Annotated in this window: 50 protein-coding genes (2 of these 50 cut by a window edge); 24 read left to right on the top strand and 26 right to left on the bottom strand. The window is 67.0% G+C overall.

What is annotated here, in order from left to right:
* From AC1DN0_RS01445 to AC1DN0_RS01425, 5 genes are all read right to left on the bottom strand, one after another.
* Window positions 1–75, bottom strand: the start of a protein-coding gene (locus AC1DN0_RS01445) for an FMN-dependent NADH-azoreductase (protein WP_441637252.1). It extends 606 nt beyond the left edge of the window; 75 of the gene's 681 nt are visible here — the first part of the coding sequence; its start codon is at window positions 73–75; its stop codon lies off the left edge, out of view.
* A 28-nt stretch (window positions 76–103) separates the two neighbouring features.
* Window positions 104–571: a GNAT family N-acetyltransferase gene (locus AC1DN0_RS01440; protein WP_441637254.1), complete on the bottom strand. Its 468-nt coding sequence runs from the start codon at window positions 569–571 to the stop codon at window positions 104–106.
* Complete coding sequence (locus AC1DN0_RS01435; protein ID WP_441637256.1) at window positions 568–1,047, bottom strand: carboxymuconolactone decarboxylase family protein; 480 nt, start codon at window positions 1,045–1,047, stop codon at window positions 568–570. Before AC1DN0_RS01435 ends, AC1DN0_RS01440 begins: the two co-directional genes overlap by 4 nt.
* A gap of 349 nt (window positions 1,048–1,396) precedes the next feature.
* Window positions 1,397–2,665, bottom strand: coding sequence for a M20/M25/M40 family metallo-hydrolase (locus AC1DN0_RS01430; protein ID WP_441637258.1), 1,269 nt, complete (start codon window positions 2,663–2,665; stop codon window positions 1,397–1,399).
* Window positions 2,666–2,732: 67 nt separating this feature from the next.
* Window positions 2,733–3,998 (bottom strand): allantoate amidohydrolase, encoded by a 1,266-nt coding sequence (locus AC1DN0_RS01425; protein ID WP_441637260.1) that lies wholly within the window; start codon window positions 3,996–3,998, stop codon window positions 2,733–2,735.
* 475 nt (window positions 3,999–4,473) lie between these two features.
* Between AC1DN0_RS01425 and AC1DN0_RS01420 the strand changes: the two genes are divergently transcribed.
* From AC1DN0_RS01420 to AC1DN0_RS01395, 6 genes are all read left to right on the top strand, one after another.
* Window positions 4,474–5,835 carry a C4-dicarboxylate transporter DctA gene (locus AC1DN0_RS01420; protein WP_441637264.1) on the top strand — a complete coding sequence of 454 codons (1,362 nt, stop codon included), beginning with the start codon at window positions 4,474–4,476 and terminating at the stop codon, window positions 5,833–5,835.
* 43 nt (window positions 5,836–5,878) lie between these two features.
* Entirely contained in the window at window positions 5,879–6,568 is a 690-nt protein-coding gene (locus AC1DN0_RS01415; RefSeq protein ID WP_477102469.1) for a GntR family transcriptional regulator, read from the top strand.
* A 528-nt stretch (window positions 6,569–7,096) separates the two neighbouring features.
* Window positions 7,097–7,918, top strand: a complete 822-nt coding sequence (locus AC1DN0_RS01410) for an SDR family oxidoreductase (RefSeq protein WP_477145487.1) — start codon at window positions 7,097–7,099, stop codon at window positions 7,916–7,918.
* A gap of 92 nt (window positions 7,919–8,010) precedes the next feature.
* Window positions 8,011–8,787: an enoyl-CoA hydratase-related protein gene (locus AC1DN0_RS01405; RefSeq protein ID WP_045239312.1), complete on the top strand. Its 777-nt coding sequence runs from the start codon at window positions 8,011–8,013 to the stop codon at window positions 8,785–8,787.
* Between the two features lie 85 nt (window positions 8,788–8,872).
* Window positions 8,873–10,552, top strand: a complete 1,680-nt coding sequence (locus AC1DN0_RS01400; RefSeq protein ID WP_441637282.1) for a long-chain-fatty-acid--CoA ligase — start codon at window positions 8,873–8,875, stop codon at window positions 10,550–10,552.
* A complete protein-coding gene (locus tag AC1DN0_RS01395) occupies window positions 10,549–11,364 on the top strand; it encodes a crotonase/enoyl-CoA hydratase family protein (RefSeq protein WP_441637280.1) in 816 nt (271 codons plus the stop codon). The genes AC1DN0_RS01400 and AC1DN0_RS01395 overlap by 4 nt, the downstream gene beginning before the upstream one ends.
* A 13-nt stretch (window positions 11,365–11,377) precedes the next feature.
* On the opposite strand, the gene AC1DN0_RS01390 is transcribed toward AC1DN0_RS01395, so the two are convergent.
* From AC1DN0_RS01390 to AC1DN0_RS01380, 3 genes are all read right to left on the bottom strand, one after another.
* Window positions 11,378–11,761 (bottom strand): DUF2784 domain-containing protein, encoded by a 384-nt coding sequence (locus AC1DN0_RS01390; RefSeq protein WP_441637278.1) that lies wholly within the window; start codon window positions 11,759–11,761, stop codon window positions 11,378–11,380.
* Window positions 11,758–12,675 (bottom strand): LysR family transcriptional regulator, encoded by a 918-nt coding sequence (locus AC1DN0_RS01385; protein WP_477145486.1) that lies wholly within the window; start codon window positions 12,673–12,675, stop codon window positions 11,758–11,760. Before AC1DN0_RS01385 ends, AC1DN0_RS01390 begins: the two co-directional genes overlap by 4 nt.
* 107 nt (window positions 12,676–12,782) lie before the next feature.
* A complete protein-coding gene (locus tag AC1DN0_RS01380; RefSeq protein ID WP_441637276.1) occupies window positions 12,783–13,721 on the bottom strand; it encodes a LysR family transcriptional regulator in 939 nt (312 codons plus the stop codon).
* Window positions 13,722–14,062: 341 nt separating this feature from the next.
* On the opposite strand from AC1DN0_RS01380, the gene AC1DN0_RS01375 reads away from it, so the two are divergent.
* Window positions 14,063–15,373: an MFS transporter gene (locus AC1DN0_RS01375; protein ID WP_477145485.1), complete on the top strand. Its 1,311-nt coding sequence runs from the start codon at window positions 14,063–14,065 to the stop codon at window positions 15,371–15,373.
* Window positions 15,374–15,414: 41 nt separating this feature from the next.
* Window positions 15,415–16,626, top strand: a complete 1,212-nt coding sequence (locus AC1DN0_RS01370; protein WP_441636840.1) for a M20 aminoacylase family protein — start codon at window positions 15,415–15,417, stop codon at window positions 16,624–16,626.
* On the opposite strand, the gene AC1DN0_RS01365 is transcribed toward AC1DN0_RS01370, so the two are convergent.
* A complete protein-coding gene (locus AC1DN0_RS01365) occupies window positions 16,611–17,561 on the bottom strand; it encodes a hypothetical protein (RefSeq protein ID WP_441636842.1) in 951 nt (316 codons plus the stop codon). The genes AC1DN0_RS01370 and AC1DN0_RS01365 overlap by 16 nt on opposite strands.
* 358 nt (window positions 17,562–17,919) lie before the next feature.
* On the opposite strand from AC1DN0_RS01365, the gene gcl reads away from it, so the two are divergent.
* The 8 genes from gcl to AC1DN0_RS01325 all read left to right on the top strand — a co-directional run bounded on the left by gcl (window position 17,920) and on the right by AC1DN0_RS01325 (window position 29,647).
* Window positions 17,920–19,695 carry a glyoxylate carboligase gene (gcl, locus tag AC1DN0_RS01360; protein ID WP_477111206.1) on the top strand — a complete coding sequence of 592 codons (1,776 nt, stop codon included), beginning with the start codon at window positions 17,920–17,922 and terminating at the stop codon, window positions 19,693–19,695.
* A gap of 130 nt (window positions 19,696–19,825) precedes the next feature.
* Entirely contained in the window at window positions 19,826–20,608 is a 783-nt protein-coding gene (hyi, locus tag AC1DN0_RS01355) for a hydroxypyruvate isomerase (RefSeq protein ID WP_441636846.1), read from the top strand.
* A 52-nt stretch (window positions 20,609–20,660) separates the two neighbouring features.
* Complete coding sequence (gene glxR, locus AC1DN0_RS01350; protein ID WP_441636848.1) at window positions 20,661–21,587, top strand: 2-hydroxy-3-oxopropionate reductase; 927 nt, start codon at window positions 20,661–20,663, stop codon at window positions 21,585–21,587.
* 89 nt (window positions 21,588–21,676) lie between these two features.
* Window positions 21,677–22,990 carry a glycerate kinase type-2 family protein gene (locus tag AC1DN0_RS01345; protein ID WP_441636850.1) on the top strand — a complete coding sequence of 438 codons (1,314 nt, stop codon included), beginning with the start codon at window positions 21,677–21,679 and terminating at the stop codon, window positions 22,988–22,990.
* 62 nt (window positions 22,991–23,052) lie between these two features.
* Window positions 23,053–24,531, top strand: coding sequence for a pyruvate kinase (gene pyk, locus AC1DN0_RS01340; RefSeq protein WP_035873150.1), 1,479 nt, complete (start codon window positions 23,053–23,055; stop codon window positions 24,529–24,531).
* A 101-nt stretch (window positions 24,532–24,632) separates the two neighbouring features.
* The gene (gene ypfJ / locus AC1DN0_RS01335; protein ID WP_441636852.1) at window positions 24,633–25,526 is read left to right on the top strand and encodes a KPN_02809 family neutral zinc metallopeptidase; all 894 of its coding nucleotides are present in this window, start codon (window positions 24,633–24,635) and stop codon (window positions 25,524–25,526) included.
* A gap of 123 nt (window positions 25,527–25,649) precedes the next feature.
* Window positions 25,650–26,405, top strand: a complete 756-nt coding sequence (locus tag AC1DN0_RS01330; protein WP_477102468.1) for a TetR/AcrR family transcriptional regulator — start codon at window positions 25,650–25,652, stop codon at window positions 26,403–26,405.
* Window positions 26,406–26,548: 143 nt separating this feature from the next.
* On the top strand, window positions 26,549–29,647 hold the full coding sequence (locus AC1DN0_RS01325; protein WP_477145484.1) for an efflux RND transporter permease subunit: 3,099 nt from the start codon (window positions 26,549–26,551) through the stop codon (window positions 29,645–29,647).
* 234 nt (window positions 29,648–29,881) lie between these two features.
* On the opposite strand, the gene AC1DN0_RS01320 is transcribed toward AC1DN0_RS01325, so the two are convergent.
* The 8 genes from AC1DN0_RS01320 to AC1DN0_RS01285 form a co-directional block, all read right to left on the bottom strand.
* Window positions 29,882–30,232: a hypothetical protein gene (locus tag AC1DN0_RS01320; RefSeq protein ID WP_441637176.1), complete on the bottom strand. Its 351-nt coding sequence runs from the start codon at window positions 30,230–30,232 to the stop codon at window positions 29,882–29,884.
* A gap of 419 nt (window positions 30,233–30,651) precedes the next feature.
* Entirely contained in the window at window positions 30,652–31,071 is a 420-nt protein-coding gene (gene rnk, locus AC1DN0_RS01315; RefSeq protein WP_441637178.1) for a nucleoside diphosphate kinase regulator, read from the bottom strand.
* 519 nt (window positions 31,072–31,590) lie between these two features.
* Window positions 31,591–32,031, bottom strand: a complete 441-nt coding sequence (locus AC1DN0_RS01310; protein WP_045242294.1) for a Cd(II)/Pb(II)-responsive transcriptional regulator — start codon at window positions 32,029–32,031, stop codon at window positions 31,591–31,593.
* A 117-nt stretch (window positions 32,032–32,148) separates the two neighbouring features.
* Entirely contained in the window at window positions 32,149–32,526 is a 378-nt protein-coding gene (speD, locus tag AC1DN0_RS01305; protein ID WP_441637180.1) for an adenosylmethionine decarboxylase, read from the bottom strand.
* 10 nt (window positions 32,527–32,536) lie between these two features.
* Entirely contained in the window at window positions 32,537–32,707 is a 171-nt protein-coding gene (locus AC1DN0_RS01300; RefSeq protein ID WP_441637182.1) for a hypothetical protein, read from the bottom strand.
* 6 nt (window positions 32,708–32,713) lie between these two features.
* Window positions 32,714–34,225, bottom strand: a complete 1,512-nt coding sequence (locus AC1DN0_RS01295; RefSeq protein ID WP_477102467.1) for a DUF4178 domain-containing protein — start codon at window positions 34,223–34,225, stop codon at window positions 32,714–32,716.
* 13 nt (window positions 34,226–34,238) lie between these two features.
* Window positions 34,239–35,270 carry an SPFH domain-containing protein gene (locus AC1DN0_RS01290; RefSeq protein WP_276290777.1) on the bottom strand — a complete coding sequence of 344 codons (1,032 nt, stop codon included), beginning with the start codon at window positions 35,268–35,270 and terminating at the stop codon, window positions 34,239–34,241.
* 45 nt (window positions 35,271–35,315) lie between these two features.
* Window positions 35,316–35,702, bottom strand: a complete 387-nt coding sequence (locus tag AC1DN0_RS01285) for a DUF350 domain-containing protein (protein ID WP_441634485.1) — start codon at window positions 35,700–35,702, stop codon at window positions 35,316–35,318.
* A gap of 219 nt (window positions 35,703–35,921) precedes the next feature.
* Between AC1DN0_RS01285 and AC1DN0_RS01280 the strand changes: the two genes are divergently transcribed.
* From AC1DN0_RS01280 to htpX, 4 genes are all read left to right on the top strand, one after another.
* Window positions 35,922–37,433 (top strand): polyamine aminopropyltransferase, encoded by a 1,512-nt coding sequence (locus AC1DN0_RS01280; RefSeq protein ID WP_441634487.1) that lies wholly within the window; start codon window positions 35,922–35,924, stop codon window positions 37,431–37,433.
* A gap of 27 nt (window positions 37,434–37,460) precedes the next feature.
* Window positions 37,461–39,185 carry an NAD(P)-binding protein gene (locus AC1DN0_RS01275; protein WP_441634489.1) on the top strand — a complete coding sequence of 575 codons (1,725 nt, stop codon included), beginning with the start codon at window positions 37,461–37,463 and terminating at the stop codon, window positions 39,183–39,185.
* Window positions 39,186–39,298: 113 nt separating this feature from the next.
* Window positions 39,299–39,712, top strand: coding sequence for a hypothetical protein (locus AC1DN0_RS01270; RefSeq protein WP_441634491.1), 414 nt, complete (start codon window positions 39,299–39,301; stop codon window positions 39,710–39,712).
* Between the two features lie 150 nt (window positions 39,713–39,862).
* Window positions 39,863–40,741: a protease HtpX gene (htpX, locus tag AC1DN0_RS01265; RefSeq protein WP_045242287.1), complete on the top strand. Its 879-nt coding sequence runs from the start codon at window positions 39,863–39,865 to the stop codon at window positions 40,739–40,741.
* Window positions 40,742–40,794: 53 nt separating this feature from the next.
* On the opposite strand, the gene AC1DN0_RS01260 is transcribed toward htpX, so the two are convergent.
* The 3 genes from AC1DN0_RS01260 to AC1DN0_RS01250 form a co-directional block, all read right to left on the bottom strand.
* Window positions 40,795–41,829: a GlxA family transcriptional regulator gene (locus AC1DN0_RS01260; RefSeq protein ID WP_441634494.1), complete on the bottom strand. Its 1,035-nt coding sequence runs from the start codon at window positions 41,827–41,829 to the stop codon at window positions 40,795–40,797.
* A 62-nt stretch (window positions 41,830–41,891) separates the two neighbouring features.
* Window positions 41,892–43,109, bottom strand: coding sequence for an MFS transporter (locus AC1DN0_RS01255; RefSeq protein ID WP_441634496.1), 1,218 nt, complete (start codon window positions 43,107–43,109; stop codon window positions 41,892–41,894).
* Window positions 43,110–43,232: 123 nt separating this feature from the next.
* Window positions 43,233–46,514: a bifunctional cytochrome P450/NADPH--P450 reductase gene (locus tag AC1DN0_RS01250; RefSeq protein ID WP_477145483.1), complete on the bottom strand. Its 3,282-nt coding sequence runs from the start codon at window positions 46,512–46,514 to the stop codon at window positions 43,233–43,235.
* 237 nt (window positions 46,515–46,751) lie between these two features.
* Between AC1DN0_RS01250 and AC1DN0_RS01245 the strand changes: the two genes are divergently transcribed.
* Window positions 46,752–47,435, top strand: coding sequence for a TetR family transcriptional regulator (locus tag AC1DN0_RS01245; RefSeq protein WP_441634500.1), 684 nt, complete (start codon window positions 46,752–46,754; stop codon window positions 47,433–47,435).
* A gap of 48 nt (window positions 47,436–47,483) precedes the next feature.
* Entirely contained in the window at window positions 47,484–48,410 is a 927-nt protein-coding gene (locus AC1DN0_RS01240) for an alpha/beta hydrolase fold domain-containing protein (protein WP_441634502.1), read from the top strand.
* Window positions 48,411–48,482: 72 nt separating this feature from the next.
* On the opposite strand, the gene arfB is transcribed toward AC1DN0_RS01240, so the two are convergent.
* From arfB to AC1DN0_RS01215, 5 genes are all read right to left on the bottom strand, one after another.
* Window positions 48,483–48,887, bottom strand: coding sequence for an alternative ribosome rescue aminoacyl-tRNA hydrolase ArfB (arfB, locus tag AC1DN0_RS01235; RefSeq protein WP_441634504.1), 405 nt, complete (start codon window positions 48,885–48,887; stop codon window positions 48,483–48,485).
* Between the two features lie 188 nt (window positions 48,888–49,075).
* Window positions 49,076–50,293, bottom strand: coding sequence for a hypothetical protein (locus AC1DN0_RS01230; RefSeq protein WP_441634506.1), 1,218 nt, complete (start codon window positions 50,291–50,293; stop codon window positions 49,076–49,078).
* 56 nt (window positions 50,294–50,349) lie between these two features.
* Window positions 50,350–51,771, bottom strand: a complete 1,422-nt coding sequence (locus tag AC1DN0_RS01225) for a DUF2252 domain-containing protein (RefSeq protein WP_441634508.1) — start codon at window positions 51,769–51,771, stop codon at window positions 50,350–50,352.
* Window positions 51,772–51,880: 109 nt separating this feature from the next.
* The gene (locus tag AC1DN0_RS01220) at window positions 51,881–52,105 is read right to left on the bottom strand and encodes a hypothetical protein (RefSeq protein ID WP_045242279.1); all 225 of its coding nucleotides are present in this window, start codon (window positions 52,103–52,105) and stop codon (window positions 51,881–51,883) included.
* Window positions 52,106–52,114: 9 nt separating this feature from the next.
* A complete protein-coding gene (locus AC1DN0_RS01215) occupies window positions 52,115–52,504 on the bottom strand; it encodes a hypothetical protein (RefSeq protein WP_441634510.1) in 390 nt (129 codons plus the stop codon).
* Between the two features lie 533 nt (window positions 52,505–53,037).
* Between AC1DN0_RS01215 and AC1DN0_RS01210 the strand changes: the two genes are divergently transcribed.
* Window positions 53,038–54,351 (top strand): dicarboxylate/amino acid:cation symporter, encoded by a 1,314-nt coding sequence (locus AC1DN0_RS01210; RefSeq protein ID WP_441634512.1) that lies wholly within the window; start codon window positions 53,038–53,040, stop codon window positions 54,349–54,351.
* Between the two features lie 92 nt (window positions 54,352–54,443).
* Window positions 54,444–55,316, top strand: a complete 873-nt coding sequence (locus AC1DN0_RS01205; RefSeq protein ID WP_441634526.1) for an amino acid ABC transporter substrate-binding protein — start codon at window positions 54,444–54,446, stop codon at window positions 55,314–55,316.
* Between the two features lie 686 nt (window positions 55,317–56,002).
* Here AC1DN0_RS01205 and aspT read toward each other — a convergent pair.
* Window positions 56,003–57,671 carry the 3' portion of an aspartate-alanine antiporter gene (gene aspT, locus AC1DN0_RS01200; RefSeq protein WP_441634514.1) on the bottom strand. 20 nt of this gene lie beyond the right edge of the window, so 1,669 of the gene's 1,689 nt are visible here — the last part of the coding sequence; the start codon falls outside the window, past its right edge — the gene reads right to left on this strand; its stop codon occupies window positions 56,003–56,005.

The following is a 57,671-nucleotide window of genomic DNA, read 5'->3' as shown; positions in this document are numbered from 1 at the left end:
CACCCGCGAGGCGGCCTGCCGGCTCAGCGAGGACTCGCCGCGTGCGCTGGCGCTGATATGCAGGAGCTTGGTCATGGTTCTCCGGTCACCGGGATTGGCCGTGTCAGGCAAGCGCGATATTGAAGCGCAACGCGGAGGCCAGCAGGCCGTTGCGGTAATAGAAGCGGTGACCGAGCACATTGGTCAGCGGCGTATCCAGCACCAGCTTGGCGCAGCCCAGCGCGCGCGCCTCGTCCTTGAGCCGGTTCATCAGCAGGTGGCCGTACCCGCCGCTGCGCGCGGACTCGTCGGTGACGAGGTCGTCCACGTAGAAATGCACGCCGTGCACGAGGTTGTCCTGCAAGCGGAAGCCGGCCAAGGCCACCGGCCGCCCGCCCTGCCACAGCGCTAGCAGGCGATAGCCTGCCGCCACCTGGCGGCGCCAGCGTGCCACAAATTCTTCGGGCGACGCAAGGTGCGGGCGGAGTTGATGCATCAGCGGGAAACACGCCAGCACCCCGGCTTCATTGTCCACGTAGCGGATCGGCTCGCGATCGCCAGCCTGCGTGGCGTCTTGCGCGGGGGCGTTCATGCGGCGCTCCGGGGCTGCGCCGGTGCCGGCGGCGAGAAGCGCAAGCCCACCGCGATCCGGTTCCAGGCGTTGATGTTGGCGATGGCCGCGCTCAGGTGAGCGAGTTCGCCCGCGGGGAATTGCCCGGCCACCTGGACGTAGACAGCGTCGGAAGCACTTTCCGCGCTCAGCTTCGTCAACGCTTCCGTCCAGGCCAGCGCGGCCTGCTCGCGGGCGCTGAAGATCCCGGCATCGCGCCATGCCGCCACCAGGTCCAGCTTGCGCTGGTCAGCGCCCAGCCCCCGCGCCGCATTGAGGTGGAATTGCACGCAGAACGCACAGCCGTTGATCTGCGAGGCGCGCAGCTTGATGAGTTCGGTCAGGGACTTGTCCAGGCCGGCGTCGTCCACGGCCTTGGACAAGGCGCGCAGGGCGGCGGCTACGGCAGGGGCGGTGTTGGTGAAATCGGTGTACTCCATGCGGGCGTGGGTCGGCATGCGCATCTCTCCTTGGGACGTTGCGAGGATTCAATGTATATCAGAGCACGAACATAATATAAGAGCACTGATATCAAGCGCAAGTGGTCGGCACGGCGGGTGATGCGGAGGTTTTGCTGGGGAATGCGGAGGCGTTACCGGCTCAAGCGGATGGCAGGAGCGGAGGGAGAAGAAAGTCGCGGCCGATCTTCTGAATTAGCAATGCCGCTAATGAATTTAAAATTGATTGTACAGGGCAAAGTTATTCTTCTTGAGAATAATTTGCCTGCAAAGGGTTGCGGGGATGCGGCATGGCAAGCGCCTGCCCGCATCCCCGACCCCTCCCGCGGGCGGGAGGGGAAGCCAGCCATCAGCCAATCAGGTCCGACAGCGCCAGCGCCACCACCTTGGTGGCACGGTTCAGGTCGTTCAGCCGCAGGTTCTCATCCGAGTTGTGGCCRCGCGCTTCCATCAGCGTGCGCGGGCCGGCGCCGTACAGCACGGTGGGGATACCGTACTTGGTGTAGTGGCGCGCATCGGTGTAAAGCGGCACGCCCTGCACCGGGATCTCCACGCCGAACACTTCCTCGGCACGGCCCTTGAGGGCGCCGATCAGTTTCTCCACGCCCGGCAGTTCCGACAGCGGCTCGGCCAGGATGATGCGCTCGACCTTGACCTCGATGCCCGGACGGTCCCTGGCGGCCTTCTCGACCACGGCGCGGAGTTCGCCTTCGGCGTCAAAGCCGATTTCCTCGGGGATCATGCGGCGGTCGACGCGGAAGGTCACCAGGTCGGGCACCACGTTGGTGTTGATGCCGCCCTTGATCAGGCCGACGTTCAGCGTGGCGGTGTCGATACCCAGCGTCTTCGACTTGCGCGTGGCGAGTTCGGCGCGCAGGCCATAGATGGCTTGCAGGATGTGGGTGGCAGCCTCGATGGCGTCCACGCCGGTGTGCGGCATTGCAGCGTGGCCCTGCTTGCCCTTCACCGTGACTTCCACGTGCAGGCAGCCGTTGTGGGCCGAGGTGATGCCGTAGGAGAAGCCCGCCGAGATGGCGTAGTCGGGCTTGCTCAGGCCCTGGTCGAGCAGGAACTTGGGACCGATGTCGCCGCCGGTTTCCTCGTCGTAGGTGAACTGCAGTTCCAGCGTGCCGTTGAGCTTGGCGCCTTGCTTCTCGGCTTCCATCAGCGCCAGCACGGCGTAGGTGTAAGTGGCGAAGTCCGACTTGGACACGGCCACGCCACGGCCGTACATGACCGGGCCGTGCTCGCTGTCGGCGATCTCGCCGCCGTACGGGTCTTTGGTCCAGCCCAGGCCGGGGGGCACCACGTCGCCGTGCGCGTTCATGGCGATGGTGGGACCGCCCTTGCCGAAGGTCTTGCGCACCAGCAGGTTGGTGGCGCTGATCATGCCGGCGGCCTTGACCAGTTCGTCAGGCACCTTGTGCGCTTCCACCTTGAAGCCCAGGCCTTCGAGCAGCACCTTGGCGCGCTTGCCGTGCGCATCGCAGTCGCCCGGCGGGTTGTCGGACGGCACCTTGACCAGTTCGGCCAGGAAGGCTTCCTGCGCGGGGCGCTGGGCGTCGATGAAGTTGGTGAGCGTGGTCTGCAGCGGGTTCACGTTGTCTCGTGCGGTCATGTTTTATCTCTGAATCAAAATCTGAAGGTTTCTCAGGATCGGGGACGCTGGCGCCTGGCCGCGCCGCTTATTGCTGCCGTGCGGAAGACTTGTCGAAATGCTCGACAAAATCGCTGAACACGGCGGCAGCACTGGCGGCGTCTTCAGCAGTCATGATCTCGGTGGGGTGGTGGCTGATGCCGCCGTTGCCGCAGCGCACAAACAGCATCGCCACGTCGGCGATGGCGGCGATGGCCATGGCGTCATGCCCGGCGCCCGAGGGCAGGTGCCGCACCGGCAGTCCCTGGCGGGCAATGGCATCCGCCCATTGCGTCTGCAGCCAGGGCGCGCACGGCACGCTCACGGCTTCATGGGTCTTGCGGACCGTCACACGCACATTGCGGCGGGCGCACACGCGTTCGATCTCCGCCAGCACGTCGTTGACGGCAGCCTGGCGCACGGCGTCTTCGCCGGCGCGGATGTCGATGGAGATCACCGCGCGGCCTGGCACCACATTGGCGGCGCCGTTGGGCACGTTGAACTGGCCGATGGTGCCCACCAGGCCCGGCAGGCCACCGCAGCGGCGCTCGATATACAGGCCGATCTCCGCGCCGGCCATGGCCGCATCGCGGCGCATGTCCATCGGCACGGTGCCGGCGTGGCCGGCCAGCCCTTCGAATTCGACGATGAAACGGGTGGCGCCGGAGATCGCGGTCACCACGCCCAGCGGCAACCCTTCATTAAGCAGTACCGGGCCTTGCTCGATATGGACTTCCACGAAGGCCAGCACCTGCTCGCGCCGATGCGCGGCGGCAGGCAGGCCGGCAGGGTCGAAACCGGCCGCGCGCATCACTTCGCGCATGGTCTTGCCGGAGTCGTCCACATTGTCGAGCACGTTGGTGTCGAAGGTGCCGGCGATGGCGCGGCTGCCCAGCAGCGTGGCCTTGAAGCGCACGCCCTCCTCCTCGGCAAAGCCAACCACTTCGATGGCGAACGGAAAACGCTTGCCCTGGCGGTTCCACTCGGCCACGCAGGCGACCGGCAGGATCACGCCGAGGTTGCCGTCGTAGCGGCCGCCGTCGCGCACGGTGTCGAAGTGCGAACCGGTAAGCAGCGCCGGTGCGCCGGGCGCCGTGCCTTCATAGCGGCCGATCACGTTGCCGGCGGCATCGCGGCGCACCGTCATGCCGGCTTCGCGCATCCACTCGGCCAGCTGCGCGGCGGCGCCGTGGTGGGCCTCGGTGAGATAAGTGCGGGTGAGCATGCCGGGCTGCTCGGTATGGACGGCCAGGGTATCTGCCCAGGCCATGATGCGCGCCGCGGTTTCGGTAGCGGGCGTGAGGGTTGCTGCCATGCGTGTCTCCTGCTGGAAGTGCGCGAATGCGATGGCGCCGGATCATGCAAGCGCCGCGCCAGCGGTGCCTTGGTTGCCGGGCCGGCGTCGCCGGACCGTCCCGGTGCGCCTTGACTCTCGTCCGAGAGCTCTATTCTGTGCGATTCATGGTAGCACAGTGAATTCAAAAATTGCATACAAAAATGATATGCACTATATTGGCTTCCACGTTCCGACAATTCGCTGCGGACAATCCGATCCGGACAGCGAGTTGCGTGGATTCCGCTCCAACAGGAGGGCCAATCCACGAAGCGCCGCAGCCCTCACCCGGCCACGCGCCCGGCACGTCAGACCGGCCGTCCCGCCACGCGGGCAACCGGCAATTCCTGCAGCAATGACAGGACGCGCCAGCCAAAGTCTAGGACGCGTCCGCATGGAGACAACGATGCACCCAGCAGTCCAGCCGCGGTCCGCTTCCGCCCGCCCGCAGTCCGCTATTACCCGTTTCACCCGCTCCCTGTTTGGCCAGGTGCTGATCGCCCTGGTGCTGGGCACTGCACTCGGCCTGTTCTTCCCCGAGTTCGCCGCCAAGCTCAAGCCGCTTGGCGACGCCTTTATCAAGCTGATCAAGATGCTGATCGGGCCAATCGTCTTCTGCGTGGTGGTGGCCGGCATCTGCGGCGCCGGCGAACTGAAGAAGGTGGGCCGGGTCGGCATCAAGGCGGTGCTGTATTTCGAGGTGGTCACCACCATCGCGCTGGCGCTGGGCATCGCGCTGGCTTATATCTTCCATCCCGGCACCGGTATGAACGTGAACCCGGCCTCGCTCGACGCATCGGCGATGTCGGCCTACGTGGACTCCGCCGAAAAGGTCAAGAGCGCCGGCATGGTGGACTTCCTGCTCAAGCTGATTCCGAGCACGGTGATGGGCGCGTTCGCCAGCGGCGACGTGCTGCAGGTGCTGCTGGTGTCGATCCTGTTCGGCTGCGCGCTGTCGCTGGTGGGCGAGCGCGGCCGGCCGCTGGTGTCGATGATCGACACCTTCTCGCACACCTTGTTCAAGATGATGGGCTTCATCATCAAGCTGGCGCCGCTGGGCGTGCTGGGCGCGGTGGCCTTTACCGTGGGCAAGTATGGCATCGGCTCGCTCAAGCAACTCGGCTACCTGGTAGTGGTGTTCTACGGCGCGGTGATGTTGTTCGTGCTGGTGGTGCTGGGCACGGTGATGCGCCTGTGCGGCTTCTCGGTGATCAAGCTGATCCGCTACCTGCGCGCCGAACTGCTGGTGGTGCTGGGCACCGCGTCGTCGGACAGCGTGCTGCCGCAGATCATGAAGAAGCTCGAATTCATGGGCATCAAGAAATCGGTGGTGGGGCTGGTGATCCCCACCGGATACTCCTTTAACCTCGACGCCTTCTCCATCTACCTGACGCTGGCCGCGGTCTTCATCGCCCAGGCCACCAATACGCCGCTGGCGCTGGGCGACCTGCTGGGCATTCTGGCGGTGGCGCTGGTCACGTCCAAGGGCGCGCACGGCATTCCCGGCTCGGCCATCGTGATCCTGGCGGCCACGCTGTCGGCGCACCCGGCGATTCCCGCCATCGGCCTGGTGCTGGTGTTGTCGGTGGACTGGTTCATCGGCATCGCCCGCGCCGTGGGCAACCTGATCGGCAACTGCGTGGCGACCGTGGTGGTAGCCGCCTGGGAGAAGGACATCGACCGGGCTCGCGCCCACGACGTGCTCAACGGCAAGATCGACGCCACCGACCTCGACGCGGGCCTTGCGCCGGCGCCGCACGAAGGCGCCCTGGCCACCCCCGGGGCATCCCCGCTGCCCGGCGCGGCCGCGGGGCGCTAGAATCTCGGCATTCCTCACTGAGACGCAGCGCAAGTGCGCAACCATGCCCGAGCATATCGATCCTGCCATGACCGCCGAAGCGATCGCCGAAGACATTGTCGCGGCCATCGTTTCGCACCGCCTGCCGCCCGGCACCAAGCTGCGCGAGGAGGCCCTGGCGAGCGTCTACCGCGTCAGCCGCACCAAGGTGCGCGCCGCGCTGCTGATGCTGTCCAAGGACAAGCTCATCCAGATCGTGCCGGACAAAGGCGCCTTCGTGGCCAAGCCCAGCGCCGAGGAGGCGCGCGAAGTGTTCGCGGTGCGCCGCATCCTGGAGGCCGCGCTGGCGCGTGAATTCGTGGCGCGCGCCAGCGCGGCCGACTATAAGCGCATCGACCGGCACCTCGCCGCCGAGAAAAAGGCGCTGGGCGGCGTCGATGCCCAGTTGCGCACCCGCCTGCTGAGCGATTTCCACATCATGCTGGCGGAAGTGGTTGGCAATGGCGTACTGACCGGCATGCTGCAGGAACTGTCGATGCGCAGTGCCGTGATCACCATGCTCTACCAGTCCCGCCGCGATGCCGCCTGCTCTTCCGATGAACATCGCGAGTTTATCGAGGCGGCTCGCGCCGGCGACACCGAACGCGCCGTGACGCTGATGGTGGAGCACCTGGGCCACGTCGAGGCAGCACTGCATTTCGACCAGGTGCCGGCCGCCCACGGCAAGGACCTGGTGACGGCGCTGCTGGCCTGAGGCCATCCCGAGGCCATCGTTTGCCGCGCCCGTGGCAAGCGCTTGACCTGGGTCAAGGCGGGCACCGCGCCTTTGCACCATCATGGACCCCGTCATGAAGATGCGGGGGCGCGCTTCATGACATATGGCCCGTCCCTTGCGACGGCAGCCCGCACGCCGGCCTGGGTGCGGGCTTTTTCTTTTGCGCGGCGCTTTTCCGCGCGCCTGCCCGCCTGCCGCCCCCGCCCTGCTCCCACCCACCTTGTTGCGTGCCACGCGCGCCTTCATTGCCACATCCGTACGTGATCGAATCGCGGCATCGGAGTAGGATGTCGGAGGCCCAAGTCAGAGGCCGCTTAAAAGACAGGAAGACAGGAGACAGACATGACCCGTTCCATGCCGCTTTCCGCAGTCCCGGCCCGGCCGCTCCACGCCGCCGGGCGCACTTCGCCCTCGTCCGGCCCGCGCGGCCGCGACTGACCTTCCAGCCCGACTCGCTTGCCGGGCCATCCGCTTTCATCATCCAACCCAACCCAGGGAGGGAAACCCATGTCCAACGCGTTCCGAGACGACGTCCTGGCCGGCAAGGTCGTGTTTATCGCCGGCGCCTCGTCCGGCATCAACCTGGACATCGCCCAGCACTTCGCGAAAGCCGGCGCGCGGCTGGCGCTGGTCAGCCGCGACCCCGAGCGCATCGCGGCGGCGGCGGCCACCATCAACGATGCCGGCGGCAGCGCGCTCGGCATGGCGGCCGATGTGCGCGACTACGCCGCGGTGGAAGCGGCGCTGGCACGCGCGCGCGATGAACTCGGGCCGATCGATATCGTGATTTCGGGCGCGGCCGGCAACTTTGTCGCGCCGGCGCTGGGCATGTCGGCCAACGGCTTCAAGACCGTGGTGGATATCGACCTGATCGGCACCTTCAATGTCTTCCGCGCCTGCTTTGCCTTCCTCAACGCCCCCGGCGCTTCGCTGATCGCCATCACCGCGCCGCAGGCGGTCAACGCCATGATGTTCCAGGCCCATGTGTGCGCCGCCAAGGCCGGCATCAATATGCTGGTGAAATGCCTGGCGATGGAATGGGGCCCGGCGGGCGTGCGCGTCAACGGCATCTCGCCCGGCCCCATCGCCGGGACCGAAGGCATGGCGCGGCTCGCGCCCACGCCGGAGATGGAGGCGCGCTTCAAGGCGCGCCTGGCGCTGCGCGACTACGGCGACAAGAGCGATATCGCCAACACCGCGCTGTTCCTGTCCACCGACAACGCGCGCTATATCACGGGCACCATCGTGGACTGCGACGGCGGCAGCAAGCTGGGCGACGCTTCGGCCGATGCGCTGCAACCGCCCAAGGCGCCCGGCAAGGCTGCCTGAACCCGCGCGCCGGTCCGCAGCGGCACCGGCGCATTAGCGCATTAGCGCATCAAGACACCTGCATCAAGACACATCAATCAAGGAGACAACCAATGACATCGCCCGTGCTCTATCACGCCGCCGAAGGCGTGGCCACCATCACCCTGAACCGCCCCGACGTGCTCAACGCGCTCAATGCGGAGCTGATGGCAGAGCTGCGCGCCGCGGTCGAGCGTGCCGCGCAGGACGAAGCTGTACGCGCGGTCGTGCTCACCGCCAATGGCCGTGGCTTTTGCGCAGGCGCGGATCTCGCCGGGCGCCAGGCCGAACTCAAGGACTCCGGCACGCTGCTGCGCGAGCGCTATCACCCGATCATCCTGGCGCTGCGCAATATGCCCAAGCCTGTCATCACCTCGGTCAACGGCGTGGCGGCCGGCGCCGGCATGAGCCTGGCGCTGGCCGGCGACGTGGTACTGGCCGGCCGCTCCGCGTCGTTCCTGCAGGCGTTCTCGAAGATCGGCCTGGTGCCCGATGCGGGAAGCACCTACTTCCTGCCGCGCTACGCGGGCGAGATGCGCGCGCGCGCGCTGGCCATCCTGGCCGAGAAGATCGACGCCGAGGAAGCCCACCGCATCGGCCTGGTGTGGAAGGTGCATGAAGACGAAGCCCTGCCCGCCGAGACCGCGAAGCTGGCGGCCCACCTCGCGCAGATGCCTACCTTTGCCTATGGCCTGATCAAGGAAGCACTTAACGCCAGCCTGGAGAGCGACCTGCCCACGCAGCTCGAACGCGAAGCCACGATGCAATCGCGCGCGTCGAAGAGCGAGGACTTCAAGGAGGGCGTGGCGGCGTTCCTGGAGAAGCGCAAGCCGGCATTCAAGGGGCGCTGAAACTCTCGCACGCCGGACGGTGATGCCACCGCCGTTATGTTGACTACGCATCGCACCACAATGCCGAAACCAGGAGACGCGCATCATGCTAGGCCTCATGCAAGACCGTCCGTTGCTGATTTCTTCCCTGATCGAGTACGCCGCGCTGTACCACCCGCTGCAGGAGATCGTGTCGCGCACGATCGAGGGCGGCACGGTGCGCACCGACTATGCCGAGGTACACAACCGCGCCAGGCGCATCGCCAGCTCGCTCGCCGGACTCGGCGTCGCACAGGGCGATCGCGTCGGCACGTTGGCGTGGAATACGCACCGTCACCTGGAGCTGTACTTTGGGGTATCCGGCGCGGGCGTGGTGCTGCATACCGTCAACCCGCGCCTGTTCCCCGAGCAGATCGACTACATCATCAACCACGCTGAAGACCGCGTGCTCTTCTTCGATCCGTGCTTCGCGCCGCTGGTGATGCAGCTTGCGCCGCGCCTGACGTCGGTCACGCACTACGTGGCGATGACCGACCGCGCCGGCACCGACGCGCTCGGCCTTGCCGGCAGACTGCCGAGCCTGCTGTGCTATGAAGACCTGATCGACGCCGGCAACGAGAATTACGCATGGCCGCAGTTCGACGAGCGCACCGCGTCGTCCCTTTGCTATACCTCGGGCACCACCGGCAACCCCAAGGGCGTGCTGTATTCGCACCGCTCCACCGTGCTGCACAGCCTCAAGGCCTGTGCTTCCGACACCTTCGGCGTAGGCGTGGACAGCGCCATCCTGCTGGTTGTGCCGCTGTTCCATGCCAACGCCTGGGGCATGCCCTACGCCTGTGCCATGACCGGGGCCAAGATGGTGCTGCCTGCCCAGCATCTGGACGGCGAAAGCGTCTACCGCATGCTGCGCGACGAGCGCGTGACCTTCTCCACCGCGGTGCCCACCGTGTGGCTGATGCTGTTCCAGTATCTCGACGCGCACCCGGAGATCGACCCGCGCTCGCTCGGGCTGAAGCTCGCCGGCGTGGGCGGCTCGGCCGCGCCCGCAGCGATGATCGAGCGCTTCGAGCAGCAGTTCGGCGCGCGCTTCATCCAGGGCTGGGGCATGACGGAAACCAGCCCGATCGGCGTGATCAGCACCCTGCTGCCCAAGCACCGGGAACTCGGCGCGCAGGAGCAGTTGAAGGTCAAGCTCAAGCAGGGCCGCGCGCTGTGGGGCGTGGACCTGCGCATCGAGGACGACCAGGGCAACGCACTGCCGCACGACGGCCACGCTTTCGGCCGGCTGAAGGTGCGCGGGCCGTGGATCGCCTCGGCCTACTTCAAGGCCGAAAATGACGCGCTCGATGCCGATGGCTGGTTCGACACCGGCGACGTTGCCAATATCGATGCCGACGGCTATGTGCAACTGGTGGACCGCGCCAAGGACGTGATCAAGTCCGGCGGCGAATGGATTTCTTCCATCGATCTGGAGAACGCCACCATGGGTCATCCCGCCGTGGCCGAGGCGGCGGTGGTTGGCGTGCCGCATCCCAAGTGGCAGGAGCGGCCGCTGCTGGTGGTGGTGCGCCGCCCCGGCACCGAAGTCAGTGCCGCCGAACTGCTCGATTTCCTCGCCGCCAGGGTAGCGAAGTGGTGGGTGCCCGACGATGTCGCCTTTGTCGATTCCCTGCCCCACACGGCCACCGGCAAGCTGCTCAAGGTGAAGCTGCGGGAGCAATTCAAAGACTATGTCCTGCCCACGGCGCAGGAACCCATTCAAGCAAGGAGTAACGCAACATGAGCACCAGCAGCGAACGCATCATCCTGACCATCGAAGACGGCGTGGCCGAGGTCAGGCTCAACCGCCCCGACAAGATGAACGCGCTCGATCCCGCCATGTTCGACGCGCTGATCGAAACCGGCCAGCGGCTCGCGCGCGAGCCCGGCCTGCGCGCGGTGGTGCTGTCCGGCGAAGGCCGTGCCTTTTGCGCGGGTCTCGATATGCAAAGCATGGCCGGACTGGGTGGCGGCAGCGACGCCGTCGCCGCCGGCCGTCTTGCGGCGCGCACCCATGGCATCTCCAACCGGCCGCAGTTCGCGTGCATGGTGTGGCGCGAATTGCCGGTACCCGTGATTGCCGCGGTCCACGGCGTCGCGTTCGGCGGCGGCCTGCAGGTGGCGCTCGGCGCTGACTTGCGTTACGTCGGCGCGGACACGCGCATGTCGGTGATGGAAATCAAGTGGGGCCTGGTGCCCGACATGGCCGGCATGCTGCTGATGCGCGGACTGGTACGCCCGGACCGCCTGCGCGAACTGATCTATAGCGGACGCATCGTCAACGCAGAAGAAGCCTGCGCGCTGGGCCTTGCCACGGCCGTGGTGGACGATCCGCGCGCGACGGCGCTGGCCACGGCGCGCGACATCGCCAACCGCAGCCCGGACGCGATCCGCGCCGCCAAGCGCCTGATGCAGGTGAGCGAAGACGGCGATGGCGCCGCCATCCTGCTGGCCGAATCGGTGGAACAGGACCGCCTCATCGGCGGCGCCAACCAGCGGGAGGCGGTGAGCGCCAATATGGAGAAGCGGGCGCCGGTGTTCAAGACCGCGCCGTAGTCGCCGCGCGGGCTCACGCGCGAGCGTTGGCGCGCCGGCGCCGCACGCGGCGGTAGAGCGCGAAGTAGACAGCCATGTTCAGCGCAAGCACCAGGGCGCCGAGCACGATCTGGATTTCGCGCGTGAGACCGTCGGGGTAGATCAGTTGCAGAACGTAGTGCTGGATGAAGTCGCCCCCGTAGGCTTGCAGGCCGGCGCGCTGGCGCAGCGCGTTTTCCAGCGGCGTGAGCGGGCAGATCCACCCGCTCCACTCCACCACCACGCCCCATGCCGCCGCCGGCAAGTGCAGCCATGCCAGGCGCGGCCAGCGCAGCACCAGCACGCCGCCCAGCATCGCGAAGACGATAAAGGCAAGGTGCAGCAGGACGACCGCGTCCGCCAGCCACGCCGCCATCATCGCCCCTGCCGCCCCGTCCAGTAGCCCGGCACCGCGAACGCCGCCTTCAGGTGCTCGATAAAGAAACGGATCTTGGCCGGCACCGGACGCTGCTGCGGGTACACCGCAAGGATGTCGTAGTCGGGCAGCGCGTACTCGTCCAACACGGTGATCAGTTCGCCGCTCTCCAGTTGCGAGAGGATTTCCCACGTGGAACGCCAGCCCAGTCCCAGTCCCTCTCCGGTCCAGCGGTGCAGCAGTTCGCCGTCGTTGCAATCGAGGTTCCCGTTCACGCGCACCGTCACGGTCTTGCCGTCCTGCTGGAAATACCAGCCGCGCTGCTGGCCGCCCTGCAGGTTGAACGCCAGGCAGTTGTGCTGGGCCAGGTCGTCCAGCGTCTGCGGCACGCCGTAGCGCGCGAAGTAGGCGGGCGTGCCGCACACCACGCGCTTGTTGGTGGCCAGCTTGATGGCGACGAAATTCGGATCGATGGCGCCGCCGATGCGGATGCCCACGTCGTAACCCTCGCGCACCAGGTCCACCACGCGATCGGTCAGGTTGAAGGAGATGTGCACCTCCGGATTCGCCGCCAGGAACGCCGGCGCGTGCGGCGCCACGTGCTTGCGACCGAACGCCGCCGGGGCCGACACGATCAGGTGCCCGGTTGCCTTGTGCTTGCCTTCCGCGATCAGCATCTCGGCACGGTCGAGATCGGCCAGCGCCTTTTTGCACTGCTCCATGAAGGCCGCGCCCTGCTCCGTCACCACGATGCGCCRCGTCGAGCGGTGCAGCAGCTTCACGCCGATGCGCGCCTCCAGCGCATTGATGCGGCGCCCGATCATCACCGGCGTCACGCCCTGCGTCAGGGCGGCGGCGGCCATGCTGCCGTGCTCGACGACCGCGATAAAGGCTTCGATTTGCTTTAGCTTGTCCATGCTGTGTGTCTCCTGAGCGTCATTGTGGCGCATGGGAGGCCGCCACGCATGCGCGCGGTGCTATGGGCGCAATTCGCCGGGGCGCATGGGACCTGCGGCAACCGCGCTCAGGGGCGCCCGCGCACCGCCGGCCGCCCCCGCGGCATCCCTTGCGCCCGATGCCGTACCTCCTTGCTGAACTCCGCGCACGCATGCGTCATCAGGTCTTCGGACCGGTACACCAGGAACACCCGGAACTCCGGCAGTTCGTCGCTGATCGGCAGGCGCACCAGCGACGCGGGATCCAGCCGCAGCGGCCCGGTGCCGTCGAACACGAAGTCCGACCACATGCTGATCAGGTCGGTGCGCGTGGCGAGTTGCAGGCCGAGCAGGTTGGAAGCGCTCTGCACGATGCGCTTGGGCATGTCCAGCCGATGCAGGCGCATCAGGCTGGCCAGCGGGCTGCCGGGGTCGTCGAGCGGGTCGAGGACGAGCCAGTCGGCGTCGAGCAGCGGCCGCAGCCGGCGTACCCGCCGCAGCGGATGGCCGGCACGCACCGCCAGCGACATGCCGGTGGAGAACAGCGGCTCCCACTGGAAGGCGCCGGTGCCGGGGCCGCTGTTGGTGGAGATCAGGCCAAGGTCGAGCCGGCCTTCGCGCAGGCCTTCGAGGATCTGCTGCGGGCGCAGCTCGAAGCCGCGCAGCGCGACATTGGGAAAGCGTTTGCGGAAGGCGGCCATGGCATCGGGCAGCGGCCCGCTGGAGGCCACGGCGGTCAGGCCGATATTGAGCTGCGCGTCGGCGTGGCCGCGGATCGCTTCGATGTCTTCCAGCGCGTGGCGCAGCTCCTGCTCGACCAGGCTGGCGCGCTTGACCAGCGCCACGCCGTAGGCGGTCAGGCTGACGCCGCGCACGGAACGCGACATCAGCGTGACGCCGAGTTCGCGTTCCAGTTCGGCGATGGCCTTGGACAGCGCCGGCTGCGACACATGCAGGCTGCGCGAGGCTTCGTGGATGCTGCCGTGCTGGGCTACCGCCAGCAGGATGCGCAGTTGCTGCAGCTTCATCTTTCCCTTTCCCTGTTTTCCTGTTTTTTTTCGGTGCCCCGCGCCGGTGCGCCACGCCCCGCGGCCGTGCGCGTGGGGCGCTCCAGGCACGCGCGCGCGTACCCGGCGCTGCGCCGCGATGCCGCGTGGCACAAGGCTTCTCCGTACTTCTACCGATAGCGGCGCAACCCTGGTTATGACGGCGATGCCATTTGGTTATCAGGATGAAAATATATGATTTTTGGCTTGCCGTGTTTGCCTGAATACTTCATCGCCAGGGATTCCACATTCCCTACGCTGGACGCAGGCAACCGCCGGCCTCCACGGCCCGATCCCCCAACCCAGTTCGTGGAGACACCGACATGAACGATGCCACCCTGCCTGGCGCGCCTTCTCTGGCGCCTGCCCAGGCAATATCCGCCAGCCCGGCCCGCCAGAGCCAGTTCCGCCTGATCGCCGCCTGCTCGATCGGCAATGCGCTGGAAATGTACGACTTCACCGTCTACAGCTTCTTCGCCCTGCTGATCGGCAAGCTGTTCTTTCCGTCCGGCAGCGCCTACGGCTCGCTGCTGCTGGCGGTGGCGACGTTCGGCATCGGCTTCGTGATGCGGCCGCTGGGCGGCTTCGTGATCGGCAACTACGCGGACCGCCACGGACGCAAGGCCGCCATGACGCTGACCATCGGCCTGATGGTACTCGGCACGCTGTGCCTTGCCTTCGCCCCGACCTACGCTTTCGCCGGGCTGTTCGGCCCGCTGATGATCGTGGCCGGCCGCCTGCTGCAGGGCTTTTCGCTGGGCGGCGAGATCGGCGCTTCCACCGCCATGCTGATGGAATCCGGCGGCGTCAAGGGCCGCGGCTTTCGCGTCAGCTGGCAACTTGGCAGCCAGGGCATCGCGGCGACGCTGGGCGCGCTCACGGCCGCCATTCTTTATGGCGTGCTGCCGCAGGCGTCGCTGGAGAGCTGGGGCTGGCGCRYGCCCTTCGTGCTGGGCCTGCTGATYGCGCCSGTGGGGCTGTATATCCGYGCKCACCTGGACGAGACGCACACGGCCSAGSCGCACGCSCCAAGCCCGCTCGGCACGCTGTTCCGCGAGCATGGCGGCACCGTGGTCAAGGGCATCCTGACCATCATCGGCGGCACGGTCGCCACCTATCTGGTGGTGTATTTCATGCCCACCTACATGATCCGGGAACTGCATCTGCCGCCGTCGCTGTCGCTGCTCTCGGGCTGCGTGACGGGTGTGGTGTGCCTGGTGATGTCGCTGCTGGCCGGCACCCTGGCCGACCGCCTGCCGCGCCGCAAGCCGCTGGTGCTGGGCTCGATGGTCTTTACGCTGGTGTGCCTCTATCCGGCGTTCTGGCTGATGACCCATTACCCGAGCGTGCCGCTGGTGCTGTCGCTGTCCGCGCTGCTGACCGCCAGCGTCTACCTGGGCTCCACGCCGATGCTGCTGATGATGATGGAACTCCTGCCGGCCAAGGTGCGCGCCAGCGGCCTGTCGGTGATCTATGCGGTGGGCGTGACGGTGTTTGGCGGCTCCTGCCAGTTCATCGTCACCTGGATGCTGGCCAAGACTGGCAACCCGATGGCGCCGGCCTTCTACATGATGGCCTGCGGCGCGGTGACCATCCTCGCGGTGCTGACGATCCGCGAAACCCGAGAAGACTAAAGCCTTTCCTCCCCTGCCGCTTCGTAGCCAAGGAATACAGAATGACCCGCGAACCCACCCTGACTCCCTTCCAGTTGCTGCCGCACCTGCTGCCGCAGATCCAGATCGACGCCGACACCTTTATCGGCATCCGCCGCCAGATCCACGCCCGGCCCGAACTCGGCTTCGAGGTGGGCGCCACCAGCAAGCTCGTTGCCACCTTGCTGGAAAGCTGGGGCTACGAGGTGCATACCGGCATCGGCAAGAGCGGCGTTGTCGGGCAGCTCAAGGTGGGCAACGGCAAGCGCCGCCTGGGCATCCGCGCCGACATGGACGCGCTGCCGATCGTCGAGGCCACGGGCCTGCCTTATGCCAGCAAGAACCAGGGCAAGATGCACGCCTGCGGCCACGACGGCCACACCGCCATCCTGCTGGCCGCCGCCAAGGCGCTGGCCGACAGCCGCGACTTCGATGGCACGCTCAACCTGATCTTCCAGCCCGACGAGGAAAACCTGTGCGGCGCGCGCGCCATGATCGAGGACGGCTTGTTCGAGCGCTTCCCGTGCGATGCGGTCTTCGCCCTGCACAATATGCCCGGCGTGCCGGCCGGCAGCTTCCGGGTGCTGCCGGGCCCGGTGAGCCTGTCGTCCGACGTGGCGGACGTGACCATCAAGGGCGTGGGCGGGCACGGCGCCATGCCCCACCGCGCGCGGGATCCGATCGCCGCGTCGGCGGCCATTGTCACCGCGCTGCAGACCGTGGTGGCGCGCAACGTGGCGCCGGACGATACCGCGGTGCTGTCGGTGGGCTTTATCCGCGGCGGCGCGACCCATAACGTGATTCCGGAATCGGTCACGCTGGGCCTGAACGTGCGCGCCGCGCGCCCGGAAACGCGCGCGCTGGTGGAGCAGCGCATCCGCGAGATCGTCAGCCTCACCGCGCAGGCGCATGGCGTGGAAGCGCTCATCGACTACCGCCAGCTGACGCCGCCGATGGTCAACACGGAGAGCGAAACCAAGCTGGCGCAGCAGGTTTGCAGCGACCTTGTCGGCGCCGACAAGGTCGTGACGCAAGCGCCCAAGGGCCTGAATGGCAGCGAGGACTTCGCGTGGATGCTGAACGAGGTGCCGGGCTGCTACCTGATCCTCGGCAACGGCGAAGGCGAGTTCGGCGGTTGCATGGTGCATAACCCCGGCTACGACTTCAACGACCAGGTGCTGCCGCTGGGCGCGGCCTGCTGGGTCCGCCTGGCGCAGACTTACCTGACCGCGTGAGATAGCGTGGGCGGACCCGCTGCTGCGCTGTCCGCCTCCGCCTCCACCGCCTCCACCGCCTCGATCGCCTCCCGCTGTTCCGCGGACGAAGCCGAGCCTGGATCCCCTGGTGTCCACGCGTCGCGGACCTCCGGTGGAACAGGCGCCGGCGACGGTACCGCGGGGGCTGGCGCTGTAACGGGTACGGTTGCCGCCGTGGCAGCCGCCGGCGCACCGGCGCCCTGCACGGGCGCCCGCCCCAGCTGCGAACTGATCTCGGCCGCTTCGGCCAGCACGTAGGCAAGCCGCCGCAGCGGCCGGCTGACCTGCAGTTGCAGGAAAAGCGTCAGCGCCGCGCCGGGCACGAAGGCTATGCCGTACAGCGACAGCAGCGGCAACAGGCTGCCGCCCTTGTGCGGCAGTTCGACCAGCCCGGTGACCAGCGCCAGCGCGAACGGGCTCACCGCCAGCAGCAGCCCGATCGTCTTCGTTATCCCTTCCCACATCCGCAATTGCGCATGCACGCGCCGGGCCCGCGCGCGCAGCCCCTGGGCCGGTATCCGCGCCAGTGCGCGCAGCAGCGCGCTCTCCGCCTCATCGTGCCGGTCGACCTGGTCGGCCAGCTGGCCCAGCGGATCGCGCAACCTGCGCGCGAGCGCGGGCAGGTGCGTCAGCAGCAGCGCCGCCAGTCCCGCCACGCTGCCCCCCAGCAGGCAATAGACCAGCCGCGCCTGCCACGGCGCCGGCGTCTGCCTGATCTGATACCTGGTGTACAGCACCGCGCCGGTCGCCAGCAGCGCGGCCAGCGAACAAGCCCAGAACAGCCCCAGCAGGCCGCGCTGCAGCCGCTCCAGGTTCATGGCGGCCGCGGGCGAACCGGCGGTATCGGATACGGCGGGCGGCTTCCGCTTGAGCGCGTCGAGCAGCTCTCGGGTGGGAGGGAGCCTGGTCAGCATGGCGATTCGGTTGGCAATGGAGGGTTCCACGCGGTGCGAGAGCACTGGCGCGATACCCGCACATTGTCGCCATTTGGCGTGCCAAACGGGGGGGCGCCGGGGGCGTGGGCAGGCCTTTTACCGCAAATTCCCACGTATCGTTGCCGTCACACAACGTATGGCAATGGCGCGGGCCCGGCACCGTCCGGCAATGGTGGTTTCAGTGCCCCGCGGCCGCATTCGATATCACAGGTATCGAATCAACTGATCTCCCTTCCCTTTATCCCAACCCGCTTGCGGGAATAGCATGGGCTCCAACAGTGATTCGCAGCAATTCACAGCTTTTCACAAAACATCGCATCAACGATTGGAGACAGACATGCCGAAGATGAGAGCAGTCGACGCGGCCATTGCCGTGCTGGAAAAAGAAGGTATCACCACCGCGTTCGGCGTGCCCGGCGCCGCCATCAACCCGTTCTACTCGGCCATGCGCCGTGCCGGCACCATCGACCATTTCCTGGCCCGCCACGTGGAAGGCGCCTCGCATATGGCCGAGGGCTACACCCGCGCGGAGGCCGGCAATATCGGCGTGTGTATCGGCACCTCGGGTCCCGCCGGCACCGACATGATCACCGGCCTGTACTCGGCCTGGGCTGACTCCATTCCCATTCTCTGCATCACCGGCCAGGCGCCGCGCGCCCGCTTGTACAAGGAGGACTTCCAGGCCGTCGATATCGAATCGATCGCCAAGCCGGTGACCAAGTGGGCCGTGACCGTGCGCGAGCCGGCGCTGGTGCCGCAAGTGTTCCAGCAAGCCTTCCACCTGATGCGCTCGGGCCGTCCGGGTCCGGTGCTGATCGACCTGCCCTTCGACGTGCAGGTCGCCGAAATCGAGTTCGATCCGGAAACCTACCAGCCGCTCGCCCCGTACAAGCCGGTTGCCTCGCGCCCGCAGATCGAGAAGGCCATCGCCATGCTCAACGCGGCCGAGCGCCCGCTGATCGTGTGCGGCGGCGGCGTGATCAACGCCGATGCGGCCGAGCTGCTGGTGGAATTCGCCGAGCTGGTCAACGTGCCGGTGGTCCCGACGCTGATGGGCTGGGGCGTGCTGCCCGACGACCACCCGCTGCAAGCCGGCATGGTCGGGCTGCAGACTTCGCACCGCTACGGCAACGCCACGATGCTGGCCTCGGACTTCGTGCTCGGCATCGGCAACCGCTGGGCCAACCGCCACACGGGCAGCGTCGAGGTCTACACCAAGGGCCGCAAGTTCGTGCACGTGGATATCGAGCCCACCCAGATCGGCCGCGTGTTCGGCCCGGACCTGGGCATCGTCTCCGACGCCAAGGCCGCGCTGGAACAGTTCGTGGAAGTGGCGCGTGAAATGAAGATGGCCGGCCGCCTGCCGTGCCGCAAGAGCTGGGTGGCGGATGTGCAGAAGCGCCGCCGCACCATGCAGCGCAAGAGCGACTTCGACAACGTGCCGGTCAAGCCGCAGCGCGTGTACCGCGAGATGAACCAGTACTTCCCGCGCGATGTGCGTTACGTGTCCACCATCGGCCTGTCGCAGATCGCCGCCGCGCAGTTCCTCTCCGTCAACGAGCCGCGCCACTGGATCAACTGCGGCCAGGCCGGCCCGCTGGGCTGGACCATTCCCGCCGCGATCGGCGTGAAGGTGGCCTCGCCGCAATCGGATGTGGTGGCCATCTCGGGCGACTACGACTTCCAGTTCATGATCGAAGAGCTGGCTGTGGCCGCGCAGTTCAAGGTGCCGTACATCCACCTGGTGGTGAACAATTCCTACCTCGGGCTGATCCGCCAGGCGCAGCGCAATTTCGAGATGGACTACTGCGTGCAGCTCGCCTTCGACAACGTCAACTCGCCCGAACTCAACGGCTACGGCGTGGACCACGTGAAGGTTGTGGAAGGCCTGGGTTGCAAGGCGATCCGCGTGTTCAAGCCGGAGGACATCGCACCGGCCTTTGCCGAAGCCCGCGACCTGATGGCCGAGTTCTCGGTGCCGGTGGTGGTAGAGGTGATCCTGGAACGCGTGACCAATATCGCGATGGGCACCGAGATCGACAACATCAACGAGTTCGAGCCGATCGAAGACATCGAGGAAGCCATCCTCCGCGAAGAAGTGGAAACGGCGTAAGCATCGCAGGCTGACAAGCGCGGGCCATGAGCCCGCGCGCTTTCTGCAAATCAGTACCGCTGCATCAGCGCGCCCCCAATCACCGCATCCGCGCGAGCGGAACCACAAGACAAGTCACCCGGAGACATCTATGCCAAAACTTGCCGCCAACCTGACCATGCTGTTCAACGAAGTGGCCTTCCTCGACCGCTTCGAAGCCGCCGCGCGCGCGGGCTTCCGCGGCGTGGAGTTCCTCTTTCCGTACGCCTTCCACGCTGACCAGATCGCGGACCGGCTCAACCGCTTCCAGCTCGACCTGGTGCTGCACAACCTGCCGGCCGGCAAGTGGGAAGCGGGCGAACGCGGCATCGCCTGCCACCCGGACCGCGTGGGCGAGTTCCAGGACGGCGTGGGCGAAGCGATCAAGTACGCCAAGGTGCTGGGTGTGCGCCAGCTGAACTGCCTGGTCGGCATCCAGCCGCAGAACATCAAGCGCGAGCAGGCGCAGGAAACGCTGGTGGAAAACCTGCGCTTCGCGTCGCAGGCGCTCGCCGCCGAGCAGATCGATCTGCTGGTCGAGCCGATCAACACCTTCGATATTCCCGGCTTCTTCCTGTCGCGCACGCAGCAGGCGCTGGACCTGATCGAACAGGTCAACGCGCCCAACCTCTACGTGCAGTACGACATCTATCACATGCAGCGCATGGAGGGCGAAATCGCCGCCACGCTGAAAGCGCATCTTCCGAAGATCAAGCACGTGCAGCTGGCCGACAACCCGGGCCGCAACGAGCCGGGCACCGGCGAGCTGAATTATCACTTCCTGTTCAAGTGGCTTGACGAGATCGGCTATGGCGGCTGGGTCGGCTGCGAGTACAAGCCGCGCACGACCACCACCGAAGGCCTGGGCTGGCGCGCGGAACACGGCGTGCAGTAAGCAGAACCAGTAAACCCACAAACATTCAACGATCGCATCAAGGAGACATCACATGGCAAACCAACGCAACGTCGGATTCATCGGCCTGGGCATCATGGGCGCGCCGATGGCGGGCCACCTGCGCGCTGCCGGGCACACGCTGTTCGTGCACGACGTCAACCCGGCGCCGCAGGCACTGGTCGATGCCGGCGTCACCGTCTGCACCAGCGCCGAGGAAGTCGCCAAGCGGGCGGACATCATCGTGATCATGGTGCCGGACACCCCGCACGTGGAAGCCGTGCTGTTTGCCGAAAAGGGCGTGGCCGCCGCGCTCAAGGCTGCCGGCAAGGAAGCTGCGCACGGGAAGATCGTGGTCGACATGAGCTCGATCTCGCCGATCGCCACCAAGGACTTCGCCGCGCGCATCAACAAGCTGGGCGCCGCCTACCTGGACGCGCCGGTTTCAGGCGGCGAAGTGGGCGCCAAGGCGGCATCGCTGACCATCATGGTGGGCGGTCCGCAAGAGTCGTTCGACGAGGTCAAGCCGCTGTTCGACCTGCTGGGCAAGAACGTGACGCTGGTCGGCGGCAACGGCGACGGCCAGACCACCAAGGTGGCCAACCAGATCATCGTGGCGCTGAACATCCAGGCCGTATCCGAAGCGCTGCTGTTCGCCTCCAAGGCAGGCGCCGATCCGGCGCGCGTGCGCCAGGCGCTGATGGGCGGCTTCGCGGCTTCGCGCATCCTGGAAGTGCACGGCGAGCGCATGGTCAAGCGTACCTTCGATCCGGGCTTCCGCATCGAGCTGCACCAGAAGGACCTGAACCTTGCCCTGCAAGGCGCCAAGGCGCTGGGCGTGGCGCTGCCGAACACCGCCACCGCGCAAGAGCTGTTCAACACCTGCGCCGCCAACGGTTGGGCCAAGCAGGACCACTCGGCGCTGTGCCGCGCCATCGAGATCATGTCCAACCATGAGATCGCCAAGGGCGGCGCCAAGTAAGCCAGCAGCACCATCATGGCCTGCCCTGGCAGGCCAGCATCATTCCCCGGCCACGCACGGCCGGGGAAGCAGCACTTCCGGATTCCGTCATGCTAGCCACCGATTCCCACTCCGCCCTGCGGGTGCCCCAGCGCCCGGCCGGTCTTTCCGATCCACGCGCGTTGCTGCGTGACCTGTTCGATACCGCGGTCGCCGCCGTCAGCGCCAGCCATTGCCTGCCGCCGCAACTGCCGCCGCCGCCCAAGGGCCGCACGGTCGTAATCGGTGCGGGCAAGGCGGCCGCCGCGATGGCGCAGGCGGTCGAGACGCACTGGCAAGGTGAACTGTCGGGGCTGGTGGTGACGCGCTATGGACACGGCGCGGCGTGCCGCCGCATCGAGGTCGTGGAAGCCGCGCACCCGGTGCCCGATGAAGCCGGCCAGCGCGCCGCGCAGCGCATGGTGGAACTGGTCAGGGGCCTCACCGCCGACGACCTGGTGCTGTGCCTGATCTCCGGCGGCGGCTCCGCGCTGCTGGCCGCGCCCGCGCCCGGCATCACGCTCGCCGACAAGCAGGCCGTAAGCCGCGCGCTGCTCAAGAGCGGCGCCAACATCGGCGAGATGAATTGCGTGCGCAAGCACCTGTCGGCGCTCAAGGGCGGCCGGCTGGCGTTGCACTGTGCGCCGGCACGCGTCGAGACCCTTTTGATTTCCGATATTCCCGGTGACGATCCCACGCTGATCGCCAGCGGCCCGACGCTGCCCGACGCCACCACCTGCGCCGACGCGCTGGCGGTGATCGCCAAGTACGGCATCGAGGTACCGGCCAATGTGCGCGCGCATCTGGAGAGCGGCGCGGGCGAAACGCCCAAGCCTGGCGACGCGCGTTTCGACGGCCATCGCAGCGCCACGCTTGCCACCGCGCAGCAATCGCTGGCAGCGGCGGCGGCGCGTGCGCGCGAACTTGGCTTCGAGGCGCACATCCTGTCCGACAGCATGGAAGGCGAATCGCGCGACGTGGCGCTGGTGCATGCCGCCATCGCGCGGCAGGTCGCGCAGCACGGCCAGCCGTTCAGGAAGCCCTGCGTGATCCTGTCCGGCGGCGAAACCACGGTGACCGTGCGCGGCAGCGGCCGCGGCGGGCGCAATGCCGAATTCCTGCTGGCGCTCGCCGTCGCGCTGGACGGCCTGCCGGGTGTGCATGCCATTGCCTGCGACACCGACGGCATCGATGGCTCCGAAGACAACGCCGGTGCGTTGCTCGCGCCCGATACGCTGAACCGTGCCGCGGCACGCGGACTGTCTGCGCGCGCGCACCTGGGCAACAACGATGGCTACGGTTTCTTCGCCGGCCTGGACGACCTCATCGTCACCGGCCCGACCCGTACCAACGTGAACGATTTCCGCGCCATCCTGATTGTGTAAGCCACGTGATTGAACAAGGGCGCGCCCTGGGCGCGCCACCCGAGATTGGAAGAGGAGACAAAATGAGACGCCAGCGCAAAGCCAAGATCGTTGCCACGCTCGGACCGGCCAGCACCGATATCGAGGTGATCCGGCAGCTGTTCGAGGCAGGGGCCGATGTGTTCCGCCTCAACTTCAGCCACGGCTCCCACGACGACCACAAGCGCCGCTACGATGCCGTGCGCCAGGTCGAAGCCGAGACCGGCCGCCCCATCGCCGTGCTGGCCGACCTGCAGGGGCCCAAGCTGCGCATCGGCACCTTTGCCGCGGGCAAGGTCGCGGTCAAGGCCGGCGACGTGTTCGTGCTCGACAGCGATCCCGGCCCGGGCGATGCTACCCGCGTGCACCTGCCGCATCCCGAGCTGTTCCGCGTTGCGGCGCCGGGACAGTCGCTGCTGATCGACGACGGCAAGGTGCAGCTGAAGATYGAGTCGGTGGCCAGCGGCAGCATCGTCACGCGCGTGGTGAACCACGGGACGCTTTCCGATCGCAAGGGCGTCAACGTGCCCGACGCGGTGATCCCGATCCCCGCGCTGACCGAGAAGGATCGCAAGGACCTCGACTTCGCGCTGGAACTCGGCGCCGACTGGATCGCGCTGTCCTTCGTGCAGCGTCCGGCCGACATCGTGGAAGCGCGCGAGATCATCGGCACCCGCGCCGGTGTGCTGTCCAAGATCGAGAAGCCCGCCGCGCTGCAACAGCTGGAAGAAATCGTGCGCGTCTCCGATGCGGTGATGGTGGCGCGCGGYGACCTCGGCGTGGAGCTGCCGCCGGAGCGCGTGCCGGGCGTGCAGAAGCGCATCCTGCGCATCTGCCGTCAGCACGGCAAACCCATCGTCATCGCCACGCAGATGCTGGAATCGATGATCGATTCGCCGGTGCCCACGCGCGCCGAAGCCTCCGATGTGGCCAGCGCCATCTATGACGGCGCCGATGCGGTGATGCTGTCGGCGGAATCGGCCAACGGCCGCCACCCGGTACCGGCGGTGGCGATCATGGACCGCATCATCGCCGAGGTGGAGCGCGATCCGCTCTATCGCAACCTGCTGGACGCGCAGCACGAAGCACCGCTGTCCACCCGGCAGGACGCGATCTGCGCCGCGTTGCGCGAAGTCACGCAGATCATCGGCGCGGCCGCCACCGTGACCTACACCTCGTCGGGCTCCACTGCGCTGCGCGCGGCGCGCGAGCGGCCGCACGCGCCCATCGTCAGCATCACGCCGAACCTGGAGATCGCGCGGCGGCTGGCGCTTGCCTGGGGCGTGCATTCCACCGTCAGCCCCGATGTGCAAAGCGTCGACGAGATGGTGAACGCGGCCACCCGCGCCGCGCTGGCCGAAGGCTATGCCGCGCCGGGCGACCAGATCACCATCGCGGCTGGCATGCCGTTCGGCCAGGGCGGCACCACGAACCTGCTGCGGGTGGCCGAGATCGGCGGCACGGAGCCGGGCAAGGCGCTTGCGCTTGGCGCCGGCAGCACGGTGCCGGCGGTTACGGCCTGATACACCACACGCATGCGCCGGCGCCAACGCCGTTGCTATACTGATCGACACACTGTGGCCACTGTCCGGCCGCAGCGATCAACCAGCAATGCGGAGCCACCATGCGTCTCGATGACGAAGCCGAAAGCCAGAATGTAGAAGACCGCCGGGGAGAGGGTTCCGGCGGTTTCGGCGGCTTCGGCGTGGGGCCCAAGACGCTCGGCATCGGCACCATCCTGGTGGCGCTGGCGGCGTCGTATTTCTTCGGCATCGATCCTTCCGTGATCATGCAGGGCGCCTCGGTGCTGCAGGGTTCGCAGCAACAGGCGCCGCAGCAGCAGCATGTGCCCAGCCATCCGCCCGCCAACGACCAGATGACGGTGTTCGTGCGCAAGGTGCTGGGCAACACCGAGCGCACCTGGTCGCATATTTTCGAGACTGACCTCAACCGCCGCTACGCGCCGCCCACGCTGGTGCTGTTCTCCGGCGCCACGCCCACCGCCTGCGGCACCGGCGAGTCGGCCATGGGGCCCTTCTACTGCCCGGGCGACCAGAAGGTCTATATCGACCTGGCCTTCTACGATGAACTGCGCCGCCGCTTCGGCGCCGGCGGCGACTTTGCCCAGGCGTATGTGATCGCCCACGAAATCGGCCACCACGTGCAGAACCTGCTCGGCGTGTCCGGCAAGGTCGACGCCGCGCGCCGCCGCATGGGCGAGGCGCAGGCCAATCAGTTGTCGGTGCGCGTGGAGTTGCAGGCCGATTGCCTGGCCGGCGTGTGGGCCGCCACCGCGGAACGCATGAACCAGCAACTGCTGGAACCCGGCGATATCGAAGAAGGCCTCAAGGCCGCCGCCGCCATCGGCGACGACCGGCTGCAGAAGCAGGCCCAGGGCTATGTCGTCCCCGAAGCGTTCACCCACGGCACCAGCGAGCAGCGCACGCGCTGGCTGCGCCAGGGACTGACTACCGGCGACATCCGCAAGTGCGATACCTTCGCGGCCCGGCAACTCTGAGCCCCGCGCGTCCGCATTGACCGGCCGGAAGCCCGCCCCCCCACCAGGGCGGGGAAAGGAAAAGTGCCTGATCCGTTGTGTAAACATTGTTCACAAAGTGACTGATTGTTTATAATCGCGGCCATGCCCTCCGCCCGCCCGCCGCAACCCAGCCTGCAAGCCCAGCCCGCCGCCGTGCCGTCCGGCAGCACGCCAGCCGTGCCGCTTGCCGCGCGCGCCGGCGTGCCTGTGCGGCCGCCCGCGGCACGTGCGGCTGGTGCCGCGCAGCGCCGCGAGAGCGTGCGCGAGGCCTTCTTCAACGCCGCCCGCGCGCTGTTCGCGGAGGCTGGCTTCGCCGGGGTCACGCTGCGCCGCATCGGCGAGCGCTGCGGTTATAGCGCCGCCGCCATCTACCGGCATTTCGAAGACAAGACCGCACTCCTGTTCGAGGTGTGCGCGCAGGACTGGGTACGGCTGGCGGCCGCGCTGGCCGAGGCCCGGGCCGCCGCCCGCACGGCCGCCGAGGTCCTGCCGGCGGTGCTGGACGCTTACGTGGCGTGGGCCCTGGCCCATCGCCACAGCTATCACCTGATGATGATGATGGGCCTGCCGGCCGACGCCGAACGCGCGATCGACCAGCGCTGGCGCGAGCGTTTCCCCGAGGACCCGGTGGCCGCCGTGCTGCTGGCTTGCGTGCGCGACCAGCAGGCCGCCGCGCTGATCGATGCCGGGCATGACGCCGGCGACGTCACCGACGCGCTGTGGACCGCCGTTCACGGGCTGGCCGCGCTCGACATCACTTTCGAGCACCTGCCGCGCGAGAACCGGCGGCCGCTGGCGCATCGCCAGCGGGTGTTGCTGGCAGCACTGTTGCGTGGTTTCGCGCTGCCTGCCCATTAGGGTCGCCGGACCCCACGGCAACCCTCCCCCCTCCTGCTGTTTCGCCTCACGGCGCTATCCGTACAGTTAGCGCGCCGTCCCACGTTCCATCGCACCGGATCCGCGGCCCGCTGTCGCRCCGGTGCCAGATAACCGAATCTGTCATGGCGTCCTTCTTCCTTCGCCGGCCCGCCTTCGCGTGGGTCATTGCCATCCTCACCATGGTGGCGGGCCTGATTGCCCTCACGCGCATTCCCATCGCCCAGTATCCGGCGGTGGCGCCGCCCACCGTGATCGTCTATGCCGACTATGCCGGCGCTTCGGCACGCACCGTGGAGGACGCCGTGACCGCCGTGCTGGAGCAGCAGATGCATGGCATCCCCGGCCTGCTCTACCTCGATGCCAGCAGCGAGGGCGGCGCCGCCACCATCACGCTGGGTTTCCGCCAGGGCACCGACGCGCAGCTGGCGCAGGTCAATGTGCGCAACCGCGTCATGCAGGCCGAACCGCTGTTGCCGGAAGCGGTGCGCCGCGGCGGCATCTTTGTGGACCAGGCCAGCAGCAGCCCCTTCATGTATGTCTCGCTCGTCTCCGATGGCGGCCAGCTCGACGAAACCGCGCTGGGCGATTTCGCCGCCGGCTCGCTGCTGCCGATGCTGCGCCGCCTGCCCGGCATCGGCAAGGCCGAGCCTTATGGATCCGAGTACGCCTTGCGCATCTGGTTCGATCCGGACAAGCTCAACGCCTACGGCCTCACCGCCGCGGACGTGGAGCAGGGCATCAGGGCGCGCAACGGCGATGTCACGCCCGGCCAGCTTGGCAGCGCGCCGGCGGTGCCGGGCCAGCCCTTCCAGGCGCTGGTGCGCCCGCCCCGGCCGCTGAGCGATCCGGAAGCGTTCGAGCGCATCGTGGTGCGCGGCGGCAGCGACGCCTCGCTGGTGCGGCTGCGCGACGTGGCACGGGTGGAACTGGGCGCCAGCGACTACCGCTACGGCTCGCGCCACGATGGCCAGGTCGCGGCTTCGATCGGCCTCAAGCTGGCCGATGGCGCCAATGTGCTGGCCACTTCGCGCACCGTGCGCGCRGCGCTCGATGAAGCCGCGCGCAGTTTTCCGGCGGGCGTGCGCTATGAGATCTCGTCCGACAGCGCGCAGTTCGTCGAGCGTTCCATCTGGCGCGTGCTGACCACGCTGGGCGAAGCTACGGTGCTGGTCTTCCTGATCCTCTACCTGTTCCTGGGCAACCTGCGCGCCACGCTGATCCCGGTGATCGTGGTGCCGGTGTCGCTGCTTGGCACCGTCGCCTGCCTGTACGCGTTCGGCCTCTCGCTGAACGTGATCACGCTGTTCGGCGTGGTGCTGGCGATCGGCATCCTGGTGGACGACGCCATCGTGGTGGTGGAAAACGTCGAGCGGATCATGCGCGAGGAAGGCGTGGGTGCGATGGAAGCGGCGGCCCGCTCGATGCGCGAGGTGTCGGGCGCGCTGCTGGCGGTCACGCTGGTGCTGTGCGCGGTCTTCGTGCCGATGGCGTTCATGGGCAGCGCGGTCGGCGTGATCTACCGGCATTTCGCCATCACGCTGGCGATCTCCATTGCCTTCTCGCTGTTCTTCGCGCTCTCGCTGGCGCCAGCCATGTGCGCCAGCCTGTTGCGCCATGCGCCGCATCCGGTGCGCGGGCCGCTGGCGTGGTTCGAGCGCGGTTTCACGGCATTTACCGCGCGCTATGCCGGATGGGTGCAGGCGCTGCAGCGCCGCCGCCTGCGCTGGCTGGGCATCTACCTGGCGCTGGCGGTCGCTGGCGGCGTGCTGATATGGCAGATCCCCGCCGGCTTCCTGCCGGACGAGGACACGGGCGAGATTGTGATCGATGTGGAACTGCCGGCAGGCTCCACCCAGGAGGAGACGCGCACAACCGTGGCGGCGCTGGAGAAGTGGCTGCAGGACGGCAAGTATCCGGTGCGCTCCACCTTTGCCGTGCTGGGCTGGAGCAATTCCGGCAGCGGCGAACAGCGCGCCAGCCTGTACCTGGCACTGCAAGACTGGGAGCGGCGCGGTGCCGGGGAGCGCGCTGACGTGCTACTGGCGAGGATGACGGCTGCGCTTGAGGACTGGCCAGGCCGGGGACGCGCGCAGCTCTACGCTTATGGCGGCGCTACCTTGCCCGAACTGGGCAGCACCGGCGGCCTCGACATGCGGCTGGTCGCGCAGCCCGGCACCGGACGCGAGGCGCTCTTCGCCGCCCGCGACAAGCTGCTTGCCGCGGCCAGGGACGAACCCGCGCTCGGCGAGGTCCGTGCCACCACGGCGCAGCCCGCGCCGGCGCTGGACCTGCGCATCGACTACGAGCGCGCGCGCAGCTTCGGCGTGGAGCCCGAGGCCATCCACCATGCGCTTTCCGCCACGCTGGGCTCGCGCTACGTCGACGAAGTGGCGCGCGAAGGCCGTATCCGCCGGGTGATCCTGCAGGCCGACGCGCCTTACCGGATGAACCCCGCCCACTTGTCGCGCGTGCACGTACGCAACGAGCGCGGCGGCATGGTCTCGCTCGGCGCCTTCGCCGAACTGGTGTGGGGCAAGGGTGAAGCCACGCTGGAGCGGTTCAGCGGACTCCCCTCGGTGCGCATCAACGCCGACGTGGTGCCGGGCCACAGCACCGGCACGGCGATGGAGCGGCTCACGGCCATGGTCCGCGAACTGGGCGGCACCTATGACGTGCGCTGGACCGGGCGCGCCTTCGAGCAGCAGCAAAGCGGCGCGCAGGCGCCCTGGCTGTTCGCCTTGTCGTTGCTGTTCATCTTCCTGTGCCTGGTGGCGCTCTATGAAAACTGGACCCTGCCGCTGGCGGTGCTGTTGATCGTGCCCGCCGGCCTGCTTGGCGCGCTGGCGGCGATCTGGCTGCGCGGGATGCCGAACGACGTCTACTTCAAGGTGGGCGGGATCGTGATCATGGGGCTGGCGGCCAAGAACGCCATCCTGGTGGTGGAGTACGCCGAGCAGTTGCGCCGCGGCGGCATGGGGCTGGTCGAAGCTGCCAGCCAGGCCGCCCGGCAGCGGCTGCGTCCGGTGGTGATGACATCGCTGGCCTTTATCCTGGGCGTGGTGCCGCTGGCGATCAGCACGGGAGCGGGTGCGGCGGCGCAGGGCGCGGTCGGCACCGGGGTGCTGGGCGGCATGCTTGGCGCGACCGTGATCGGCGCGCTGGCGGTCCCCTTGCTCTATGTCCTGATCGGGCGCCGGCGTCCCCGGYGCGAGCGGGAATGACGGGCGCGCGCCAGCCTTTGAGGCGTTATGGAATAAGGTGGGATGAACTGCGGGACGGCCGGAGGGATTGAATGTACAGCGGGAGGTACAGCGGGAGCGGCGGGTAAAAATCACCCACCCGGCGGGAGAGAGAAGGAGGAGGAGGTCAGCCGGGCAGGTGGGAGATAAAGCGGGAAAACAGGTGCATAACCGAGGCGGCCACCTAAGTGGCCGCCTGGTAACACGAGGTCTGGATCAGACCTTATAGCCGTACAGCGATCCGTCGCCGGAGCGCGAATTATCCAGCGAGCTGGCAGAGATTTCGCCACTGAAGGCGCGCGCGCCATCGGTGAACGTGTCGAACTTGCCTTGCTTGGCGCCGTCGGTGTACGGGTCGTACTTGCCGGCGCGGGCGCCGTCGGAGAACGTATCGAACTTGCCTTGCTTGGCGCCGTCAACGAACGGATCGAACTTGCCGGTGCGCAACGCATCGGCATAGACGTCGAACTTGCCGACCTTGCTGGTGGCGGGGGCCGCCAGTGCCGCGGCCGATCCGGCCACCAAAAGCACTGCTAACGCGCTGCCCAGGATGCGTTTGGCATTCATTTGGGACTCCTTCAACTGATTGTTTTGTCGCTTTTGTTTTAAGCCGCAGTTACTTGCTGCTCTTTGGCAATCTATGTTGCTATGCGAGCACGGACTGAAGATTAGTGGCTGGGCGCGCAAGGAGAAATACCACTGCGACGAATGGTGCGTTGCGAGTCGTGAAACGCTGGAAGTGCGGACGAACGGCGCGGATTGGCCGCCGGATGGCGCAGCCGGGACGTGGAAACGGCGTGGCGCAAGCGCCTGGCGCGCGGTGCGATAGCCTGCCAGCCCAGGCTGGAGGCCGTCTAGCGCCGGGCAACGGTGCGCGCGGGCGCTCGTGGGACCGGTGTGCGCAACGCTGCCTGCGGCGCGCGAGGACGCCGCGATCGGCGTCCTGAAAGCGCACGTGAGATGCCCTGAATGTGCCTGCTGCGGCCTTAAACGGTGTACTGGCCGTTGGCCTCGGGCTGGAACGACAATTCGACCACCGTGACGCTTTGCTCGCGTCCGTCCGGCAGGCGGTAGCTCACGGTCTGGCCGGCGCGCGCCCCCAGCAGGACGCGGCCGATCGGCGACAGCACCGACAGCCGGCCCTCGTCGAAATCCGCGGTGTCCGGATACACCAGGGTCCAGCGGCGYGGCGTGGCCTCGCCTTCCAGCACGCACAGCATGCTGGAGTTCATGGTGACGACATCCTTCGGAATGGCATCGGCCGGCACGATGGCGGCGCGCTCCAGGATGCTGTCGAGCATCTCGGCCAGCGGGGCGGCGCCGGCACGCCCGGCAATGCGCTCGAGGCGGGTTACGTCGAGCTCGGTAAGGTAAAGGGTCGGTTGTTGCTTGGACGAAGCCGTCATGATGAATCCTCGCTAAGTGGCGATGCGGCGACCCAGGGCGGCTGGAGCGATCCGTCATGGATCGGCTCCGGGCACTGCTAGGTCATGGAATAAGGGGCCGTCAGGAACGGCGGGAAAACCGCGAACAGGGAGTGACTCGGCCCGGTTCGGCGCTTGCCTGCGTTGGGGGGAACGTCAGGCTGGGAACCGGGCAGGATCAAGCGGTGCGCTGATCCGGCGGCAGGCAATAGCCTGTGTGGCTTGCGCGCGCGGCGCCTGCGCTACGCGCGCGGACGCGCCGGCCTGCCCGATACGGGCAAGCTCGACAGCGGTCAGCGACAGGCAGCTAAGCGTCATTTACGTGCGGCAACTATTGGATGGAAATTCGGGAAAGCGCGCCACGCGGTGGGATCGATGAGAGCAATGGCTCACTCAAATGTCTCGTCGCGGGACCGTGCCGCCGCGCTTTTCACCAGCTTGGTGCGCGGCAAGTTGAGGAATCGTAGCATAGCCGGCACCGTTCAGCACCGGGGCGCAACCCTAGCCTTGATCCACGGCATGCGGATGGCATTCGCAGGCGGCGCCGGCCGCGGCCTGCTGCAGGTTCTGCAGGATGCCGCACTCGCTGGCCGGATGGGGCTGGTCGCAGGTGTGGCGCAGCGCCCGCAATTGGCCCTCCAGGGCCTCGAGCGCAACGCGCTGCGCATGGATCTGCTCGATCTGGCGATCCAGCAGGGCGTTGATGTCGTCGCAGGCGAGTGTCGGATCCCGCTCGAAGTCGCGCAGGCGCCGGACGTCGGACAGGCTCATGCCCAGCGAGCGGCAGTGGCGCACGAAATTGAGCTGCAGCAGATGGCTGTCGCCATAGCGGCGATAGCCGTTGTCCTCGCGCTGGGGTGCGTCAAGCAGCCCTTCGCGCTCGTAGTAGCGGATGGTTTCCACGTCGCAACTGCTGTGTTTTGCCAATTCACCGATACGCATGCCGACTCCAGATCACTCCTGCACCCAAGCAAAATCCCCGTAGTAATTACAGGGTCGTATGCAGTGTAGACCACGGGGGCGGGTCTTGCCAGCTCTCTGGAAGCTGGACGCAGCGGCTCAGGCCGGGGCCGGTCCTCGTGCCTGGTCGCGCAAGGTGAGCGCACGCGGCGCGAAGGCCGCGCGCACCACTTCCACCGCCAGTTCGGGCCGGGCGGCGCCGCACATGAAGACATCCACGGCGGCAAAGCCGTATTCCGGCCAGGTATGGATGCTGATATGCGATTCTTTGAGCAGCAACACCCCGGTCACGCCAAGGCCCGGCCCGAAATGCCGGAAGCGCGCATCGACCACGGTGGCGCCGGCGGCCTGCGCCGCCTGGTAAAGCACGCGCTCGACCAGGGCGGCATCGGCCAGCAGTTCGCTGGCCACGCCTTGCAGGTCGGCCAGCAGGTGGTGGCCGAGCACGGCCGGACAGGGTAACGCCGGCGCATTCATGCCTGCGCGCTCACTTGTGTCCGCCGCCGGAGGACCAGCCGCTGGAGCCGGAAGAGCCGCCACTCCAGCCGCGCGCACTGCTATAGCCCGAGGAAGAGCCCGAGCGGCCGGTATCGCCGATGTTGAAGAAGGTCGTGCCGAACAGCACGATGATGCCGTAGACGAGGTAAAGCAGACGCACGCTGTCTTAGTCCTTTCCGGCCCAGCGCTGGACCAGCCAGATCGGCGCCCACAGCAGCAGGAAGCCGACGACGATGGTGAACCATCCGCGGTCGGTGACAAGGGCCACCGGCACGTTGAGGATCGCGAGGAGGATGGCGTAGACCTTGGCGCTCTTGCGGCAAAAAGCGAGGTCATCGGTGCTGCCCGCGCGCGTGCCGGGCGAGGCCCGGGCCGCCTCGGCCAGCCCGGGGCTGGACTTGAACCACAGCGCGACCTGGGAGCGCGGCACGGTGGTGGACAAGGTCCAGACGATCTCTGTATCGGAAGTCTCGCGCGTGAGCCGGCGCGCGGGCTTGCCGAACTCGGTCAGGCGCGTAGTGTCGCCCACCTTGACGTGCCAGTTGAAGGTGCCGGCCGCGTACAGCACCTCGCTCTGGTAGTCGTAGCCCTGCTGGAAGGTCTGGCCCTGGTAGCTCGCGGCGGTACCGGACACCATGCGCGGCCAGGTGTCGAGCACCTCGACCCGGTCCCAGCCGCTGTCCTGTTCGACCAGCCACATCAGGCCGCGCTGCTCGTTGAACAGCAGGTACTCGACCCAGGTGGAGGCTTCGTCCTCGTCGTTGTCGGTGCATTGCATCAGCCCCAGCACCGTGTAGGGCTTGCCGTCGATGCTGCCGGTATCGCCCGGCGCCAGGCTGGTCCGCAGCGCATCCAGCTCGCGCTGCTTCTCCAGCACCAGCGCGGTCGAGGTGGTGCAATCGATCTCGCTGTGGCAACTCGGGCAGACCACGAAGCTGGCCACGCCCGCGCGGTAGGCGATGGCGCCGCCACAGCCCGGGCAGGCCAGCGGCACGGCCTTGCCCCGATAGCGGTCGGCGGTGCCGGCGATCTGGTCGGTCTCGCGCAGCAGCTGGCACTTGAGCTGGTCGAGCTTGACCGCCTGGCCGGTATAGATGGCCGGCGGATCGCCGTCGGCGTAGTCGAGCGTCAGGAAACGGCCCTCGTCGCGGAAGTCCGCCACCTGCGCGGTCCAGCCCGCGCCGACCGTGAACGGCAGTTCGCCCTGGCCACCGGTGCAGCGCGCGCTGCGCACATCGCTGGCCAGGTAGCGATGCTTGTCGAAGTACAGGGGCGTGCCCGGCGTGAGCTGGTCATGGCGCGGCAGCGTCACGCCGTTGAGCTGGGCGGCGGATTGCTCGGCCGTGACGCGCCGGGTCAGCATGTACTGGCCGGAGGCATCGGCCAGCCAGCCGTCGCTGCCGTCGTCGAACAGCACATACCACTCGTTCCACAGCCCGGCGTCGTAGCGCAGCTGGATGCGGCCGACCAGCGTGAAGCCCTGGCCATCCCACTGGCCCGAGGTATGGAGCTGCAGCGGCGTGTAGTCCTCCAGCACGGCGGACATCTTGCCGATGTCCCTGACCGTGTCGGCGTCCTTGAGCAGCGTGCTGTGGCAGTACTCGCACACCACCATCACGGCGGCCGACGAGCGAAAGGCCGCCGGCGCGCCGCAACTTGGGCAATTGATTTCTTGCATGCGTCCGCTACGCTCAGCCGACCAGCTTCTTCAGGATCTCGGCCTTGGCGGTATCGAAGTCGGCCTGGGAGATCAGGCTCTTGTCGAGCAGGTCCTTGAGCTTCTGCAGCCGCGCGGCGGGATCGTCCGCGGGTGCCGCAGCCGGAACCGCAGCCGCCGCAGCGGGCGCGGCGGGCTGTACGCCAGCGGCGGCGCCAAGCCCGCCCGCCATTGCCTGGCCCATCACCGCGCCGGCCGCCAGGCTGGCGCCCAGCCCGGCCACGCCGCCTTCGTTCTGCGCGGCCAGCGGGATCGAGGTGGCGACCTGGTACTGCGTGTACTTCGCCATATCGCCCATCATGCCCATCGAGATGCGGGTGTCGATGGCCTTCTGCAGTTCCTCCGGCAGCGACACATTGGTCACCGCGAAATTATCCAGCGCCACGCCATAGCGCTCGAACTCCGGCGCCAGCTTGTCGCGGATGGTCTGCGACATCAGCGCCTGGTTGGCGGCCATGTCGAGGAACGGCACCGAGGCGCCGCCCAGCGTGGACGTCATGGTGGCGATCAGCAGGTTGCGCAGCTGCTCTTCCACCTCGTCGCGGGTGTACTCCGCGCGCGTGCCGCTGATCTCCGTGTAGAACCTGGCAGCATCGGCGATCTTGTACGAGTACAGGCCGAAGGCACGCAGCCGCACCATGCCGAAATCGGCGTCGCGGATGGTGATGGGCTGGGCGGTGCCCCACTTGCGGCCGATCTGCAGGCGGGTGCTGAAGAAGTAGACGTCCGACTTGAAGGGCGACTCGAACAGCTTGTCCCAGTTCTTCAGGTAGGTCAGCACCGGCAGCGTCTGCGTGGTGAGCTTGTGCATGCCGGGCCCGAACACGTCGGCGATCTTGCCTTCGTTGACGAACACCGCCATCTGCGACTCGCGCACGGTCAGGCTGCCGCCGTACTGGATTTCCATATCCTCCATCGGGTAGCGCCAGGCGAGTACGCCGTCGCTGTCCTCGGTCCATTGGAGGATGTCGATAAACTGCTTCTTGATGAACGATCCGATGCTCATGGCGATCCCCAAAGTTCTCAGCAAATTCCCAGCAAATCCGGCCAGTCAGGACAGGCACGCGGCGTTGATCGCCCCGACCGTCACCGAGATGGCGCCCATCAGCCCGCCCATGCCGATATTGTTCGACTCGATCGCGGTGTCCATGTCGGGCAGCGCGCGCGTCAGCCCGGCGTAGGCCAGCGCCTGGACCAGCATCGCGCCCACCGACCACACCAGGAACATCAGGAAGGTGTCGTTGTGCTGGATGCTGGACGACAGCGTAAAGCAAAAACCGATCATCGCTCCCGACAGCGACAGCGCCGCCGCGAGGTTGCCCTGGCGGATCAGCGCGAACTCGCGAAAGGGCGTGATCCTGGTGTAGACTCCGACGAACACTGCCAGCAGGGCAAGGCCAGCCAGCAAGTGCAGCACGTAGGCGTAGATGGCTTGCATCGTTGTTATTCTCCGGCGGGTTCCACGACTGTGTTCCGGTTCAACTTTTGGCAGTATCTTGCCGGCTACGCTGCCGCGCCGGCGCTCAAGTATATCGTTGTCCATTTCCAGCAATGACAACAATTTACAGCGTGCCAGGCCGATCCTGTATCGCGGCTCGCCTGCTCCCCTCCCTCCCCTGCCCATCCGATCCCGACCGCCGACCCGACTGATTACCTGATGCGCGACCGTACCCTTGTTCTTTCGGTGTTGATCGTGGCGTCCTGCGGGCTCGGCTACGAGCTGATCGCCGGCGCCCTGTCCAGCTACCTGCTGGGCGATTCCATCCTCCAGTTCTCTTCCATCATCGGCTGCTACCTGTTCGCCATGGGCGTAGGCTCCTGGCTGTCGCGCTATGTGAAGGACGAAGACGTGCTGGCGCGCTTCATCGATATCGAGATCCTGATCGGACTGCTCGGCGGCATCTCCGCCGCGCTGCTGTTCGTGGTGTTCGCGTGGCTGTCGGCACCCTTTCGCACCGCGCTCTACGCCATGGTGTTCGTGCTCGGCGTGCTGGTGGGCATGGAGATCCCGCTGGTCATGCGCGTGCTCAACACACGCCGCACCGCTTTCAGCGAACTGGTCAGCCGCGTGCTTACCTTCGACTACCTCGGGGCGCTGGCGGTCTCGCTGGTGTTCCCGCTGGTGCTGGCGCCGCGCCTGGGCCTGTCGCGCACCGGCTTCCTGTTCGGCATGCTCAATGCCGGCGTGGCGCTGGCCACCATCCACATCTTCCGCGACGAACTCAAGCCGGTCATGTCGCGCATGCTGCGTGCCTCGCTGGTGCTGGTGCTGCTGGCCGGCGGCTTCCTGGCTTCCGGGCGGCTCACGCACTGGGCGGAGCGCGGCATGTTCGGCGACGAGATCATCCACAGCGAAAGCACGCCGTACCAGCGCCTGGTGATCACGCGCTGGAAGGATGACCTGCGCCTCTATATCAACGGCAACCTGCAATTCTCCTCGCGCGACGAGCATCGCTACCACGAGGCTTTGGTGCATCCGGTGCTGCAAGCGCTGCCCTGGGCGCGCCGCGTGCTGGTGATCGGCGGCGGCGACGGGCTGGCGGTACGCGAGATCCTCAAGCACAGGAATATCGAGCACGTCACGCTGGTCGACCTCGACCCGGCCATGACCACGCTGTTCTCGCGCAGCGAACCGCTGGTGGCGCTGAACCAGGGCTCGCTCAAGGATGCGCGCGTGCAGGTGGTCAATGCCGATGCCGCGCAATGGATGGAACAGCACAACGAGATGTTCGACGCCATCATCGTCGACCTGCCCGACCCGTCCAACTTCGGGCTCGGCAAGCTGTACTCGGTGCCGATGTACAAGCTGATGTCGCACCATCTCGCCGAGAAGGGCTATGCGGTGGTGCAGTCCACGTCGCCCTACTTCGCGCCGCGCTCGTTCTGGGATATCGACGCCACGCTGCGCGAAGCGGGCCTGCATACCTGGCCTTACCACGCCTACGTGCCGTCCTTCGGCGAGTGGGGCTTCATCCTGGCGGCCAAGCGCGCCGACTACACGCCGCCGACGCGCTACAGCGTGCCGCTCAGGTTCCTCGACGCCGACAGCACCGCGCTGATGTTCCGCTTCCCCGCCGACATGGCGCCGCGCGAGGCGCGCGCGAACCGGCTCAACGAGCAGACGCTGGTGCATGATTTCGAGCAGGACTGGCGCAATGTCATTCGCTGATTGCCGTTGCCTGCACGGGGAGCCCGAATGGACCGCCGCCGCTTCCTGATCGCCGGCGCCGGCACGGCCGGCCTGGGCTTGCTCTCCGGCTGCGACCGGCTGGGCGACGATGCCAGCCGCTTCCTGGCGGGCGTCGGCCTGCGCGAGCCCGCGCCCGTCGTGTTGCGCCCCGGCATGGCCGAAGGCCATGCGCTGCGCGATGCCGCCAGCTGGCCGTCGGCCGTACCCGCGCAGGACGAGATCGTGACCGACGTTGCCATCCTCGGCGGCGGCGTGGCCGGGCTCAGCGCGGCGTGGCAGCTGGCGCGCGGCGGGCTGAAGGATTTCGTGCTGGTGGACGGGCCGGAGTTCGGCGGCAATGCGGCGGGCGGCAATTTCGGCGCCGACCTGGCCTTCCCGCGCGGCGCGCACTACCTGCCGCTGCCCTCGCCCGAATCGACGCATATCCGCGAGATGCTGGCGGATACCGGCGTGATCCGGCGCGACCCCTTCGCCGCGCGGCCGGAGTTCGACGAGCGCGCGCTGGTGCATGCGCCCGACGAGCGCCTGCTCTTCGACGGCAAATGGCACGACGGCCTGCTGCCCAGCGATGCCGTGCCGGACGAGGAGGCCGCGCAGCACGCACGCTTCCTGGCCCGCGTCGAGCAGCTCAAGGCCGCGCGCGGCAGCGATGGACGCAAGGCCTTCGCCATTCCGCTGGCGCTGGCCTCGCAGGATCCGGCCTGGACCGCGCTGGACCGGCAAAGCATGCGGCAATGGATGCTGGCCGAAGGCTATACGTCGCCCACCCTGCATACGTATGTGGACTACTGCTGCCGCGACGACTACGGCGCGGGCCACGAACTGATCTCCGCCTGGGCCGGCCTGTATTACTTCGCCAGCCGCGCGGGCCATGCGAGCGATGCCGCCGACGGCGCCGTGCTGACCTGGCCCGACGGGCTGCATGCGCTGGTGACGCGGCTCTCGGCGCGGATCGATGCGCACCGCGGCGCGGGGCAACAGGCCAGCGCGCAGCCCTGGCGCCGCCCCGGCATGGCCTTGCAGGTACGGGAGCAAGGCCGGGAGGTCTCGGTACTGTGCGCCTGGTGGCCGGACGGCGTGGGCGCCCGGCCGCCGCGCCTCTACCGCATCCGTGCGCGCCGCGTGATCTGCGCCATGCCGCTGCATGTGGCCGCCCGTGTGGCGCCGCTGCGTGAATTCGGATTCGACCCGGCGCGCCACCTGCCGCCCAGCGCGTCGTGGATGGTGTCGAGCTTCCGCCTGCGCGGCTTCCCGCCGGAGGCAGCCGGCGTACCGCTGGCCTGGGACAACGTGGTGCACGGCGGGCGCGGGCTGGGCTATGTGGTGAGCACCCATCAGCTGATCCGGCAAGCGATGCCGGCGGCCACGGTGTTCACCGCCTACTGCCCGCTCGACGCTGCCGCCGACCCGGGCGCGGCACCGCGCCCGCTCGCCGACACCCGCCGCTGGCTGGCGGAGGCCAGCCCCGCCGAACTGATGGACTATGCCACCACCGACCTGCGCACGGCTTACGGGCGCGCCTTCTGGCGCCACGCCGACGCGGTGGAGATCACCGTGCGCGGGCATGCCATGGCCTCGCCGCGCACCGGCTTTCTCGGCAACGCAGGCGCAGCGGCGCTGCGCGCTGCCGATGGGCGCGTCCTGTTCGCCCACGCCGACCTGTCCGGCGTTTCAGTGTTCGAGGAAGCGGCCTGGTGGGGAACCCGCGCCGCGCAAAAAATCCTCGGCTAAGTGTCCGGATGTGATGCTTGCGGTACTACATGTGGCAATGCCGCATCCTGTAGAATTCTCGCCACGGATTCGTGTCGAATCCCCATATCGAGCGATCCCAAACCAATCTATTTGTGCGCGCCATCCGCTTCCTGCTGCTGCTTCTGATGCTTGCCGTCATGCCCTTCCAGAGCTGGGCAGGCGCGGGCGTGTGCGCGGTCGGCAACGCGGCGTCGCATGGCTGGGCGCAGCCGGATTCGTGCGGCGCGGCGGCGCAGGCGGCACAAGATGCCGCATACGCCGCTGTAGATAACCGGGATCGCGCCGACGCGGCCGCTGCCAGCATCGCGGCGGATCCCGACGAAGCCCCGGGCTCCGCTGATCTTGGCGATCCTTCGCAGCCCGGCGCCGACCTGGCCGAATCCCTGTTGCCGGCCTCGCCCCTGCGCTTTGTCGCCGGGCTCGCCGGTAGCGGCGCGCCCACACACCGCGCCGGCGCATTGCCCGACCCCGACCTTCCTCTCCAGCAGCGCCCACCCAGCGCCTGATGCTCTCCCCGCGCGCAAGCTGGTCTTGCGCGCACTCGTTGTTCGCCCTTGCGATTTTTCCGTTGGCCGTGAGCACCCGGCGTGCCCGCGATGACCGCAATGCGCGCGCCTGGTTTCCCCACTGTATCGATCACTTCCTCACATCAAAACATGAAACGCGTCCTCCTATTCCTGGCGACCAACCTCGCCGTCATGCTTGTCCTCAGCTTCACCGCCAGCCTGCTGGGCGTGAACCGCTTCCTGACCAGCAACGGGCTCAACCTCGGCATGCTGCTGGTCTTTGCCGCGCTGATGGGCTTCGGTGGCTCCTTTATTTCGCTGCTGATGTCCAAGACCATCGCCAAGTGGTCCACCGGCGCGCAGGTCATCACCCACCCCGGCAACAGCACCGAACTATGGCTGGTGCAGACCGTGCAGAAACTGGCCGACCGCGCCGGCCTGCCGATGCCGGAAGTCGCCATCTATGAAGGCGAGGCCAACGCCTTCGCCACCGGCGCCACCAAGAAGAACTCGCTGGTGGCGGTCTCCACCGGCCTGCTGCAGACCATGTCGCATGACGAAGTGGAAGCCGTGCTGGCGCATGAGGTGGCCCACATCGCCAACGGCGACATGGTCACGCTCACGCTGATCCAGGGCGTGGTCAACACCTTCGTGATCTTCCTGGCGCGCGTGGTGGGCTACTTCGTGGATTCGATGCTGCGCAAGAACGATGAGGAATCGAGCGGCCCCGGCATCGGCTACATGATCACGGTGGTGGTGTGCGAGATCGTGTTCGGCATCCTGGCCAGCATCATCGTGGCTACCTTCTCGCGCCACCGCGAATACCGTGCCGATGCCGGCGCGGCCAGGCTGATGGGCAGCCCGACGCCGATGGTGGCGGCGCTGCGCCGCCTGGGCGGACTGGAGCCGGACGGCCTGCCGCAGAACATGCAGGCCATGGGGATCGCCGGCGGCAAGTCATGGCTGTCGCTGTTCTCCAGCCACCCGCCGATCGAGGAGCGGATTGCTGCGTTGCAGGCCAAGGGCTAAGCGCCTTTCGTCCGCCCCCTCTGCCACTTGGTGGGAGAGGGGGGAAGCCACCGCTACGCAACCTCCCCCCGCTCCGCCGGCCTGGTCCTGAACGCCGCCCGGTACCGCTCCGGCGTGGTCTGCACATGCCGCTGGAACGCCTGCCGCATGACGTCGGCATTGGCAAAGCCGGTGGCATGGGCGATGCCTTCCAGCCGCCGCCCGTCCTCTTCCAGCATGCGCCGCACCGCCTCCACCCGCAGCCGCTCGACGTAGCGCGCCGGTGTCTCGCCGACCTGCCGCGCGAACACGCGCGCGAAGTTGCGCGGGCTCATCGCCACGCGCTCCGCCAGCACGGGCACCGACAGGTCGCGCGCCAGGTGCTCCGCCATCCAGCCCTGCAATTCACGTAATTCCGGACTCTGCGCGCTCTGCGCCTGCAGCAAGGTGGAGAACTGCGCCTGGCTGCCGGGCCGGCGCAGGAACAGCACCAGCTCGCGCGCGACAGCCAGCGATGCGGCGTGGCCTAGATCGTCCTCCACCAGCGCCAGCGCCAGGTCCATGCCCGCGGTGACGCCGGCCGATGTGTACAACTGGCCGGCGCGAATCCAGATCGGGTCCGGGTCCACCTGCACCAGCGGATGGCGCTGCGCCAGGCGCGCGGCGTGGCGCCAGTGGGTGGTGGCGCGATGGCTGTCGAGCAGGCCGGTGCGCGCCAGCACGAAAGCGCCGGTGCAGACCGCGCCCAGGCGGCGCACGCGCGGCGCCTGCTCGCGGATCCAGCCGATCAGCCGCTCGTCCTCGGCCGCCGCCGCATGGCCCGAGCCGCCGGCGATCAGCAAGGTATCGATCGGGCCTGACAGCATCTCGCCGATGCGGTGATACGGCGCATCCGCCAGCAGCCGGATGCCGCTCTCGGTGCACACCAGGCCGTCGTCGCGCACGCTGGCGATGCGGATCTCGTAGGCGGGCGAGCGCCGTCCGTCGAGCCGGTTGGCATGGCCGAACACGGCGCTGGGGCCGGTGACGTCAAGCTCCTGCGCGGGGTCCGGCGCGACCAGCACCACGATGCGCGGCGGGTCGGATGGCAAGGGAGGGCTGGATGGCATGGATGATGGTCTCGACGAGAGTGTGTATGCGTGCCAGCCGCCGATCATACTGGCGCCGGCCGTCACCCCGCCAGCGCCGCCGCGCGTGGCGCTTGCCGTTGCCAGCCCAGCGTGACCAGCAGCGCCACCCCCAACGCGGGCAGCACCGCCAGGTTGACCGCCTGCCAGCCATGGCGGTATAGCACCTGGCCGGCGGCAAGCGTGGCCAGCGCGGTCAGCGCGGCGGCCGAGAATTCGGCCAGCGCCTGGGTACGCGCGCGCTCCGCGGGCCGGTAGCTCTCCGCCAGCAAGGTGGTGCCGCCGACAAACATGAAATTCCAGCCAACGCCCAGGCACAGCAATGCGACGTAGAAGGCCGGCAGTGCTGTCGACGCCAGGGCCACCAGCGAACCCATCGCAGCGAGCGCGATGCCGCACATCAGCATCGGCCCGCGGCCAAAGCGCTGCAGCAGCCAGCCGGAGAAGAAGGATGGCGCGTACATCCCGACGAGGTGCCACTCGATGATCTGCGCGCCCTGCTTGATGGTGTGGCTGCACGCCACCGCGGCGATCGGCGTGGCGGTCATCACGAACATCATCACCGCATTGCCGATGCCGTTGTTGGCGAAGGCCGCGAGGAAGACCGGCTGGCGCGCGATCTCGGCCAGCGGGCGCGCGGGGAGTGCCGTGTCGCCGTGCCCGGCGGCTACCGCGGCGGCGGCTTGGGCGGGCGGCTCCCGGTAGCCGAAAACCAGCAGCAGAACCGTGGCGAGACCGAACACCGACACCACCGCGTAGGAGCCCGCGAAGGGCTGCGCCACCATCAGGTTGCTGCTCCACGCCGCGATGGCGGGGCCGCACACGGCCGCCACCACGCCGCCGGTCAGCACCGTGGAGATCGCGCGCGGCTTGTCGGCAGGCGCGGCGGCATCGGCGGCGGCCAGCCGGTAGAAGCGCGCGAAGGCCTGGAACACGCCGACCAGCGCGGTACCCACGCAGAAGGCGGCGAAGTCATGGTGCGCGATCGCCCACACGGACACCAGCCCGCCGGCGCAGCACGCCAGCCCGCCGAGGCTGAATGCCGCGCGGCGGCCCAGCCGCTCGATCAGGAAGGCGGCGGCGATGGCGGTGAGGGCCGATGCGACGGTGATCAGCGCAAACGGCAGCGTGGCAAGCGCCTTGTCAGGCGCGAGCGTGTAGCCGACCAGCCCGGTCAGCGTCAGATCGACGGACAGGGCCGAGGTAAACAGGGCCTGGCAGATTGCCAGGACCCGGGCCTGGGACATCGCGGGACGTGCCATCGGGCGCTCCGGTGTAAGGGCGGTGGGGATGACACCGAGCGTAAGGAATATGGCGCCGTGGCGGCTGACAATGATCCGCAGATTTCTGCCAACCAGCGCGAAGGCGAGACGGCACCTGGCCGGCTAGTTGAACACGTCCTGCCGGTACTGCCCCTGCGCCACCATCGCCGCAAGCCGGTCGGACGCCGCGGCCTTGCTCATGCCGCCCTGCTGCGCGGCGATCTCGATCAGCGTGCGGCGCACCGCCGGCGCCATCAGCCGGCCATCGCCGCACACGTAGATCGTGGCGCCGTCCTGCAGCATCGCCCACACGGTTTCGCGATCGCGCCATAGCAGATGCTGCACATAGCGCTGGTCCGGCGCGCCGGCGGTGGAATAGGCGGCATGCGCCTGCACCACGCCCCCGGCCTGCCAGCGCGCCACATCGTCGCGGTAGAGCCAGTCGTGCTCCGGATGGCGGCAGCCGTAGTAGAGACGGCTGGCTGCCACCGCCTGGCCAGCTGCCATTTGCGCCGCGCGCTCTTCCAGGAATCCGCGGAACGGCGCGATGCCGGTGCCTGGCCCGACCAGGATCATCGGCCGCGCCGGATCGGGATCGGGCGCGAAGGCCGGATTGGGCGTACGGATCGCCGCCGCCACCACGGCGCCCGGCGCGAGTCCCTGCAGCCAGGTGGATGCCACGCCGCGGAACAGGCCGCGGCCCGACAATGCCGCCGACAACACCATGCCGACGGTGATCGTCGCCACGTCGGGCGATACCGCCGGCGACGAGGCGATAGAGTAGAAGCGCGGGCGCATCGGCACCGTGCAGGCCAGCAAGCCCGGCAGCGTCAGCGCGATCGCGGGATGGCTCACCAGCACGTCCACCAGCCCCAGCCGCTGCGCGGCGACGCGCGCGGCGTAGCCGTCTTCCGCATGGTCCGACCCGAGCCGTTCCAGCGCCGCGCGCGTGAACGGGCAGCGCGTGTATTGCACCAGCGTGCGCAGCGTCTGGCGCGACACCACGTCCTGCAGTTCGATGAAATGTGTCAGCAGCGCGCGCAAGGGCAGCGCCTCCTCCAGCGGCAGGCCGCGCGCGGCGGATGCATGCGCGGCGGACAGCGTCACCATGGCCTCCGGATCGAGATCGAGCCGCTCGCACAGGTCGCGTACGGTGGCCGGATGGTTCTGCGGATAGACCGCGAGATGATCGCCGGTGGCATAGCTCGCGCCTTCGGGCAGGCGCAGCCGGATATCGCGCGTGGAAGTGCGCGGCGCTTCCTGCGCAAAGTCCCACAGGCCGGCAGGATCGTTCACCAGTTCGGTGTTGGCCAGCACCGTGAAGGCCTGCGTCGACGGCGGCAGCGTGCCGGCGCGGATCGTGGCGATATCGCGCAGGCGCACTTCGATGTGGCTCGCGCCCGCCGCATCGGGCGCCGCGCCCTGCTCCACACGCAGCGCCTGCAGCGATTGCCACAGCCCGGCGAGCCACGACTCCGCCGCCTGGTCGAAATCGCCGTTGCCGTCGGCTTCACCGCGCGCGAGCAATGGCGTGGCGCCGGCAGCGCCGAAGAAGTCGTGCAGGCGTTTGGGGAATGCCTGATAGGTGGCCCACTGCGAATTGCCGCAGCCGAGCACGGCAAAGCGCAGGTCTCCGGCGCGATAGTTATCCACAGCCGCGCCGTCGAGCATGGCCTCGAAGCGCCGCGCCGAATCGGGCGCGCGGCCATTGTAGGTGGCCGCCACGATCACCGCCAGGCCTTCGGCGGGCAGCGCGCCAATCGCGTCATCCAGGTCGCGCAGCGTGGCATGGAAGCCGGCCGCCAGCGCACCGGCGTGGATCTGCTCGGCCAGTTCGCGCGCGGTGCCCAGGCTCGACCCGCACAGTACGGCAAGGGCCTGGCCATTGCCCCGCACCGCCGGGCGTTGCGACTGGACGCTGGCCGCGCCGGCCGCCGCGGCGGCGGCGATGCGCTCATGCGGTCGGCGCCTGCGCGCCCTCAACGTGAACGCATCCGGCTTCAGGGTCAGCGTTTCCTTGATGCGGAACTGGTAGTCGTGCGGATCGCTGAACTGGAAGTTGCGCAGCATCAGCGCCAGCGCCAGCTTGGCCTCGGTGAGCGCGAACTGGCGCCCGATGCAGGCGCGCTCGCCATTGCCGAACGGCTTGTAGGCGTGCGGATGGAGCCTGGCTTCGTGCTCCGGCAGGAAGCGGTCGATGTCGAAGCGTTCGGGATCGGCCCACACCTTGGGGTCGCGGTGCAGCGCGGTGAGCACCACCGAAACGCGGCGGTTCTTGTGGATCAGGTAGCGCCCCCCGATCACGGTGTCCTCGAACGGCGCCACCGCAAAAGCGGGCGCGGTGGGCCACAGGCGCAGTGTTTCCTTGAGCACGCGGTCGATCACCTGGAGCCTGGCAAGGTCGGCATAGACCGGCGGTGCATCTCCCGGCAGCACGGCATCCACTTCGGCATAGGCCTGCGCCAGCACGCCGGGATTACGCAGCAGTTCGTACAGCGCGAAGGTCAGCAAGCCGCTGGTGGTCTCGTGCCCTGCGATCAGGAAGGTGATGACCTGATTGCGGATATTCACATCGTCCAGGCGCTGGTCGGTGTCGGGATCGCGCGCGTCCAGCATCAGGTTGAGCAGGTCGTGCGCCGGCGGCTGGCCGGCATCCTTCCCGGCCGCGGCGCGGCGTTGCCTCACCACCTCGTCCACCAGCTCGCGCATGTAGCGGATGTCCTCGGCGAACTTGCGGTGCGCCGCGTGCATGAACTTGTCCTGCAGCGCGAAGCGGGTCAGCTTGCCCATGGCCTCTTCCAGCGCGCCGACCATCGCATCGATAAAGGGGTGGAGCTGCTCGCGCGAGAATGAATCGAAGTCATAGCCGAAACCCGACAGCGCGATGGTGTCCAGCGTGAGCCGGGTCATGTCGTCGGCGAGCGCGATGTCGGTGTCCGCGCCCTGGCGGTCCCATTTGTCGACCAGGCGGTTGGCCACGCGCAGCATCACGTCGAAGTAGCCTTTCATCGCGCGCTGGCTGAACGCCGGCATCAGGATGCGGTGGGCGCGTCCCCAGTTCTCTTCCTCCCCGTGCGCGGTGAACAGGCCGTCGCCTGCCAGGTCGCGCAGGTAGGACAGCGGCGGCCCGACGATCTTGCGAAAGCGCTGCCCGTCCGACAGCTCGCCCGCCAGCGCGGCATCGCTGACGAACGCCACGCGGCGCCCGGCGAAATCAAGTTCGAAGATGCCACCGAAATGGCGGCTGCGTGCCAGCAGATGCTGCGCGACCTTGCCGGGCGTGACTTGCAGCAGGTTGCCGACCAGCGGCCAGCCGGCGTCGCACGGAATCGGCGCGAGGGCGGACACGGCCGGCGCGGCGGACAGGGTTGCGGCGGGCACGGCGGGAGCGGAGTCGCGCTGCATGGTCGGTTCACCTGGTGGTAGTCGGCGAGCGGATCGCCAGGATTGGGCCAAGGGGCACGCGGCCGCCTTGTGTCTCTTGTTCGTTATTTTCTTGCGGGGTGCATCGCTGCCCCCGCAAGTCGGCGTAGACATTCGTCTACTTTTGCAGCAAAGTAGACGAATGTAGACCGAGTGTCAATTCCAAACCGAAGCATGACCACGCCGGGGTATCCCGGCATTAACTTTTTGGCTGTGACCATGGAAGACGTTGCCGGCGGCAAACGCAAACTGATCGACGCGGCGCTGCGCCTGGCCGCGGCCAGGCGCAGCTTCGCCGGCCTGGGCCTGCGCGAACTGGCGCGCGAGGCGGGGCTCAACCCCAACACGTTCTATCGCCACTTCCGCGATATGGAAGACCTGGCGCTGACCGCGGTGGCCGAGGTCAGCAACGAGTTGCGGCCCATGCTGCGCGCGGTGCGCTGGGCCGTGGCGCGCGACAATCCCGGCGAAGTCGCCACGCGTGCCTGCGACGCATTCTTCGCCTACGCCGACGCCCACCCCGACGCCTTCTTTGTCGGTGTGTGCGGCAGCACCGGCCCCCAACCCGCGCTGCGCGACGCGGTGCGCCAGTTGCTGGCGGACATCGCCGCCGAAATGGCGGAAGACATCGAGCGGCTGGCGTTGTGCCCCGGGCTGTCCCGCCCGGTCATCGACGACCTGTGCGGCTACGTGGTGTCCTACCTGTTCCACTTGTCGACGGATTATCTCGAAGACAGCGCCAAGGGCCGGCGCCAGCGCATCCAGCAATCCAGGCAGTTGATCGGCTGGCTGCTGCGCGGCGCCGCCGAACAGCAGCGGGCGCAAGAGCGCGAGCAAAGCCAGGCACAACCGGCACCCGCCCCGGCGCGCAAACGCAAGCCGCCGGAGCGCCGGCCGCACTGAACGCCGCAAGCCTCCACACCGAGTCCTGACCACCGAGCGAGGAGCCCGATGAGCCTGCAGAACCTGTTGCTGTCTTACGGATTGAGAAAGCGCCTGAAGCGCGGCGCGCCGCCGGCGCAGATCGACGTGGCCGGCACCCGCCGCGCGATGGCGCAGTTCGGGCAGAACGCGCGCGTGCCGGCGGGCTGGCGCATCGAACGCTCCGAGGCGGCCGCGTTGCCGGGCGAATGGACGCGCCGCGATGGCGCCGCCGCGCACGCCGATGTCCCCACGCTGTTCTACCTGCACGGCGGCGGCTACTACTTCTGCACGCCGCAGACGCACCGTCCGCTGACGCTGGCACTGGCGCGCGGGACCGGCATGCCGGTGTTCTCGCTGGACTACCGGCTGGCGCCCGAGCATCCCTTCCCCGCCGCGCTGGACGATGCCGTCGATGCCTACTCGGCGCTGCTCGCACTCGGTATTGCGCCACGCAACATCGTGATTGCCGGCGATTCCGCCGGCGGCGGGCTGGCGCTGGCGACGTTGCTCGCGCTACAGGCGCGCGGCACGGCGCTGCCCGCGGGGGCGCTGCTCTTCTCGCCGTGGACGGACCTGGCGGCTACCGGCGAAACCTTGCGCAGCAACGAGCGCCACGACGTCATGTTCCACGGTGAGTCGATCGCCCGCGCTGCGCGCCTGTACCTGGGCGACACCGCCGCCACCGACCCGCTGGTCTCGCCCCTCTACGCCGACCCGGCCGCGCTGGCGGCGCTGCCGCCGCTCTATGTGCAGGCCAGCGACAAGGAAGTGCTGCTCGACGATTCGCGCCGGCTGGTGGAACGCGCCAGGGCGGCCGGCGGCGCGGCCGAGCTGCACGTCTGGCACGGCGTGCCGCATGTCTGGCAGCTCTACCATCCCTTCCTGCCGGAAGCGCGGCGCGCACTGGCGGACGCGGCCGCGTTCGCGAACCGCGTCACGAAGCGCCACCAATAAGGGGGCGGCGGGATACGCGGGCGCGGGGACGGGTACGCGCGGCGAATGCGCGATGTGACGTGGCGTTGGCGCTCAGTCCACGACTTTGCCGCGCTGTGCCTTGACCTGGCTGCGCTGGCTCTTGCCTTCCAGGCGCCGCATCTTGGACCCGTAGGTTGGCCGCGTGGGACGGCGCGCGCGCGGCGGCGTGGCCACGCTGCGCACCAGGTCGTGCAAACGCTGCACGGCTTCCTCGCGGTTCATCTCCAGGCTGCGGTGCTGTTGCGCCTTGATCACCACCACGCCGTCGCGCGTGATGCGGTGATCGTGAAGCTGCAGCAGCCGCGCCTTGTGCCCCTCTTCCAGAGACGATGCGCGAACATCGAAACGCAGGTGAACCGCGTTGGAGACCTTGTTGATGTTCTGCCCGCCGGCGCCTTGCGCGCGGATCGCGGTGATTTCGTATTCGGTGTGGGGGATGAGGATATCGGGCAGCATGCGACGGATGATATCAAGGACCCGGCCCCGTGCGTTGGCTCGCCGGATGTACCAGCAGCAGGCTTGTCATCGCCTTGAGCACGCAGCCGATGCCGGCCGGTTTTTCCAGGCGCGGTTGAGCGGGAATAACAGACCATCGCACGCTACCGCTCCCAGGAGGGTGGCAATGCCGGACGGGGAACGGTCGCCTAGAACAACAGGCCGAACATCATCTTGAGCAGCGCTTCCAACGGCATCATGGTCAGCGCCAGCGGCAGGACCGGCAAAAGGGTGGCCACGGCGACCTGCATGACGGATTCTCGCGTAATCGGGGCAATGCGCATCGTCCGCACAACGTCGAAGCTGTTGCCCAGATCCGCGAGGGACTGGATATCGCCGCTACCCACAAGCGATTCATCGGGAGCGGCTCCTCCGCGTAGCCACTTGGCATCGAACTCGCGTACGTAGCGCTCCGCCAGCGTGCCGTATTCACGCAGGCCCGTGCGCTTCGCCTCCGCCAGCTGAGGCGAAAACACCAGCAACGGGCCAAGTACAAGGCACAGCAGGAAAATGACCATGACCGCGATCTGTACCTTGTACTCAGGCAGCGTGGCCCCGAGATAGAAGATGCGGTTGGCGAGTTGCCCAGCCAGCAGCACGCCGTGCGCCATGGCAAGCAGCGCGAAGGCATGGACCGCCTGGGCGAGAAATCCCAGGCCGCCGACGCGGTCCGGATGCATGGGAATCAGGATCAACTTGATGCGTGACACCTGCCAGAGAAAACGGATCCAGACAAGGAGCCTGAAGTACCAGCGACACAACAGGAACTGGAAGACAGGCAGGCTCACGTAGCCATACCACATGCCGGCAAGCGAGAGTCTCGAGCCTTCGGCGGACGATGTCACGTACCATGTGGCGGCGTCGAGCGCCGTGTAGTGCCGCCAGATGACGAGGATGCCGACGCCATACACGATGCCGATCAGGAGCAACTCGGTGAGCACGGAATTCCGCAGCCGGAACGCCGACGCGATAGCCGCCTCGAATCGCATCGAGGCGTTTTCGGGAATCAGCTTGCGYTCTATGAACAGCCTCGCCACCGGCCGCATGCGAAGGTGCACCACCAGCTCTGAAGCGATCAACAGCGGCATCACCAGCAGGAAGCGCGCATGCGCTTCGATGTCCAGCAGAAAAGGCAAGGTCACTCGGCCGCCCAGCAGCTGTCCCTCAGCCGCTGACAGCACCAGGAGCGGTAGCCAGGCGAACAAGGACATGACGATGATGCGCTGGTGCACCAGCTGCAACGCGTCATCGGCCAGGTGTGCCTTACGCAGAAGCTGGAAGAGTGGCCCGCCCAGGACGAGCGAGAAGTCTTGCGTAGTCAGGGGCGAATCCCGGGCGGCGCCGGGCTCCGAGACGCGAGCGTTCATTGTTGGCCTCTCCACGCCGAGAGCAGTTCCCCGGAAATCCCCGGCAGCGTTCCTGCCTAGTCTTCGACCATCACCGTGATCCGGCCCTCTCTGATTGCACTGAGGAACGCCCGATAGTCGCTTCGGTTCTGGGAGGCATACTCGGTCGCAAATTCGCCCACAGCGTCGTCGAAGGATTGCCCGGAACCCATGTATCCGGCGATCACCGCGGCATCGCCGGAGCGGGCATGCGCGCGAGCCAGGGCATGCGCGCACATCCGCGCGTATTGCCGCAACAACCCTGTATCCCAGTCCTCGATAACCGCGGACAACTTCATGTCGCGAAGCTGGCGGACATAGAATTCGCGGCCGTTCACGCCTCGGGTCCATCCAAGGAACACATCGCTGGCCGACTGCATGAGGCGCTGTCCCACGATGACGCGCTGGCCATGATTGGCGTGCAGGCTCTTGCCCGCATAGGGCTCGAGCACGGAGGCCTTCGCCTCCTTCACTTGCAGGAACAGCGGGTCATTGTCCGCCGCCATGAACAGTCCCACTGCGCACATCGTGCCAACGCTTCCCACGCCGACGACCTTGAGGGCCAGGTCGACGTAGTGGAAGCGGTCGAACAATGTCCGGACATGCTCGGGCAAGCTCTCCCGATACGAGGCAATGGCTTCCGTGTACCCTGCCCCGAGACCGGGAGCCTGTTCTTCCGTCGGATGGAAAATCAGGGGGGGTTCATCCTTGATCCTGGGCTTGACCCCTTCCTCCGAGACGAGCTTCGGATACAGATGGTCAGGCACCGTCTTGCGCCGCTCCGATTCGAGCCGCTCCTCCAAGCGCTTGCGAGTCGCCGCCACGACAGCCGGATTGCCCGTCCGGTCTTCATACTTTTGCAGGTCGATCCTGTTGTACCAGACGTCGAGCGCCCGCATCCCGGCGAAATTGTCCATCCGCTCGCGGTATTCGCGCACGAGATCCGTGGCCACGCGTCCCGCGTCGCTGCGGGGCAGCTCCAGATGTTGCGCCGCCACGACCACGCTGGCTGCAAGCCGCTTCAGGTCCCACTCGAAAGGGGCCGGCAGTGTCTCGTCGAGATCGTTGACGTCGAAAATCACGTTGCGCTCGGGCGTCGCGAAGCCGCCGAAGTTCATCAGGTGCGCATCGCCGCACGCCTGCACCCGGATCCCGCTCGTCGGGGTGCTGGCAAGGTCGGCTGCCATCAGTACGGCCGCGCCGCGATAGAACGCGAATGGCGAAGCCGCCATGCGCCCGAAGCGGATCGGGGTCAGGCTCAGGATGCGGCCCTCATTGGATTCGATCAGGAGTTCAATCGGGTCGCGGCGATCCTTGGGCGCCGTCCATCCAGCATGCGATGCGCGCGGCACCGTGTCGCGCAGTGCCCGCCCTTCGGTGGCGCGATCATCGGCCGACAAGTAACGCGTCCCGGTTTGAGGTGCGGCACTCTCGCTCTTTCCCTTCCTATTCTTGGACATGTGGCACTCCCCATTTTCAGGTTTGCGCCAGCCGCTCCGTGCTCAAGCCAGGGCCGGAGGATGAGGCAAGTCTCCATGCCCGGTCTTGCAGCGAAGCGGCGGACGCGCCTTACTGCTGCTTGCCTCCCTTGATGTTGCCCGCGACACCGCCAGCGACAGCGCCTACCGCGGCACCGGTCCAGGCGCTCCCGCCCGCGATGGCGGCGATGCCTGCGCCGGCCAACGCGCCCACGCCCGCGCCCGACATCGTCCCTTGTTGTTGCGGCGTCATGTTCGTGCACCCGACAATGCCGACTAGGGCAAGCGTTGCACCGATCAGTCCGAGTGATTTCATGCGTTTCACCTACTTGTTGCGCTGAAGTCCGGGAACGACCATTTCGAACCAGATCGTTTCGATAACCGGCCGCTGAAGCCGATCGGAATGCGTGGCGTACCACCGATCCAGTCCTTCCCGCACCGTTTCGAGTGTCTGGCCCTGCAGCCCCTTCGCCAGGCGAGGAATGACGCTTTGCGTGTCTGGTGGTGAATTGCCCACCTGAGCGCGATACGCGATATCAACCTGGATGACATTGGCGATGCCAATGAGGTAAGCCTTCTTCGCCTGCTCCGATGACTCGATCCAATGCTTGCCGGTGATCAGCGGGATTTCGTCGCCACGGGCAGGGCCCGATGCGATCACCAGCGTCGTGCACACCGCTGCCATCACAGTGCGGAAATTCAGATGCATGATCATCCTGTTCTCCTCAGGAATCCGCAAATCAAAGGTACCGTGGTGGTGGCATTCAATACCCGCTAAACACGCACAAGCCATCGCTTCGCGCGGCCCTGGCTGTACGCCGACAAGGCCAATGGCACTCCGCAATCCCGCGAAGGCATTTCAGACTGCCTTGATCGGGAATCCACCGGATTTCGATATCTCTGTGAAAGATTAGGAGACAGACGGGGGGGCGGGTTGATCCAGGTCAACGGGATGGCAGCGCCGGCCGCCCGCCGGACGGCATGCAGGCGCCTCAGGACATCTGCCGCGCCAGTTTTGTGATCTGGCACATGATCTCTGGCTTGCACATCATCGGTGCGAGCGCCTATCGTTACTTACGTGCAGACCACCGCATTTCGAGTAGCTGGAACCGAATTTCGGACCATTTCCCGCCGCTGAAGAGTTGCATCAAGCACGTGGTCAGTGCCGAGTCAGCCAGGTCGAAATGCGGGGCGAGCGGCCAGCGCCTGCCATGCACAAGATCGCTCTGCAACCGCCAGGGGCCGGCCATGGGAAAACATCTCCATATCACCACCTACATCGTCATCGCGATGGTACTTGGCGGCGTGGTCGGCTACGCCTGCAATATTGCCTTCCCGGATCCCAAGGCCGCGAAGGACGTTGCCGGCTATTTCTCGATCATCACCGATGTCTTCCTGCGACTAATCAAGATGATCATCGCCCCGCTGGTCTTCTCCACGCTGGTGATGGGCATCGCCCATATGGGGGATGCCAGCACTGTGGGGCGCGTCGGCGTCAAGGCGATGGGTTGGTTCATCACCGCATCGCTCGTCTCGCTGACCCTCGGCCTGATCATGGCAACGATGCTGCAACCGGGCCACAACCTCGGACTGCCGTTGCCCGAGGTTGGCACCGCCACCAGCCTCAAAACCAATGCCTTCACACTGAAGGACTTCGTCATCCACCTGGTTCCCCGCTCGGCGGCGGAGGCCATGGCAAACAACGAAATCCTGCAGATCCTGGTCTTCTCGATCTTCTTCGGGACCGCGCTGTCGACGCTTGGCGAAAAGGGCAAGCGCATGGCCGGCGTCATCGAGGATCTGGTCCAGGTGATGCTGAAGATCACGAGTGCGGTGATGTGGCTGGCGCCGGCGGCCGTGTTTGCCGCCATCGCGTCGACGATCACCACGCAAGGCCTGGCGATCCTCGTGACGTTTGCCAAGTTCATGGGCGGCTTCTACTTGTCATTGCTGGTGCTGTGGTCACTGCTCGTCCTGGCGGGGATCGCGTTCCTGGGCAAGCGGGCCCTGGTGCTGGTCCGCCTGATTCGCGAGCCGTTCCTGCTGGCATTCTCGACCGCAAGCTCGGAAGCCGCCTATCCCAAGCTGCTGGAAGCCCTCGACAAATTCGGTGTCGACCGCAAGATCTCGAGTTTTGTGCTGCCAATGGGCTACTCCTTCAACCTGGACGGTTCGATGATGTACTGCACGTTCGCCGTACTGTTCATCTCGCAGGCCTATGACATCCACCTGCCCTTGGGCACCCAGATCACCATGCTTTTGCTGCTGATGCTGACCTCGAAAGGCATGGCCGGCGTGCCGCGCGCATCGCTGGTGGTCATCGCGGCCACGCTGAACCAGTTCAGTCTGCCAGAGGCCGGCCTGCTGCTGATCATGGGGGTGGACCAATTCCTGGACATGGGCCGCTCGGCCACCAACGCGGTGGGAAATTCGATTGCGGCAGCCGTGGTGGCCAAATGGGAAGGTCAGTTGTCGAGCGGACCCACGCTGGACGAGGGAGGCGAAAGCGATACCGCCGACGGGGCGGTGCCCTTGCACAAGCCAGACGCCGCGCAAGCATAGGCGGCGCGGCGCGCGACACCCAGGACCGACGCATGCACTCCCAACAAGCACGCCGGCGAGCCCGGCCCGTCCATATGGTGCTGCGGATCTCGATGGCCATGTGCCTGGCGGCAGCCGCCGCCTCCATCGGGGCGCAGGAGCCTTTCGCGCTGTCCGGAACTTTGAAGAAGGCAAGGGAAACGGGTGCTCTCATCATCGGCTACCGGGAATCCTCATTGCCGTTTTCCTACCTGAACCAGATCGGCAGGCCGATCGGGTATTCAATCGACATCTGCGCGTCGATCGTCGAGGCCGCGGGGGAAGAGGTCGGCCGCGACCTGACGATCAAGTGGGTGCCGGTGACGTCCGAGAGCCGCTTCGATGCGATTGTTTCCGGCAAGATCGATCTCGAGTGCGGCTCCACGACACGCAACGCCGAGCGGCAGCAGCGCGTCGCGTTCTCGCCCGTGATCTTCCTGGCGGGGACCAAACTGATGGTGCCGCACGGTTCGCCGATCAAGTCGTTCCGCGACCTGAAGGGCAAGACGGTGGTTGCTACGGCTGGCACGACCAACGTGGACGCCATCGAGCAATTGTCCACGCGCTTCAATCTCGGCCTGAAGATCATCCGCGCTCGCGACCATGCCGACGCTTTCGAGGTCCTGCGGCATCGCGGCGCCGACGCCTATGCGGGCGACGATATTCTGCTGTATGGCTTCCTGGCCAAGTACGGCACGCGCAGCCAGTACGACGTTACCCGCGAGTTTCTCTCCTACGACCCCTACGGCATCATGCTGCGCAAGGGCGACCCGGAATTCGCCGCCGTCGTCGACAAGGCCGTGCGCAAGCTGAGCACGTCTGGCGAACTCGACCGCCTGTACAAGCAGTGGTTCCTGAACCGGTTGCCGACCGGTGAGCGGCTGGGCATTCCAATGAGCGAACAACTGGAGGAGATCATCAAGGCGGCGCCAGAGCCGACGGAATAGCAATGCGGTGAGGGCCAGGATTCCCGGCCGGATCGATCGATTGCACTCGTGCCCAAGCGAGGCGCGCGGAAACAGCCGATCGCACAGGGCCTTGGCGGTTCGTTTGGCGCGCTAGCACAGAACTGGAGACGATGATCGATGAGGTTCAGCGTGCGACTACCACAATCATTCCTATGCATGCTGAACCGACAACGTAGGCCCGCTGCGCGGGGTTAACGGTGCGTAGCTGTCCATATTCGCCGGTTGCCGGACCGCAATCTGACCCCTGCCAGCAACTTCATCACCACGTAGAACTACGGACCGTGAGACGATGGGCAGCGCCCCCCGTGCCAATATGACGTGCGGACCCGGAACAGCCCGATGATGCTATGAAATGGACGGGTCGTGACGCATGGCCCCGTCTTTGTCGAAGTGCTTCTGTGACTCTCTTCTCCGCCAGCAGCAGAATATAGTTCGGAACTTTTGCATCGATCAAAAGTGCGCCCCAGGCAATCCCGGAATTCCCGTTGAATAACTTCCTTCGGCATATTGTGGCCCTTGGCGATTCGTTCAATTGCCTCGGCCACGGACGAAGGGCGCGCGAGGCAACCGTCTCCAGGACCAAGGACGCCTGTTGGCGGATATCCCAGTGCAACTCCGTTTGACTGAGGCATGATTAGCTTTCAACGGCATCAGTGCCATCTGCCTCACGACAGGATCATGATGACCACCATGCCCGAGATCGTCAGCAGTGTATTGCCGACGGCATAGGGCACCGTGTACCCCAACCCAGGGACCTGGCTCTTGGCGCCATCGCAGATCATGCCCAGCGCTGCCGTGGTGGCACGCGCGCCTGCGCAGGCGCCGAGCAGGATCGCCGGGTGGAAGCGGAACACGAACTTGGCGAGGAGCATGCTAACGGCCAGCGGGATCGAGGTCGCAAGGATGCCCCACAGGAGAAGGCTGATGCCAAGCTTCTGCAAGCCGGCGATGAAACCCGGGCCCGCGGAGATGCCCACCACAGCGATGAAGACGTTGAGGCCGACCGAACTCATGAACCAGATCGTCGGCTCGGGGATGCGGCCGAACGTCGGGTGTATCGCCCGGAACCATCCGAAAATGATGCCCGCAATCAGCGTACCGCCTGCGGTGGAGATGGTTAGCGGAATACCGCCGACCTTCAACACGCTTGCACCGATCAGCGCACCGGCCATGATCGCCAGTGACATCAAAGCCACATCCGTCACGTTGGTTGGCCGGTCGACGTAGCCCAGATGCGTTGCGGTGGCGTTGATATCCTGGATACGGCCCACCAGCGTGATCACGTCGCCGCGATAGAGTTTCGTTTTCGGCAGCACCGGTATCACGGTTTCAGTCGGACCCCGCTTGATATTCTTGAGAAACACGCCACGTGCCCACGGCCAAGTTGCCAACTCCTTCAGTGAATGGTCATCGACCTCCTTGTTCGTGATGTAGATGTCGACGCCCTCTGTCTGCACATTGAGCAGTTCCGCATCGTCGACTTCCCTGCTGCTAGGACCCAAGCGTTCGATCAACTGATTGCGCTTACCGCCGATGGCGACAATATCGCCGGGCGCGAGGCTCGTGTTCAGGTGCGCCTCGATGATCTTGCCATCCCTGCGAATGCGTTCGATAAAGGCGCGATGTCCTTCCGGGGTGCTGGCCTCGATGTCCCCGACCGCCCTGCCGATAAAAGGACTGTCCGGCGCCAATGAATAGGCACGCAATTCGAACTCATGCCATTCCGTGCCAACTTCTCCCGACTCTCCCGCACCAAGTTGTCGCTCGTAATCCCTGCAAGCGGCTACCAGATCAATGCCCAGCAGCTTCGGGCCGATCTGGGCCAGGATGATCGCCGAACCCACGGTGCCGAAGATGTAAGTCACAGCGTAGGCAATCGGCATGCCTTCCAGCAGTTTCCTGGCCTCATCCGGCGGCAGCCCGAGCCGGTTGATCGCGTCAGTGGCAAGCCCCATCGATGCGGAAATCGTTTGCGACCCGGCGAAAAGCCCCGCCGCCGAACCCAGGTCGTATCCCGCCAGGATTGCCGCTCCGACCACCGCCGTCAGTGACAGCACGCAAGAGATCACTGCGAAGATAACCTGCGGTATCCCGTCCTTGGCGATGCCTCGCACGAACTGCGGTCCGACGCTATAGCCCACGGCGAACAGGAACATCAGGAAGAACACAGCTTTCACATTGACCGAGATCTTGACGCCCAGGGTCCCGATGACAATGGCTACGAGCAACGTTGAGGTTACCGCTCCCAGGCTGAAGCCCCTGAAGCTCTTCCCGCCCACCCAGTAACCGACCCCCAACGCAAGGAAAATGGCGATCTCAGGATAGGCTTTTAGC

This window comes from Cupriavidus sp. 05N39, assembly GCF_056397325.1.
This window is presented reverse-complemented; position numbering and strand designations above follow the sequence as displayed.

Coding starts and splice junctions, on each gene's coding strand:
- AC1DN0_RS01440 (WP_441637254.1), bottom strand. CDS start 571: ATGAACGCCCCCGCGCAAGACGCCACGCAGGCTGGCGATCGCGAGCCG.
- AC1DN0_RS01435 (WP_441637256.1), bottom strand. CDS start 1,047: ATGCCGACCCACGCCCGCATGGAGTACACCGATTTCACCAACACCGCC.
- AC1DN0_RS01425 (WP_441637260.1), bottom strand. CDS start 3,998: ATGGCAGCAACCCTCACGCCCGCTACCGAAACCGCGGCGCGCATCATG.
- AC1DN0_RS01415 (WP_477102469.1), top strand. CDS start 5,879: ATGCCCGAGCATATCGATCCTGCCATGACCGCCGAAGCGATCGCCGAA.
- AC1DN0_RS01410 (WP_477145487.1), top strand. CDS start 7,097: ATGTCCAACGCGTTCCGAGACGACGTCCTGGCCGGCAAGGTCGTGTTT.
- AC1DN0_RS01405 (WP_045239312.1), top strand. CDS start 8,011: ATGACATCGCCCGTGCTCTATCACGCCGCCGAAGGCGTGGCCACCATC.
- AC1DN0_RS01400 (WP_441637282.1), top strand. CDS start 8,873: ATGCTAGGCCTCATGCAAGACCGTCCGTTGCTGATTTCTTCCCTGATC.
- AC1DN0_RS01395 (WP_441637280.1), top strand. CDS start 10,549: ATGAGCACCAGCAGCGAACGCATCATCCTGACCATCGAAGACGGCGTG.
- AC1DN0_RS01390 (WP_441637278.1), bottom strand. CDS start 11,761: ATGATGGCGGCGTGGCTGGCGGACGCGGTCGTCCTGCTGCACCTTGCC.
- AC1DN0_RS01380 (WP_441637276.1), bottom strand. CDS start 13,721: ATGAAGCTGCAGCAACTGCGCATCCTGCTGGCGGTAGCCCAGCACGGC.
- AC1DN0_RS01370 (WP_441636840.1), top strand. CDS start 15,415: ATGACCCGCGAACCCACCCTGACTCCCTTCCAGTTGCTGCCGCACCTG.
- AC1DN0_RS01365 (WP_441636842.1), bottom strand. CDS start 17,561: ATGCTGACCAGGCTCCCTCCCACCCGAGAGCTGCTCGACGCGCTCAAG.
- gcl (WP_477111206.1), top strand. CDS start 17,920: ATGCCGAAGATGAGAGCAGTCGACGCGGCCATTGCCGTGCTGGAAAAA.
- hyi (WP_441636846.1), top strand. CDS start 19,826: ATGCCAAAACTTGCCGCCAACCTGACCATGCTGTTCAACGAAGTGGCC.
- glxR (WP_441636848.1), top strand. CDS start 20,661: ATGGCAAACCAACGCAACGTCGGATTCATCGGCCTGGGCATCATGGGC.
- AC1DN0_RS01345 (WP_441636850.1), top strand. CDS start 21,677: ATGCTAGCCACCGATTCCCACTCCGCCCTGCGGGTGCCCCAGCGCCCG.
- ypfJ (WP_441636852.1), top strand. CDS start 24,633: ATGCGTCTCGATGACGAAGCCGAAAGCCAGAATGTAGAAGACCGCCGG.
- AC1DN0_RS01330 (WP_477102468.1), top strand. CDS start 25,650: ATGCCCTCCGCCCGCCCGCCGCAACCCAGCCTGCAAGCCCAGCCCGCC.
- AC1DN0_RS01320 (WP_441637176.1), bottom strand. CDS start 30,232: ATGAATGCCAAACGCATCCTGGGCAGCGCGTTAGCAGTGCTTTTGGTG.
- AC1DN0_RS01310 (WP_045242294.1), bottom strand. CDS start 32,031: ATGCGTATCGGTGAATTGGCAAAACACAGCAGTTGCGACGTGGAAACC.
- speD (WP_441637180.1), bottom strand. CDS start 32,526: ATGAATGCGCCGGCGTTACCCTGTCCGGCCGTGCTCGGCCACCACCTG.
- AC1DN0_RS01295 (WP_477102467.1), bottom strand. CDS start 34,225: ATGCAAGAAATCAATTGCCCAAGTTGCGGCGCGCCGGCGGCCTTTCGC.
- AC1DN0_RS01290 (WP_276290777.1), bottom strand. CDS start 35,270: ATGAGCATCGGATCGTTCATCAAGAAGCAGTTTATCGACATCCTCCAA.
- AC1DN0_RS01285 (WP_441634485.1), bottom strand. CDS start 35,702: ATGCAAGCCATCTACGCCTACGTGCTGCACTTGCTGGCTGGCCTTGCC.
- AC1DN0_RS01280 (WP_441634487.1), top strand. CDS start 35,922: ATGCGCGACCGTACCCTTGTTCTTTCGGTGTTGATCGTGGCGTCCTGC.
- AC1DN0_RS01275 (WP_441634489.1), top strand. CDS start 37,461: ATGGACCGCCGCCGCTTCCTGATCGCCGGCGCCGGCACGGCCGGCCTG.
- htpX (WP_045242287.1), top strand. CDS start 39,863: ATGAAACGCGTCCTCCTATTCCTGGCGACCAACCTCGCCGTCATGCTT.
- AC1DN0_RS01260 (WP_441634494.1), bottom strand. CDS start 41,829: ATGCCATCCAGCCCTCCCTTGCCATCCGACCCGCCGCGCATCGTGGTG.
- AC1DN0_RS01255 (WP_441634496.1), bottom strand. CDS start 43,109: ATGGCACGTCCCGCGATGTCCCAGGCCCGGGTCCTGGCAATCTGCCAG.
- AC1DN0_RS01250 (WP_477145483.1), bottom strand. CDS start 46,514: ATGCAGCGCGACTCCGCTCCCGCCGTGCCCGCCGCAACCCTGTCCGCC.
- AC1DN0_RS01245 (WP_441634500.1), top strand. CDS start 46,752: ATGGAAGACGTTGCCGGCGGCAAACGCAAACTGATCGACGCGGCGCTG.
- AC1DN0_RS01240 (WP_441634502.1), top strand. CDS start 47,484: ATGAGCCTGCAGAACCTGTTGCTGTCTTACGGATTGAGAAAGCGCCTG.
- arfB (WP_441634504.1), bottom strand. CDS start 48,887: ATGCTGCCCGATATCCTCATCCCCCACACCGAATACGAAATCACCGCG.
- AC1DN0_RS01225 (WP_441634508.1), bottom strand. CDS start 51,771: ATGTCCAAGAATAGGAAGGGAAAGAGCGAGAGTGCCGCACCTCAAACC.
- AC1DN0_RS01220 (WP_045242279.1), bottom strand. CDS start 52,105: ATGAAATCACTCGGACTGATCGGTGCAACGCTTGCCCTAGTCGGCATT.
- AC1DN0_RS01215 (WP_441634510.1), bottom strand. CDS start 52,504: ATGATCATGCATCTGAATTTCCGCACTGTGATGGCAGCGGTGTGCACG.
- AC1DN0_RS01210 (WP_441634512.1), top strand. CDS start 53,038: ATGGGAAAACATCTCCATATCACCACCTACATCGTCATCGCGATGGTA.
- AC1DN0_RS01205 (WP_441634526.1), top strand. CDS start 54,444: ATGGCCATGTGCCTGGCGGCAGCCGCCGCCTCCATCGGGGCGCAGGAG.